The 55,100-nt window shown below is 73.5% G+C and carries 56 protein-coding genes and 1 riboswitch (2 of these 57 running past the window's edge); of the genes, 13 read left to right on the forward strand and 43 right to left on the reverse strand.

Annotated features, from left to right (window positions below):
• Positions 1-160: the 5' portion of an ROK family protein gene (locus ACFZAU_RS26615; RefSeq protein WP_499607628.1), read on the reverse strand. 848 nt of this gene lie to the left of the window's left edge; only the first 160 of its 1,008 coding nucleotides appear in the window; it begins with the start codon at positions 158-160; its stop codon lies off the left edge, out of view.
• A gap of 86 nt (positions 161-246) precedes the next feature.
• On the opposite strand from ACFZAU_RS26615, the gene ACFZAU_RS26620 reads away from it, so the two are divergent.
• Entirely contained in the window at positions 247-1,233 is a 987-nt protein-coding gene (locus ACFZAU_RS26620) for a LacI family DNA-binding transcriptional regulator (protein WP_499607642.1), read from the forward strand.
• A 51-nt stretch (positions 1,234-1,284) separates the two neighbouring features.
• Here ACFZAU_RS26620 and ACFZAU_RS26625 read toward each other — a convergent pair whose 3' ends face one another.
• A complete protein-coding gene (locus ACFZAU_RS26625; RefSeq protein ID WP_500554260.1) occupies positions 1,285-1,764 on the reverse strand; it encodes a hypothetical protein in 480 nt (159 codons plus the stop codon).
• Positions 1,765-1,851: 87 nt separating this feature from the next.
• Here ACFZAU_RS26625 and ACFZAU_RS26630 point away from each other — a divergent pair, with 87 nt between their 5' ends.
• Positions 1,852-2,853, forward strand: coding sequence for an acetylxylan esterase (locus tag ACFZAU_RS26630; protein ID WP_500554261.1), 1,002 nt, complete (start codon positions 1,852-1,854; stop codon positions 2,851-2,853).
• A 51-nt stretch (positions 2,854-2,904) separates the two neighbouring features.
• Here ACFZAU_RS26630 and ACFZAU_RS26635 read toward each other — a convergent pair whose 3' ends face one another.
• Positions 2,905-3,315 (reverse strand): Fur family transcriptional regulator, encoded by a 411-nt coding sequence (locus tag ACFZAU_RS26635; protein ID WP_499607630.1) that lies wholly within the window; start codon positions 3,313-3,315, stop codon positions 2,905-2,907.
• 381 nt (positions 3,316-3,696) lie between these two features.
• Here ACFZAU_RS26635 and katG point away from each other — a divergent pair, with 381 nt between their 5' ends.
• On the forward strand, positions 3,697-5,928 hold the full coding sequence (katG, locus tag ACFZAU_RS26640) for a catalase/peroxidase HPI (protein ID WP_500554262.1): 2,232 nt from the start codon (positions 3,697-3,699) through the stop codon (positions 5,926-5,928).
• Between the two features lie 69 nt (positions 5,929-5,997).
• Here katG and ACFZAU_RS26645 read toward each other — a convergent pair whose 3' ends face one another.
• From ACFZAU_RS26645 to ACFZAU_RS26665, 5 genes are all read right to left on the reverse strand, one after another.
• Positions 5,998-7,278: a DUF6986 family protein gene (locus ACFZAU_RS26645; RefSeq protein ID WP_500554263.1), complete on the reverse strand. Its 1,281-nt coding sequence runs from the start codon at positions 7,276-7,278 to the stop codon at positions 5,998-6,000.
• Between the two features lie 151 nt (positions 7,279-7,429).
• Positions 7,430-8,392, reverse strand: a complete 963-nt coding sequence (locus ACFZAU_RS26650; protein WP_500554264.1) for an electron transfer flavoprotein subunit alpha/FixB family protein — start codon at positions 8,390-8,392, stop codon at positions 7,430-7,432.
• A 40-nt stretch (positions 8,393-8,432) separates the two neighbouring features.
• A complete protein-coding gene (locus ACFZAU_RS26655; RefSeq protein ID WP_500554265.1) occupies positions 8,433-9,218 on the reverse strand; it encodes an electron transfer flavoprotein subunit beta/FixA family protein in 786 nt (261 codons plus the stop codon).
• Between the two features lie 202 nt (positions 9,219-9,420).
• A complete protein-coding gene (locus tag ACFZAU_RS26660) occupies positions 9,421-10,011 on the reverse strand; it encodes a flavin reductase family protein (RefSeq protein WP_500554266.1) in 591 nt (196 codons plus the stop codon).
• A gap of 214 nt (positions 10,012-10,225) precedes the next feature.
• Positions 10,226-10,639 carry a thioredoxin family protein gene (locus ACFZAU_RS26665; protein WP_499603298.1) on the reverse strand — a complete coding sequence of 138 codons (414 nt, stop codon included), beginning with the start codon at positions 10,637-10,639 and terminating at the stop codon, positions 10,226-10,228.
• 86 nt (positions 10,640-10,725) lie between these two features.
• Here ACFZAU_RS26665 and ACFZAU_RS26670 point away from each other — a divergent pair, with 86 nt between their 5' ends.
• Together ACFZAU_RS26670 and ACFZAU_RS26675 are read left to right on the forward strand one after the other, a co-directional pair.
• Positions 10,726-11,142: a DUF4395 domain-containing protein gene (locus ACFZAU_RS26670; RefSeq protein ID WP_500466012.1), complete on the forward strand. Its 417-nt coding sequence runs from the start codon at positions 10,726-10,728 to the stop codon at positions 11,140-11,142.
• 140 nt (positions 11,143-11,282) lie between these two features.
• Positions 11,283-12,023, forward strand: a complete 741-nt coding sequence (locus ACFZAU_RS26675; RefSeq protein ID WP_499603300.1) for a lysophospholipid acyltransferase family protein — start codon at positions 11,283-11,285, stop codon at positions 12,021-12,023.
• 79 nt (positions 12,024-12,102) lie between these two features.
• On the opposite strand, the gene ACFZAU_RS26680 is transcribed toward ACFZAU_RS26675, so the two are convergent.
• Positions 12,103-12,729: a transglutaminase-like domain-containing protein gene (locus ACFZAU_RS26680; RefSeq protein WP_500554267.1), complete on the reverse strand. Its 627-nt coding sequence runs from the start codon at positions 12,727-12,729 to the stop codon at positions 12,103-12,105.
• Positions 12,730-12,806: 77 nt separating this feature from the next.
• On the opposite strand from ACFZAU_RS26680, the gene ACFZAU_RS26685 reads away from it, so the two are divergent.
• Positions 12,807-13,832, forward strand: coding sequence for a DUF3048 domain-containing protein (locus ACFZAU_RS26685; RefSeq protein WP_500554268.1), 1,026 nt, complete (start codon positions 12,807-12,809; stop codon positions 13,830-13,832).
• A 3-nt stretch (positions 13,833-13,835) separates the two neighbouring features.
• Here ACFZAU_RS26685 and ACFZAU_RS26690 read toward each other — a convergent pair whose 3' ends face one another.
• Both ACFZAU_RS26690 and ACFZAU_RS26695 read right to left on the reverse strand, forming a co-directional pair.
• Positions 13,836-14,228 (reverse strand): STAS domain-containing protein, encoded by a 393-nt coding sequence (locus tag ACFZAU_RS26690; protein WP_499603303.1) that lies wholly within the window; start codon positions 14,226-14,228, stop codon positions 13,836-13,838.
• A gap of 131 nt (positions 14,229-14,359) precedes the next feature.
• Complete coding sequence (locus ACFZAU_RS26695; RefSeq protein ID WP_500554269.1) at positions 14,360-15,484, reverse strand: M24 family metallopeptidase; 1,125 nt, start codon at positions 15,482-15,484, stop codon at positions 14,360-14,362.
• 71 nt (positions 15,485-15,555) lie between these two features.
• Here ACFZAU_RS26695 and ACFZAU_RS26700 point away from each other — a divergent pair, with 71 nt between their 5' ends.
• Together ACFZAU_RS26700 and ACFZAU_RS26705 are read left to right on the forward strand one after the other, a co-directional pair.
• On the forward strand, positions 15,556-16,176 hold the full coding sequence (locus tag ACFZAU_RS26700; protein WP_500554270.1) for a uridine kinase family protein: 621 nt from the start codon (positions 15,556-15,558) through the stop codon (positions 16,174-16,176).
• A 394-nt stretch (positions 16,177-16,570) separates the two neighbouring features.
• Entirely contained in the window at positions 16,571-18,475 is a 1,905-nt protein-coding gene (locus ACFZAU_RS26705) for an AAA family ATPase (protein WP_500554271.1), read from the forward strand.
• Positions 18,476-18,532: 57 nt separating this feature from the next.
• Here ACFZAU_RS26705 and ACFZAU_RS26710 read toward each other — a convergent pair whose 3' ends face one another.
• The 11 genes from ACFZAU_RS26710 to ACFZAU_RS26760 all read right to left on the reverse strand — a co-directional run bounded on the left by ACFZAU_RS26710 (position 18,533) and on the right by ACFZAU_RS26760 (position 28,846).
• Positions 18,533-19,645: a hemolysin family protein gene (locus ACFZAU_RS26710; RefSeq protein WP_500554272.1), complete on the reverse strand. Its 1,113-nt coding sequence runs from the start codon at positions 19,643-19,645 to the stop codon at positions 18,533-18,535.
• Entirely contained in the window at positions 19,642-20,982 is a 1,341-nt protein-coding gene (locus tag ACFZAU_RS26715; protein WP_500554273.1) for a hemolysin family protein, read from the reverse strand. The genes ACFZAU_RS26710 and ACFZAU_RS26715 overlap by 4 nt, the downstream gene beginning before the upstream one ends.
• Positions 20,983-21,118: 136 nt before the next feature.
• Positions 21,119-21,610, reverse strand: coding sequence for a PH domain-containing protein (locus ACFZAU_RS26720; protein WP_500554333.1), 492 nt, complete (start codon positions 21,608-21,610; stop codon positions 21,119-21,121).
• Positions 21,607-22,467: an ATP phosphoribosyltransferase gene (gene hisG / locus ACFZAU_RS26725; RefSeq protein ID WP_089227815.1), complete on the reverse strand. Its 861-nt coding sequence runs from the start codon at positions 22,465-22,467 to the stop codon at positions 21,607-21,609. Before hisG ends, ACFZAU_RS26720 begins: the two co-directional genes overlap by 4 nt.
• An 83-nt stretch (positions 22,468-22,550) precedes the next feature.
• Positions 22,551-22,823, reverse strand: coding sequence for a phosphoribosyl-ATP diphosphatase (locus tag ACFZAU_RS26730; RefSeq protein ID WP_089227814.1), 273 nt, complete (start codon positions 22,821-22,823; stop codon positions 22,551-22,553).
• 34 nt (positions 22,824-22,857) lie between these two features.
• The gene (ribH, locus tag ACFZAU_RS26735; RefSeq protein WP_499603310.1) at positions 22,858-23,343 is read right to left on the reverse strand and encodes a 6,7-dimethyl-8-ribityllumazine synthase; all 486 of its coding nucleotides are present in this window, start codon (positions 23,341-23,343) and stop codon (positions 22,858-22,860) included.
• Positions 23,344-23,420: 77 nt separating this feature from the next.
• Positions 23,421-24,710: a bifunctional 3,4-dihydroxy-2-butanone-4-phosphate synthase/GTP cyclohydrolase II gene (locus ACFZAU_RS26740; protein ID WP_499603311.1), complete on the reverse strand. Its 1,290-nt coding sequence runs from the start codon at positions 24,708-24,710 to the stop codon at positions 23,421-23,423.
• Complete coding sequence (locus ACFZAU_RS26745; protein ID WP_500466021.1) at positions 24,707-25,360, reverse strand: nicotinamide mononucleotide transporter family protein; 654 nt, start codon at positions 25,358-25,360, stop codon at positions 24,707-24,709. Before ACFZAU_RS26745 ends, ACFZAU_RS26740 begins: the two co-directional genes overlap by 4 nt.
• On the reverse strand, positions 25,357-25,977 hold the full coding sequence (locus tag ACFZAU_RS26750) for a riboflavin synthase (protein WP_499603313.1): 621 nt from the start codon (positions 25,975-25,977) through the stop codon (positions 25,357-25,359). The genes ACFZAU_RS26745 and ACFZAU_RS26750 overlap by 4 nt, the downstream gene beginning before the upstream one ends.
• Before the next feature lies 1 nt (position 25,978).
• Positions 25,979-27,070 carry a bifunctional diaminohydroxyphosphoribosylaminopyrimidine deaminase/5-amino-6-(5-phosphoribosylamino)uracil reductase RibD gene (ribD, locus tag ACFZAU_RS26755; RefSeq protein WP_500554274.1) on the reverse strand — a complete coding sequence of 364 codons (1,092 nt, stop codon included), beginning with the start codon at positions 27,068-27,070 and terminating at the stop codon, positions 25,979-25,981.
• A gap of 170 nt (positions 27,071-27,240) precedes the next feature.
• Positions 27,241-27,371: riboswitch (FMN riboswitch) on the reverse strand.
• Between the two features lie 269 nt (positions 27,372-27,640).
• A complete protein-coding gene (locus tag ACFZAU_RS26760) occupies positions 27,641-28,846 on the reverse strand; it encodes an ROK family transcriptional regulator (RefSeq protein ID WP_500554275.1) in 1,206 nt (401 codons plus the stop codon).
• Between the two features lie 164 nt (positions 28,847-29,010).
• On the opposite strand from ACFZAU_RS26760, the gene ACFZAU_RS26765 reads away from it, so the two are divergent.
• From ACFZAU_RS26765 to ACFZAU_RS26775, 3 genes are all read left to right on the forward strand, one after another.
• Complete coding sequence (locus ACFZAU_RS26765; protein WP_500554276.1) at positions 29,011-30,237, forward strand: MFS transporter; 1,227 nt, start codon at positions 29,011-29,013, stop codon at positions 30,235-30,237.
• Positions 30,238-30,247: 10 nt separating this feature from the next.
• The gene (locus ACFZAU_RS26770; protein WP_500466025.1) at positions 30,248-30,793 is read left to right on the forward strand and encodes a GNAT family N-acetyltransferase; all 546 of its coding nucleotides are present in this window, start codon (positions 30,248-30,250) and stop codon (positions 30,791-30,793) included.
• Positions 30,794-32,031: 1,238 nt separating this feature from the next.
• Positions 32,032-32,721, forward strand: a complete 690-nt coding sequence (locus tag ACFZAU_RS26775; RefSeq protein WP_500554277.1) for a DUF5995 family protein — start codon at positions 32,032-32,034, stop codon at positions 32,719-32,721.
• A gap of 10 nt (positions 32,722-32,731) precedes the next feature.
• Here ACFZAU_RS26775 and ACFZAU_RS26780 read toward each other — a convergent pair whose 3' ends face one another.
• The 10 genes from ACFZAU_RS26780 to ACFZAU_RS26825 form a co-directional block, all read right to left on the reverse strand.
• Positions 32,732-34,438, reverse strand: a complete 1,707-nt coding sequence (locus ACFZAU_RS26780; protein WP_500554278.1) for a flavin monoamine oxidase family protein — start codon at positions 34,436-34,438, stop codon at positions 32,732-32,734.
• 56 nt (positions 34,439-34,494) lie between these two features.
• Positions 34,495-35,295, reverse strand: a complete 801-nt coding sequence (locus ACFZAU_RS26785; RefSeq protein WP_500554279.1) for a carbon-nitrogen hydrolase family protein — start codon at positions 35,293-35,295, stop codon at positions 34,495-34,497.
• Positions 35,296-35,479: 184 nt separating this feature from the next.
• Positions 35,480-35,944 carry an Lrp/AsnC family transcriptional regulator gene (locus tag ACFZAU_RS26790; protein ID WP_499603321.1) on the reverse strand — a complete coding sequence of 155 codons (465 nt, stop codon included), beginning with the start codon at positions 35,942-35,944 and terminating at the stop codon, positions 35,480-35,482.
• 190 nt (positions 35,945-36,134) lie between these two features.
• Entirely contained in the window at positions 36,135-37,583 is a 1,449-nt protein-coding gene (locus tag ACFZAU_RS26795; RefSeq protein ID WP_500554280.1) for a GuaB1 family IMP dehydrogenase-related protein, read from the reverse strand.
• Positions 37,584-37,629: 46 nt separating this feature from the next.
• Entirely contained in the window at positions 37,630-37,947 is a 318-nt protein-coding gene (locus ACFZAU_RS26800) for a barstar family protein (protein WP_500554281.1), read from the reverse strand.
• On the reverse strand, positions 37,944-38,330 hold the full coding sequence (locus ACFZAU_RS26805) for a guanyl-specific ribonuclease (protein ID WP_500554282.1): 387 nt from the start codon (positions 38,328-38,330) through the stop codon (positions 37,944-37,946). Before ACFZAU_RS26805 ends, ACFZAU_RS26800 begins: the two co-directional genes overlap by 4 nt.
• 55 nt (positions 38,331-38,385) lie before the next feature.
• Positions 38,386-39,429, reverse strand: coding sequence for a sugar-binding transcriptional regulator (locus ACFZAU_RS26810; protein WP_500554283.1), 1,044 nt, complete (start codon positions 39,427-39,429; stop codon positions 38,386-38,388).
• A gap of 99 nt (positions 39,430-39,528) precedes the next feature.
• Positions 39,529-40,194: a ribulose-phosphate 3-epimerase gene (rpe, locus tag ACFZAU_RS26815; protein ID WP_499603326.1), complete on the reverse strand. Its 666-nt coding sequence runs from the start codon at positions 40,192-40,194 to the stop codon at positions 39,529-39,531.
• A 196-nt stretch (positions 40,195-40,390) separates the two neighbouring features.
• The gene (locus ACFZAU_RS26820) at positions 40,391-40,465 is read right to left on the reverse strand and encodes a 50S ribosomal protein bL37 (RefSeq protein WP_373297613.1); all 75 of its coding nucleotides are present in this window, start codon (positions 40,463-40,465) and stop codon (positions 40,391-40,393) included.
• A 100-nt stretch (positions 40,466-40,565) separates the two neighbouring features.
• Positions 40,566-41,822, reverse strand: coding sequence for an FAD-binding protein (locus ACFZAU_RS26825; RefSeq protein WP_500554284.1), 1,257 nt, complete (start codon positions 41,820-41,822; stop codon positions 40,566-40,568).
• 404 nt (positions 41,823-42,226) lie between these two features.
• Here ACFZAU_RS26825 and ACFZAU_RS26830 point away from each other — a divergent pair, with 404 nt between their 5' ends.
• On the forward strand, positions 42,227-43,378 hold the full coding sequence (locus tag ACFZAU_RS26830; RefSeq protein ID WP_500466034.1) for a glycoside hydrolase family 19 protein: 1,152 nt from the start codon (positions 42,227-42,229) through the stop codon (positions 43,376-43,378).
• Positions 43,379-43,442: 64 nt separating this feature from the next.
• On the opposite strand, the gene ACFZAU_RS26835 is transcribed toward ACFZAU_RS26830, so the two are convergent.
• From ACFZAU_RS26835 to def, 3 genes are all read right to left on the reverse strand, one after another.
• The gene (locus tag ACFZAU_RS26835; protein ID WP_500554285.1) at positions 43,443-44,939 is read right to left on the reverse strand and encodes an RsmB/NOP family class I SAM-dependent RNA methyltransferase; all 1,497 of its coding nucleotides are present in this window, start codon (positions 44,937-44,939) and stop codon (positions 43,443-43,445) included.
• Positions 44,940-45,015: 76 nt separating this feature from the next.
• Positions 45,016-45,948: a methionyl-tRNA formyltransferase gene (gene fmt, locus ACFZAU_RS26840; RefSeq protein ID WP_500554286.1), complete on the reverse strand. Its 933-nt coding sequence runs from the start codon at positions 45,946-45,948 to the stop codon at positions 45,016-45,018.
• A 32-nt stretch (positions 45,949-45,980) separates the two neighbouring features.
• Positions 45,981-46,526, reverse strand: a complete 546-nt coding sequence (gene def, locus ACFZAU_RS26845) for a peptide deformylase (RefSeq protein ID WP_500554287.1) — start codon at positions 46,524-46,526, stop codon at positions 45,981-45,983.
• 187 nt (positions 46,527-46,713) lie between these two features.
• Between def and ACFZAU_RS26850 the strand changes: the two genes are divergently transcribed.
• Entirely contained in the window at positions 46,714-47,220 is a 507-nt protein-coding gene (locus ACFZAU_RS26850) for a hypothetical protein (protein WP_500554288.1), read from the forward strand.
• A 141-nt stretch (positions 47,221-47,361) separates the two neighbouring features.
• Here the strand turns inward: ACFZAU_RS26850 and ACFZAU_RS26855 are convergent, their stop codons facing one another.
• The 8 genes from ACFZAU_RS26855 to pyrF all read right to left on the reverse strand — a co-directional run.
• On the reverse strand, positions 47,362-47,829 hold the full coding sequence (locus ACFZAU_RS26855) for a GNAT family N-acetyltransferase (RefSeq protein WP_500554289.1): 468 nt from the start codon (positions 47,827-47,829) through the stop codon (positions 47,362-47,364).
• A gap of 85 nt (positions 47,830-47,914) precedes the next feature.
• Positions 47,915-50,062 (reverse strand): primosomal protein N', encoded by a 2,148-nt coding sequence (locus ACFZAU_RS26860; protein WP_500554290.1) that lies wholly within the window; start codon positions 50,060-50,062, stop codon positions 47,915-47,917.
• A gap of 227 nt (positions 50,063-50,289) precedes the next feature.
• Positions 50,290-51,498: a methionine adenosyltransferase gene (metK, locus tag ACFZAU_RS26865; RefSeq protein ID WP_499603336.1), complete on the reverse strand. Its 1,209-nt coding sequence runs from the start codon at positions 51,496-51,498 to the stop codon at positions 50,290-50,292.
• Positions 51,499-51,702: 204 nt separating this feature from the next.
• Positions 51,703-52,911: a bifunctional phosphopantothenoylcysteine decarboxylase/phosphopantothenate--cysteine ligase CoaBC gene (gene coaBC / locus ACFZAU_RS26870; RefSeq protein WP_499603337.1), complete on the reverse strand. Its 1,209-nt coding sequence runs from the start codon at positions 52,909-52,911 to the stop codon at positions 51,703-51,705.
• Between the two features lie 103 nt (positions 52,912-53,014).
• Positions 53,015-53,287, reverse strand: coding sequence for a DNA-directed RNA polymerase subunit omega (gene rpoZ, locus ACFZAU_RS26875; RefSeq protein WP_018564174.1), 273 nt, complete (start codon positions 53,285-53,287; stop codon positions 53,015-53,017).
• 29 nt (positions 53,288-53,316) lie between these two features.
• Complete coding sequence (gene gmk / locus ACFZAU_RS26880; protein WP_499603338.1) at positions 53,317-53,874, reverse strand: guanylate kinase; 558 nt, start codon at positions 53,872-53,874, stop codon at positions 53,317-53,319.
• Between the two features lie 38 nt (positions 53,875-53,912).
• Entirely contained in the window at positions 53,913-54,236 is a 324-nt protein-coding gene (locus ACFZAU_RS26885) for an integration host factor (protein WP_089227789.1), read from the reverse strand.
• A gap of 224 nt (positions 54,237-54,460) precedes the next feature.
• Positions 54,461-55,100, reverse strand: partial view of an orotidine-5'-phosphate decarboxylase gene (gene pyrF, locus ACFZAU_RS26890; protein ID WP_500554291.1) — the 3' portion only. 194 nt of this gene lie beyond the right edge of the window; 640 of the gene's 834 nt are visible here — the last part of the coding sequence; the start codon falls outside the window, past its right edge; the stop codon is at positions 54,461-54,463.

Raw genomic sequence — 55,100 nt, forward strand, 5'->3', positions numbered from 1 at the left:
CGGGTGTCGGGCGCTGCACCCGTACGAGCAGCTCGCCGCGGGCGTCCACCAGGGCGCCCGCGATCTTGGTGCCGCCGATGTCCACGGCGGCGATCAGCGGACCCGCGCCGGCGGCACCCGACGGCGGGACGATGGACTCGGCAGAGCTCTCGAACGGCATGGGCGTAGTGTCGCCCTTTGTTGACAACGTTGTCCAGCCCATAGGATCACGGCGTGACCGATATTCCGCGCACCGCCCGCCCCACCATGAAGGATGTCGCGGCCCGGGCCGGCGTCGGCCTGAAGACGGTTTCGCGTGTCGTCAACGAGGAACCGGGCGTCACCGAGGACACGATCTCACGCGTCCAGGCGGCCATCGACGCCCTCGGCTTCCGCCGCAACGACAGTGCGCGGCTGCTCCGCAAGGGCCGTACGGCCAGCATCGGGCTGGTCCTGGAGGACCTCGCCGACCCCTTCTACTCCCCGCTCAGCCGTGCCGTCGAGGACCTGGCAAGGGCGCACTCGACGCTGCTGTTCACCGGCTCTAGCGCCGAGGACGCCGACCGCGAGCAGGAACTGGTGCTCGCCTTCTGCGCCCGCCGGGTGGACGGGCTGGTCATCGTGCCCGCCAGCGAGGACCACCGCTACCTCGAGCCGGAGATCGCGGCCGGCGTCGCGACCGTCTTCGTCGACCGCCCCGCGGGCGGCATCGACGCGGACGTGGTGCTCAGCGACAACGCCGGGGGCACCCGCGAGGGCGTGGCCCACCTCATCGCCCACGGGCACCGCCGCATCGGGTTCATCGGCGACCTCCCCCGCATCCACACCGCCGCCGAGCGCCTGCGGGGCTACCGGGAGGCGATGGAGGCCGCCGGGCTGCCCGTGCACGAGGGCTGGGTCTCCTGCGGGCCCACGGCCCCGGGCCGGGTCCGCGCCGCCGTGGAGTCCATGCTCAGCGGCCCGGAACCGGTCACCGCCCTGTTCGCCGGCAACAACCGGATCACCGTGACCGCGGTGCGGGTCCTCGCCGACCTGCCCAGCGTGGTCGCCCTCGTCGGCTTCGACGACTTCGAGCTCGCGGACCTGCTGCGGCCCGCGATCACCGTCGTCGCCCAGGATCCGGGGCTGCTCGGCCGTACCGCGGCCGGACTGCTCTTCCAGCGGCTCGACGGCGTCGCGGGCGCCCCCAAGCGGGTCGAGCTCGCCTGCCGGCTCGTCCCGCGCGGCTCGGGCGAGCTCCCGCCGGTGCCGTAGCGGCGCCGCACCGGTTCCGCCGCCGCGCGCGGCGGAGCCGGGCCGTGCCCGTCAGCAGGCGTGCGCCATGACGGTGAAGGTCAGCGCGTTGAACGACCCCGGCACCGGGTCGTACGAGACCGTCACCGTCCAGCCGCCCTTCCCGAGGGCCACGTACGCGCCGCCCTTCCCGCGGCGCACTACCGTCCAGCCGCGCTCGCCCAGGGCGGTGGCCACGGCGGCGTACTCCCGCGCTCCGTCCTCCTCGGCGGCCGGCCAGGCGAGCATGCACTCCTCGCTGGGCAGGTCGGACTCCTCGTCGGCGGTCGCGACCAGGCCCATCACCGCGTTCTCCGCCCGGCGCACGCCTGCCTCGTCCGCCGCCGCGTCGAGCTCCGCCTCCACCGCGGCACGGCTCAGTGGAACCGAGCCGACCGGCACGGCACTTGCCGGTCCCGCCACCAGCCCGGCGAGCACGGCGACGGCAGCCGCCCTGAGCATCGCGCGCGTCATCGGCGAGCGGGGCGCCGGTTCCCGGCCGATCTCCTCCACGACGACACCATCCCATGCGGGACCGACAACCCGAAGCCATCGGGCGACCGTTGACATCCCGTCCCCTGAAACGATTCGATACCCGGCATGCCGCTCACCGACCTGCCGCTGGACGAACTGCGCCGCTACGCCCCCGAGATCGCCGAGCCCGGGGACTTCGACGCCTTCTGGGCCAGGACGCTGACCTCCGCCCGCGAGGCGGGGACCGGCCCGGCGGAGTACCGCAGGGTCGACTCGCCGCTGGCCACGGTCGAGGTGTTCGACGTGCGCTTCCCCGGCTGGGCGGGCCAGCCGGTCGCGGCCTGGCTGCTGCTGCCGCGCGGCGCGCAGGGGCCGCTGCCCGGGGTCGTCACGTACATCGGCTACGGCGGCGGGCGCGGGCTGCACCACGGGAACCTGTTGTGGAGCGCGGCGGGTTACGCCCACCTGGTCGTCGACTCGCGCGGCCAGGGCCACGACACCCCGGACCCCGACCCGGCCCCGGGTCCGCAGTACGTCGGCGGGTTCATGACCCGCGGCGCGGACGACCCCGAGCACTACTACTACCGCCGCCTGATGACGGACTGCGTGCGCGCCGTGGACGCGCTGCGCGCGCACCCGGCCGTCGACGCGGGCCGGGTCGTCGTCTCCGGCGGCAGCCAGGGCGGCGGGCTCGCGCTCGCGGTGGCCGGGCTGGCCCGCGAGGCCGTCGCGGCGGCCCTGGTCGACGTGCCGTTCCTCTGCCACTTCCGCAGGGGCGCCGAGACCGCCGCCGAGGGCCCGTACCCGGAGCTCGCCGAGTACCTCGGCGTCCACCGGCGCATCGAGCCCGAACGGCTCTTCGGCACCCTCGACTACTTCGACGGCGTCCACTTCGCCCCGCGCGCCACCGCGCCCGCGCTGTTCAGCGTGGGCCTGATGGACCCCGTCTGCCCGCCGTCGACGGTGTTCGCGGCGTACAACCGCTACGCGGGACCGAAGGACATCACGGTGTGGCGGTTCGGCGACCACGGCGGCGGCCGCGACTCCCAGTACGACGAGCAGATGCTGTGGCTGCGCGGTCTCGGACTGGCCCCGGCGGCGGAACGGAAGGACGGCGAGGACCGCTGACGCCGCTGACACCGGTGACACCGTCGGCGGCCACTCCCCCGGGTGACGCCCTCAGGCGCAGGACGGGCACAGCCCGCGGTAGGTGACCTCGGCCTCGGAGACCGTGAAGCCGAACCGCTCCGCGGCGGGGAGGTCGGCCAGCGGGTCCCCGGTCGGGTGGACGTCGCGTACGGTGCCGCACCGCGAGCACACGAGGTGCTGGTGCGGCCGGTGCGCGTTGGGGTCGTAGCGCTTGGCGCGGCCGTCGGTGGAGACCTCCATGACCTCCCCGAGGGAGACCAGCTCCCCCAGGGTGTTGTAGACGGTGGCCCGGGAGATCTCGGGCAGCAGCCGTGCGGCGCGGGCGTGCACCTCGTCGGCCGTCAGGTGCACGTGGTCGCCGTCGAGGACCTCCGCGACGACACGCCGCTGGGACGTCATGCGCCAGCCGCGCCCGCGCAGTCGCTCCAGCAGGTCGCTCATGTCTGCTCACCCGTTCAGCTCGGTGGACGTCCGGAATTCACCCCGTGGACGCGTCCGGGTTCTGATTGCCTATGGAATTGACGCTCTTCTTGACTTGGACTGCGTCCATCGTAGGATCGGTTCCGGCGCCAGCCAAGGGACAGGAAGACTCCAGTACGGCAGAAGAGAGAGACGTGACGGGACCACCGCCGAGCAGCAGCGCGGTGACGCCTGGAGGTCGCGGGCGCCCGCGTGCCACTGCCGCGGCCGGTCCGGCACCCCTCTCCCCCTGTCGTGCCGCCGGTGAGGCCCCCGTGCGCTCACCGCGGCGGCCCCCGCCCGAACGCGTCCGACGGCCCGCAGCCCTGAGCACCGTGATCCGCCAGGTCCGGAAGGATTCCCATGTCTGAGAACCATGAAGCAATCGTCACAGACCCCAAGACGGAGGGTGTGAACGGTTGCCCCGTCGCGCACGGGCGCGCTCCGCACCCGACCCAGGGCGGCGGGAACCGGCAGTGGTGGCCGGAGCGGCTGAACCTGAAGATCCTCGCCAAGAACCCGGCGGTCGCGAACCCGCTCGGTGCGGACTTCGACTACGCCGAGGCGTTCAAGGCCCTCGACCTCGCGGCCGTGAAGCAGGACGTCCTCGAGGTCCTGACGACCTCCCAGGACTGGTGGCCGGCCGACTTCGGCCACTACGGCCCGTTCATGATCCGCATGGCGTGGCACAGCGCCGGCACCTACCGCATCAGCGACGGCCGCGGCGGCGCGGGCGCCGGTCAGCAGCGCTTCGCCCCGCTCAACAGCTGGCCGGACAACGGCAACCTCGACAAGGCCCGCCGCCTGCTGTGGCCGGTGAAGAAGAAGTACGGCCAGAGCATCTCCTGGGCCGACCTGATGATCCTCACCGGCAACGTCGCGCTGGAGTCGATGGGCTTCGAGACGTTCGGCTTCGCCGGCGGCCGCGAGGACGTCTGGGAGCCGGAGGAGGACGTCTACTGGGGCCCCGAGTCCACCTGGCTCGGCGACCAGCGCTACACCGGCGACCGCCAGCTGGAGAGCCCGCTCGGCGCCGTCCAGATGGGCCTGATCTACGTCAACCCGGAGGGCCCCAACGGCAACCCGGACCCGATCGCCGCCGCGCGCGACATCCGGGAGACCTTCCGCCGGATGGCGATGAACGACGAGGAGACCGTCGCCCTCATCGCCGGCGGCCACACCTTCGGCAAGACCCACGGCGCCGGCCCGGCGGACAACGTCGGCGCCGACCCCGAGGCCGCCTCAATGGAGGAGCAGGGCCTCGGCTGGCGGAGCACCTACGGCACCGGCAAGGGCGCCGACGCGATCACCAGTGGTCTCGAGGTCACCTGGACCAGCACCCCGACCCGCTGGGGCATGGGCTTCTTCGAGAACCTCTTCCGCTACGAGTGGGAGCTGACGACCAGCCCCGCCGGCGCCAACCAGTGGGTGGCGAAGGACGGTGCCGGCGCGGGCACCATCCCGGACGCGCACGACGCCTCCAAGAGCCACGCCCCGACGATGCTGACCACGGACCTCTCGCTCCGGTTCGACCCGGTCTACGAGCAGATCTCGCGGCGCTTCCTGGAGAACCCGGACGAGTTCGCGGACGCCTTCGCCCGCGCCTGGTTCAAGCTGACCCACCGCGACATGGGCCCGGTCGTGCGCTACCTCGGTTCCGAGGTCCCGTCCGAGACCCTGCTGTGGCAGGACCCGCTGCCCGCACGGACGCACGAGGTGGTCGACGCCGCCGACGTCGCCGCCCTCAAGGAGCAGGTCCTCGCCTCGGGCCTGACCGTCCCGCAGCTGGTGTCCGCCGCCTGGGCGTCGGCCTCGTCCTTCCGCGGCAGCGACAAGCGTGGCGGCGCCAACGGCGCCCGTGTGCGCCTCGAGCCGCAGCGCGGCTGGGAGGCCAACGACCCCGACCAGCTCGCCGTGGTGCTGCGCACCCTGGAGGGCGTCCAGGAGTCCTTCAACGCGGCGCAGTCCGGTGACAAGCGGATCTCGCTGGCCGACCTCATCGTGCTGGCCGGCTCCGCCGCCGTGGAGAAGGCCGCCGCGGACGCCGGTCACCCGGTGGAGGTGCCGTTCACGCCGGGCCGTGTGGACGCCGCGCAGGACCAGACCGACGTGGAGTCCTTCGCCGCGCTCGAGCCGGCCGCCGACGGCTTCCGCAACTACCTGGGCAAGGGCCACCGCCTGCCGGCCGAGTACCTGCTGCTCGACCGCGCGAACCTGCTCACCCTCAGCGCCCCCGAGATGACGGTCCTCGTCGGCGGTCTGCGCGTCCTGGGCGCGAACCACGGGCAGTCCGCGCACGGCGCCTTCACCGCGACCCCCGGCTCGCTGACGAACGACTTCTTCGTCAACCTGCTCGACCTGGGCACGTCCTGGAAGGCGACCTCCGAGGACCAGTCCACCTTCGAGGGCCGTGACAACGTCACGGGCGAGGTCAAGTGGACCGGCACCCGTGCCGACCTCGTCTTCGGCTCCAACTCCGAGCTGCGCGCTCTCGCGGAGGTCTACGCGAGCGACGACGCCAAGGCGAAGTTCGTGACAGACTTCGTCGCGGCGTGGGCGAAGGTCATGGACCTCGACCGGTTCGACCTCGTCTGATCGTCCGCTCCGGCGGGACGTCCGGGCCGGCCCCCGCGGGGGCCGGCCCGGACCTGTTCGTGGGGGGCCTCAGGCACCGGGGGCCCGGCCGGCGAGGACGTCGAGGTCGGCGCGGCTGAGCCCGGTGGCGGCGGCGACCTCCGCGAAGTCCACCGCGCCGCAGTCGAGTCCGCGCAGCAGGTACCCGCTCAGCGCCCGGGCGGTGGCGGGTTCGTCCATGACGTCGCCGCCCGCCTTGGCGACGTACGCCGTGAGCCGGGCCGCCGCCGCGTCCAGACCCTCGCGGTAGAAGGCGTAGACCGCCGCGTACCGCGTGGGCAGATGGGCGGGGTGCATGTCCCAGCCTTGGTGGTACGCACGGGCCAGGGAGCGACGGACCAGGCCGTAGTGGAGCCGCCAGGCCTCGCGGACGCGGGGGCCCGGGCCGACGGGCAGCACATTGGTGGAGCCGTCGGAGAGCCGCACGCCCGTGCCGGCGGCCGCGACCTGCATGACGGCCTTGGCGTGGTCCGCGACCGGGTGGTCCATGGACTGGTACGCCGGACTGACCCCGCAGGCGGCGCTGTAGTCGAAGGTGCCGTAGTGCAGGCCGGTGGCCCGGCCCTCGGCGGCGTCGATCAGCCGGGCCACCGTGGCCGTCCCGTCGGGCCCGAGGATGGACTGGGTGGTCTCGATCTGGATCTCGAACCCGAGGCGTCCTTCCGCCAGTCCGTGCGCGCGCTCGAACTCCCCGGCGAGCCGGACGAACGCCGTCACCTGCTGGGGGAAGGTGACCTTGGGCAGGGTGAGCACCAGGCCCCCGGGCAGTCCGCCGGCGTCCATCAGACCGGTGAGGAAGACGTCCAGGGTGCGGATGCCCCGGTCGCGGACGGCGGCCTCCATGCACTTCGTGCGGATGCCGACGTACGGGGGTGCGGTCCCGTCCGCGACGGAATCCGCCACGATCCGGGCGGCGCGCGCGGCCGCCGCGTCCTCCTCGGCGTCGGGCCGGGAACCGTAGCCGTCCTCGAAGTCGATCCGCAGGTCCTCGACCGGCTCGCGCAGCAGCTTGGCCCGTACGCGGTCGTGGACGGGCACGGCGAGCCCGGGCGGCAGGCCCAGCACGCCGGCGAACCGCTCCGCGTCGGGCGCGTGCTCGTCCAGGGCGGCGAGGGCGCGCTCACCCCAGACACGCACGGTGTCGGCCGCGAAGGCGTCGCCGGGGACGTAGACGGTGTGCACGGGCTGCCGGGTGCCCGGGTCCCCGGGGTAGCGGCGGGCGAGTTCGGCGTCGACGGCGGCGAGCGAGGCGCCGATGTCCTGGTGCACCGCGTCGCCGAGCGAGGTGCGGACCGTCTCGTTCTGCGTCATCGGGCACCCTCCCGGTCTTCAACAAATCGTTGAAGCGAAGCTAACGCCCTCCCCTCGCACCGTCAACGACCCCCGGGGGAACGCCCGGAGCCCCGCGGTGCCGTGGTGGCGTCGCGGGGCTCCGGTGGGTGCTGCCGTCCGGTACCCGGGGTCAGCCCTTGCGGGCGGTGACCTCCTCGGTCAGCTGCGGCACGACCTGGAACAGGTCACCCACCACGCCGTAGTCGACCAGCTCGAAGATCGGCGCCTCCGGATCCTTGTTGACCGCCACGATCGTCTTCGACGTCTGCATCCCCGCACGGTGCTGGATCGCACCCGAGATACCCGCCGCCACATACAACTGCGGCGACACCGCCTTACCCGTCTGACCCACCTGATTGGTGTGCGGATACCAGCCCGCGTCCACCGCGGCGCGGGAGGCGCCCACGGCCGCGCCCAACGAGTCCGCCAGCGCCTCGATCACCGCGAAGTTCTCCGCACCACCCACACCACGACCACCGGACACCACGATCGCCGCCTCGGTCAGCTCCGGACGCCCCGTCGCCTCCCGCGCCGTCCGCGCCACCACCCTCGTCCCCGACGCCAGCGCACCGAACTCCACCGTGAGCGCCTCCACCGCACCCGCGGCCGCCACCGGCTCCACCGGCGCCGCATTCGGCTTCACCGTGATCACCGGCGTGCCCGTCGTCACCCGCGACCTCGTGGTGAACGACGCCGCGAACACCGCCTGCGTCGCCACCGGACCCTGATCACCGGCCACCACATCCACCGCGTCCGTGATCAGACCCGACCCCAGCCGCAACGCCAGCCGCGCCGCGACCTCCTTGCCCTCACCCGACGACGACACCAACACCGCCACCGGACCCACCACCTTCGCGGCGGCCTCCAGCGCATCCACCTTCGGCACCACCAGATACTGCCCGAACTCCGCCGCCTCACTGACCAGCACCCGCGTCGCACCATGCCCGGCCAGCACCTCGGCGGTCGACCCCGCACCGGCACCCAACGCCACCGCCACCGGCTCACCCAGCCGCCGCGCGATCGTCAGCAGTTCGAGGGTCGGCTTGCGGACCGCACCATCCACATGATCGACAAAAACCAGGACTTCACCCATGGGACTACCTACTCCTGTGACTTCGAGGGAAAGTGGCTGCTCAGATGAACTTCTGGCTCACGAGGAACTCCGCGAGCTGCTTGCCGCCCTCGCCCTCGTCCTTCACGATCACACCCGCGGTCCGCGGCGGACGCGCCACCGCCTCATCGACCTTCGTCCACGCACCCGCCAGACCGACCTGCTCCGCATCGACCCCGAGGTCGGACAGGTCCAGGGACTCCACCGGCTTCTTCTTCGCCGCCATGATCCCCTTGAACGACGGATACCGCGCCTCACCCGACTGATCCGTCACCGACACCACCGCCGGCAACGACGCCTCAAGCTGCTCCGACGCGGAGTCACCATCACGGCGCCCGCTCACCACACCACCGGCGACCTTCACCTCCGACAACAACGTCACCTGCGGCACACCCAACCGCTCCGCCAGCAACGCCGGCACCACACCCGCCGTGCCATCCGTCGACGCCATCCCCGTCACCACCAGATCGAACCCCGCATGCTCGACCGCCTTCGCCAGCACCAGCGACGTCGCCATCACATCACTGCCGTGCAACCCCTCGTCCTCGACATGCACCGCCCGGTCCGCACCCATCGACAACGCCTTGCGCAACGCGTCCTTCGCATCCGCCGGACCCACCGTCACCACCGTCACCTCAGCGTCATCCGACGCCTCAGCGATCTGCAACGCCTGCTCCACCGCATACTCGTCCAACTCGGACAGCAGCCCGTCCACCGCATCCCGATCCGTCGTCAGATCCCCCGCGAAATGACGATCCCCCGTGGCATCGGGCACGTACTTCACCGCGACAACGATCCTCAAGCTCACGCTGCTCTCCTACTGCTGCATGGGTACGTCAACTGCCCTTCGGAGGCAGCATAGGCGCCTTCGACGGCGGCTCCCTGCCGGGACGCACGGGCGCTCCGCCAGAAATATTACTCGCCAGTACAGCCCTCGGTGCGCCCGCGGGCAAGGGCCGCGGGCTGTGACCTTGCCGACGCCGGACCCGCCGAAGGGCCCGGTACGGGGCTCAGTGGCGCAGCGCGTTGTAGCGGCCGTGGTGGTAGAGCAGCGGGCGGGCCGCCTCGCCCTCGGGGGCGCCCGCCACGGCCTGGGCGACGACGATGCGGTGGTCACCGGCGGGTATGCGGGCGAGGATCCGGGCGACCAGCCAGGCCTGGACGTCCTCCAGGAGCGGTACTCCGTACGGGCCGGGTCCCCACGCGGTGGGCGGCGCGAAGCGGTCGGCGCCGCTGCGGGCGAAGGTGGCGGCCACCTCCTCCTGGTGCTCGCCGAGGATGTGGACGCCCACATGGGTGGCGTCCGCGACGGTGCGCCAGGCCGAGCTCGTGCTGCTGATCCCGAAGGACAGCAGGGGCGGCTCGGCGGAGACCGAGGTGAGGGACGTGGCCGTGAAGCCGGCGGGACGGGTGCCCGCCGCGGTGACGACCGCGACCCCGGCGGCGTGCCGGCGGAAGACGGCACGGAAGGCCGCCGGGTCGAAGGTGTCGGTCACGGCGGGAGGCGGGGGCAGCGGGACCGCCGCGGGGGCGGGGATCGAGGTCGGCACGGCGCCGAGGGAGCCGGCGGCCGGCGTGCCGAGGCCGGGGGAGACGGTCATGGAGTTGTCCTTCGTCGCGCTGTCGAACCGGAGGGGTGAGGGATCCCGGGCACTCAACGGTCGTGACAGCGGGCGCTCGCGTGCCGACCGAGGTCGACGTCGAAGCGGGAGCAGAGAAGGAGGTCGTGCGACATGTCGTCAGACTGACGATCGGACCGGCGGCGCGTCAAGGGCGCACCGGCAGGTGGGACCGGGCTCATACGCGGCGCGCGGTTCACACGGCGGCGCCGAGCGCCGCGATGACGTCGGCCTTGCGCGGCGCGCCCGACGCGCGCCGCACCACGGTGCCGCGGGCGTCGAGCACGAGCACGGTCGGCGTCCTGACGACGCCCAGCCGGCGGACGAGGTCGAGGTGGGCCTCGGCGTCGATCTCCACGTGCCGTACGCCGTCGACCATGCCGGCCACCTCGTCGAGGGTGCGCCGGGTGGCCCGGCAGGGCGCGCAGAAGGCGGTGGAGAACTGCAGGAGCGTGGCCCGCTCCCCGAGTTCCGCGCCGATCTCACCCGCCGTCAGCTGCTGCGCCGCGTCCTTGTCCCGCACCCGTACCCTTCCGTCCCTGCGTTTGTGGAGGATGCCGAAGATCCCCGTCGCCACGAGCACGGCGACGCACACCACCAGTCCCGTCACGTCCGTCCTCCCGTCGCTGCAGCGTTCACAGGACCGCCATGATTCCCGGGGGTCCGGACGGGGTCCGGTCCGGAATCATGGCCCCCATGAGTCCTCATGCCATTGATGCCCGCGGACCGCGCTTCGGCGCAAGCCTGACCGCCGTGGTCCTGGCCGCCGTCCTCGTCACCGGCAGCGCCTGGCTGCTGGCCGTCCAGGCGCTGGTGTTCGCGGTCGGCGCCGCCGCGGGTGTGCAGAACTCACCGTACGGCCTGCTGTACCGGGTGGCGGTGCGGCCCCGGCTGGGGCCGCCGGCGGAGACGGAGGACCCGGCGCCGCCGCGGTTCGCGCAGGCGGTGGGACTGGCGTTCGCCGTCGTCGGGCTCGCCGGCTTCGCCGCGGGGTTCGCCTGGCTGGGCCTGGCGGCGACGGCCTGCGCGCTCGCGGCGGCCTTCCTCAACGCGGCGTTCGGCTACTGCCTCGGGTGCGAGGTGTACCTGCTGCTGCGTCGTACGACCGGGTGACGTGACGAGAATCTCGCCGCACGACGGGCACGCGGGATGACACGGCACCCGTTTACCGGGCACGATCAGCCGGCGGCCGGAAACCTACGGCCGCGTAACTTCCGCCGGGGGCCACCCCCTACGAAGAAGGGGCCCCAGCCATGGCCGAACTCGTCTACCCACCCGTCATCGGCTTCGCCCGGACCATGTTCAAGGTGCAGGGACTGCGCTTCGACATCTCCGGCACCGAGAACGTGCCGAGCAAGGGCGGCGCGTTGCTCGTGAGCAACCACATCGGCTACCTGGACTTCGTGTTCGCCGGGCTGGCGGCGCTCCCGGCCAAGCGGCTGGTGCGTTTCATGGCGAAGGAGTCGGTCTTCCGGCACAAGGTGTCCGGTCCGCTGATGCGGGCCATGAAGCACATCCCGGTGGACCGCTCCGAGGGCATGCACGCGTACAAGCACGCCCTGACGGCGCTGCGCGCGGGGGAGATCATCGGGGTGTTCCCCGAGGCGACGATCTCGCAGTCCTTCACGCTCAAGTCCTTCAAGTCCGGCGCCGCGCGCCTGGCGATGGAGGCGGGCGTGCCGCTGCTGCCGGTCGCCCTGTGGGGCACGCAGCGGCTGTGGACCAAGGGCCAGCCGCGGCAGCTGGGCCGCAACGGATTCCCCATCTCCATCCGGGTGGGCGAGCAGATGACGCCGCACGAGAACGAGAAGCCGGGCGCGCTCACCCGGCGCGTGCGGCTGCGGATCCAGGAGCTGCTGGAGGACGCGCAGCGGGTGTACACCGGGCGCCCTTCGGGTCCGCACGACCACTGGTGGCTGCCCGCACACCTGGGCGGCAGCGCCCCCACGGCCGAGGACGTCGCCGCCCGGGAGCGTGCCGCGACGGCGGAGTGACCGGGGGCGGGGGCCTCACCGGCCCGTTCGCGACGGCCGCCGCACCGGCCCGAACCTCCGCGGGAGGGCGGCGGGTTCCTCACCGCTCGCCTCGCTCCTGCGGGCCGGGCAGCTCGGTGGGCAGCAGCCGCCACAGGTGCGGCCGGTCGACGGCCCGCCGCAGGGCGGTGAGGACGACGGACGGCGGGGTGGCGTAGAGCCCGGGGTAGTCGCGTTCGCCGAGTGCGGGGCGGGGCACCCAGGCCAGCCGTTCCTCCGCGAGGGAGAACCGCGCGTCGACACCGGGCTTGTTGCCGCGCGGGTCCTGCCGGGCCCAGCGGTCGTGACCGGGCGGCTTGAGGGCGACGAGCCCGTGGACGAGGGGATCTCCGCCGTCGTCGTCGGTGAGTCTCTGATAGCACAGGCCCGCGGGGATGCCCTCGGCCCGCAGCAGCGCGGTCAGGGCGTGGGCCTTGGCGTGGCAGATGCCGGTGCGCAATTCCAGGACGTCGGAGGCGCGCCAGGTGACGCGCGGGTCCCCGGAGTCGGCGGAGTGGGGGATGGCGTCGCGGACGAAGTCGTAGGCCGCTTCGGCATAGCCGTACGGATCGGGGGCCTCCGCCCGAAGCCGCGCGGCGGTCGCCCGGACCAGCGGGTGGCCGTGGTCGATCACTTCGTCCGCGGCGAGGAAGGCCGTCTCGTCCGTCGTCTGGGGTACCGGCTCCATGTGGCGGATACTAGGAATACGCACAGCGGTTCGGCAATCGACTTTTCCGTGGGCAGCATACGTATGCAGCAACGGGGGTGGCCGTCGTGGCCCGAGCACCCGGACGTCCCGCGAGAGCGGCGGTCCTGGTCGTGCTGGCCGTGTTCGCCGTGGTCCTGGTCGGCCGGGGCTGTGGCGGCCCCGAGCGGACGCCCGGTGGGCCCTCCTCGGCCCCGACGGGTTCGGCACCCGGCGCCGGTGCGGTCGCCCGCTCGCCCTTCACCGGTCTGACCGGGCGCACCGGCGGGCCCGTCCTCGCGGTGAAGATCGACAACGTGGGGCCCGCCCGGCCGCACACCGGGCTGGAGCGGGCCGACCTGGTCTACGTGGAGCAGGTGGAGTCCGGCCTCACCCGGCTGCTCGCCGTCTTCTCCTCGCAACTGCCCGACCGCGTGGGCCCGGTGCGCAGTGCCCGCGAGTCCGACCTGGAACTGCTCCGCCAGTTCGGCCGCCCGGCCCTCGCCTTCTCCGGCGCGCAGTCCCGGCTGCTGCCGGTGGTCGCGGCGGCGCCGGTGCACGACGTCTCCCCGGCCCACGCCCCCGGCGCCTACGTGCGCGACGTCTCGCGCCCCGCCCCGCACAACCTGTACGCCACCCCGCAGCGGCTGCTCGCGGAGGCCCCGGACGCCTCGGCCGCCCGCGACATAGGCTTCCGCTTCGGCGCCGCACCGCCCGGTGGCGCCCCCGAGCGCGACCGGACCGTGCGCTTCCCGAACGGCTCGGTGGGCCTGCACTGGTCGGCCGGGGACGGCCGCTGGCTGGTCTCGTTCGACGGCGACCCGGCCACCACGACCGACGGCGGCAGGCTCGGGGCGCCGACGGTCGTGGTCCAGTACGTCACCGTCCGCTCCTCGAGCCTGCACGACCGCTGGGGGAACACCTCCCCGTACAGCGAGACCGTGGGCGACGGGCGCGCGGTGGTGCTGCGCGACGGCACGGCGTACGACGCCCGGTGGTCACGGCCCGACGAGGCCGGGGGCACGCGCTTCACGACGCCCGACGGGCAGCCGGTGAACTTCGCCCGCGGCCCGGTCTGGGTCGTGCTGGCGCCGCTGCCGGGCTGAGTCTCACGCTATGGCGCCGTCCGCCGCGGGGGGATCGGGGGCACCCGGCCCGACCAGCGCGGAGGCCAGGTCGTCGTGGACGGTGAAGACCCGGATGGTCCGGGTGAGCCGCAACAGCCGCAGCACGCACGGGCTGCCGCCGACGATGCCGAAGCGGCCGCCGCGGTCGAGGGCCCGCTTGCGCGCCCGGATCAGCACCGACAGGCCGCTGCAGTCGATGAAGCTCACGCCGCGCAGGTCCACCACGACGTCGGGCCGCGGCCCGGCGGTGACCGCGTCCAGCCGCGCGACCGCGTGCACGCCGGCGCACAGGTCGAGCTCCCCCGTCAGTTCCACCACGGTCGTGCCGCCGACCGTCCACTGCCGTACCCCGAAGTCATGCTCGTCGTCGAACATGCCCGGCCCCCCGACTGCCGCTTCCTGCTGGGCCCCTGACGCGCCGTGTGCGCCGCGCGCGGCCGACGCGCCGCGCACACCGTCGCGTGTACGGAATACCCCCCTGCCGTACCGGGAGTCAACACATCGGACTAAACAGACAGGACGACCAGGTCCCGGGAGGTCTGGTTGAGCCGTTCCCCGCCCCCGGGCGTGCACACGGCGATGTCCTCGATGCGGGCGCCGAAGCGGTCCGGGAGGTAGATGCCGGGTTCGACGGAGAAGGCCATGCCCGGCTCCAGCGGGCGGGAGCTGCCCGCGACGATGTACGGCTCCTCGTGCGTCTCCAGCCCGATGCCGTGCCCGGTGCGGTGGATGAAGTGCTCGCCGTAGCCCGCAGCGGCGATGATGTCCCGTCCGACCGCGTCGAGTTCCTCGGCGGTGACGCCGGGGCGGACGGCCTCGGTCTGGGCGTGCTGGGCGCGCCGCAGCACCTCGTACATCTCCCGGAACTCCGCGGGCGGTTCACCGACCGCGTAGGTGCGGGTGGAGTCGGAGCAGTAGCCCTCCCGCGTGGTGCCGCCGATGTCGACGACGACCGGGTCGCCGGCCCGGATCACCCGGTCGGAGACCTCGTGGTGGGGGCTGGCGCCGTTCGGGCCCGAGGCGACGATGACGAAGTCGACGGTGGCGTGCCCCGCCTCGAGGACGGCGTCGGCGACGTCCCGGGCGACCTCGCGCTCGGTGCGTCCGGCCCTGAGCCACTCCCCCATCCTCCGGTGCACCCGGTCGATGGCGCCCGCGGCCCGGCGCAGCGCCTCGGTCTCCGCGGGCGACTTGCGCATCCGCAGTTCGCGCAGCACGTCGCCGGCCAGGCTCTGCTCGGCGTCGGGGAGGGCCGCGCGGAAGGCGAGCACCTTCTCGGCCCACATGTGGTTGTCCACGGCCACCCGCGCGGTTGCCTGCGGCAGCCGGCCGGCGACCAGGGCGTACGGGTCCTCGGTCTCGCCCCAGCCGACGACGTCGACGCCGAGCGCGCCCAGCGGTGACGCCTCGGCGCCGGGCCGCTCCAGGTGGGGCACGACGAGAAAGGGGGCGCCGAGCACCGGCAGCGCCAGGCACACCAGGCGCTCGGTGAGGTGGGCGTGGTAGCCGGTGAGGTAGCGCAGGTCGGGGCCCGGCGAGACGAGCAGCGCGTCGAGTCCCGCGTCGGCGGCGGCCTTGCGGGCGAGTTCGAGTCGCTCCGGGGGGTACAGGGATGCTGCGGAGTCGGTCACGACTCTTACCGTAGACGCCCCTGGCACCCGCCGCAGTCGCTTGCCTCGGCGCAGGTCGTAGGCTGGCCCCGATGGACCACCACACCGCCCCCGGGGCGCTCCGCGCGCTCGCCGCCCGGCTGCGCGCCCTCCCGCCGTCCTGCGGGCGCGTCCGGCTCGTGGCCGTGGACGGCCACGCCGGATCCGGCAAGACGACCTTCGCCGCCGCGCTGTCCGCCGCGCTGGACGGCGCTCCCGTCGTCCACCTCGACGACCTGGCCACCCACGAGGAATTGTTCGGGTGGACCGGGCGGCTGCGCGAGCAGGTGCTGGAGCCGCTGCGCCGCGGTGAGACGGCCCGGCCCGCCGGGTACGACTGGGTGGCACGGCGGTTCGCGACGACGCTGGAGGTGCCACCGGCCCCCGTGGTCGTGCTGGAGGGGGTGGGGGTGGGCCGCCGTGAGCTGCGCCCCTGGCTGGCCGCCCTGCTCTGGCTGGAGATGTCGCGGGAGACGGCACGCGAGCGCGGCGAGCGCCGGGACGGCCCCGGGCTGGCCGGCTTCTGGGCCGGCTGGATGCGCGCGCAGGACGCGCACTTCGCCGCCGACCCGTCCAGACCCTTCGCGGACCTGCTGGTCCACCAGCGCCCGGACGGCTACGAACTGAGGGAACAACCCGCCCGGAGCCCCCTCACCAGCACGCTCCGTCACTGACCGTGACCGCTCGCAGCCGGTGCGCTGCGGCCGTCCGGCGACCGCCCGAGCGGTGCCGGAAGGTGGCTTGACCCGGGGGTCGTACAGGACTTACGTTCTGAATGCGCGGTCACCGTCGACCGCGCCCCAGACGCGAAGCCCCCGGTTGTTCCCCCGTGACCGGGGGCTTCGTTCTGCCCGCGACGGGTGATCCGGCCCCGTACGGCAGCGAGTTGCTCACCCAACGTCACCGTCCGCGTCGCTCTACGGTCCACCAGGCCTGCGCGGGTACCATGCCAACGGGTACGCCGCTCTGGGAAGGTGGCGCTTGCCTGGCACCAACTCCCGCTTCACGTAACCTGGTTGAAGCGGCGTACGGCGGGCGGCACCGGGGGGAACGGCTGGTGGGGACCTGATGGACTTCGGCACAGAGCATTCTGGCGCCCCCGCCGATCTCGCCTGGCTGCGGGCCGTCGAGGCCTACACCGTGGGCGCGTACCCCCAGGCCGAGGAGGAGTTCCGCGTCGCGGTCCGCCTCGACCCCGGCATGGCGGACGCCTGGCTCGGGCTGCACGCGCTGCGGGCCGACACCTCCACCGCGCTGCTGCAGATGCACCGGCACCGCGACCGCTTCGGCGAGCAGCGCAGCGCGCACCGCCGGTCGATGAACTCCTGGTACTGGCTGGGCTGGTGGGTCCAGCCGGTGCTGGAGACCCGCCGCGACCTGCTGCTCGCGCACGCCTCGCACTGGCTCGACGGCCGCCACATCGCGGAGCTGGACCGGGCCCTGGCGGAGTGCCCGCCGATCGACACCGATCCGCACGTCCGCTTCCTGCACGCCTGCCGGGCCTACCTGGTCAAGGACTGGGACCAGTTGGTCCGCCACACCGAACCCCTCCTCGGCGACCAGGTGCTGGGCATCGAGGCCGGGCTGTTCGGCGGCATGGCCCGGGTCCGGCTGGAGCTGTACGGGCAGGCCGAGCCGCTGCTGTCGACGGCCCTGATGCGCTGCCGCAGCGAACAGCCGCAGCGCAAGGAGCTCCGCTACTGGCTGGCCCGCGCGTACGAGGGCACCGGCCGCACCGCCGCGGCGCTCCCCCTGTACCAGGCCGTGCACCGCGTCGACCCGGCGTTCATGGACACCGCCGCCCGGCTCGCCGCGATCGACGAGTCCGACGGCCTGACCGACGGGACGGCCGACCTGGCCCCGGTCACCCTGCAGGGGTACGGCCAGACCGGGCCCGAGGCGCTGCCGCCCGACCCCGATCCGCTGGACGCCCGGACCGGGGCGGCCGCCATGCCGGGCGGCCTCGGGGCGGGCTCGATCCTGGACGACCCGCTGGGCGCGGTCGGCCCGATCGACGACGACATCCGGGAGAAGGCGATCCTGCCGGTCTCCCCCGTCCCGCCGCAGGTCCCGGTCGCGGCCCCGGACCCGGTGCTGCTCTCCCAGGCGCTGGCCGAACTCGACCGCATGGTGGGCCTGGAACCCGTCAAGCGCCAGGTGCGCGCGCTGTCGGCCCAGTTGCGGATGGCGCGGCTGCGGTCGGGACAGGGCCTGCCCGTGCAGCCGCCCAAGCGGCACTTCGTCTTCTCGGGGCCGTCGGGCACCGGCAAGACGACGGTGGCGCGCATCCTCGGCCGGGTCTTCTACGCCCTCGGCCTGCTGGGCGGCGACCATCTGGTCGAGGCCCAACGCGCGGACCTCGTGGGCGAGTTCCTGGGGCAGACGGCCGTCAAGGCCAACGAGCTGATCGACTCCGCGCTCGGCGGGGTGCTCTTCGTCGACGAGGCCTACGCGCTGTCCAACTCCGGCTACAGCAAGGGCGACGCCTACGGCGACGAGGCGCTGCAGGTCCTACTCAAGCGCGCCGAGGACAACCGGGACCGCCTTGTCGTCATCCTCGCCGGCTACCCCGAGGGCATGGACCGCCTGCTGGCGGCCAACCCCGGCCTCGGCTCGCGCTTCACCACCCGGGTCGACTTCCCCAGCTACCGGCCGCACGAGCTGACCAGCATCGGCGAGGTCCTCGCCGCCGACAACGGGGACCGCTGGGACGACGAGGCCCTGGAGGAGCTGCTCGCCATCAGCGGCCACGTCGTCGAGCAGGGCTGGATCGACGAGCTGGGCAACGGGCGCTTCCTGCGCACCCTGTACGAGAAGAGCTGCGCCTACCGGGACCTGCGGCTGTCCGGCTACGCGGGACATCCCTCCCGGGACGACCTGTCCACGCTGCGGCTGCCCGACCTCATGCAGGCCTACGGCGAGGTGCTCTCGGGCCGCGGCCCCGGGCTGCCGCCGCCCGAGCCCCTGGAGTGACGACGCGGGAGGGGCCCGGGCACCCGTGGCCCGGACCCCTCCCGCGTCGGTTCCGTGTCAGCTCGCCATCACACGCGAGGGCCGGGCGGCCTCGTCGGTCTCCTCGGCCGCCGGGCCGGCCCCGGTCGGCACGGACTCCGAGACCTCGCGGTGCGCCGGGTCGCGGACCTCGCCGACCAGCATCTCCAGCACGTCCTCCAGGGCGACCAGCCCCAGCACGCGACCGCCGGAGTCGACGACCGCCGCCAGGTGGGACGCGGCACGCCGCATCTGGGTGAGCGCGTCGTCCAGGGGCAGCTCGGCGCGCAGGGTGGCCATCGGCCGCCACAGCCGCGCCGGGACGGGCCGGCCGGTGTCCTCCAGGTCGAGGACGTCCTTGACGTGGAGGTAGCCGAGGTAGGCGCCCTCCGGTCCGGCCACCGGGAAGCGCGAGTAGCCGGTGCGCACGGTCAGCTCCTCGACCTCGGCGGGGGTGACGGACGCGTCGACCGTCACCAGTTCCTCCGGGGACAGCAGGACGTCCGTGACCGGGCGGGTGCCGAGCTCGAGGGCGTCCTCCAGACGCTCCTGGGCGTCGTCGTCGAGGAGTCCGGCCTGCCGGGCGTCCTCGACGAGCACGGTCAGCTCCTCGCTGGTGAAGACCGCGTCGATCTCGTCCTTGGGTTCGACCCGGAACAGCCGCAGCACGAGCTTGGCGCACCAGCCGAGCACCGCGATGACCGGCCGGAACAGACGTGCGAAGCCGACCAGTCCGGGGCTGAGCCACAGCGCGGTCTTCTCGGGCGCGGCCATCGCCAGGTTCTTGGGGACCATCTCGCCGATGACGAGGTGCAGGAAGACCACGACGGCCAGCGCGAGGACGTAGCCGAGCGGGTGGATCAGCCCCTCGGGCAGGTGGATCGCCTCGAAGAGCGGCTCCAGCAGGTGGGCGACGGTCGGCTCGGCGACCGCTCCCAGCGTCAGGGAGCAGACCGTGATGCCGAACTGCGCCGCCGCCATCATCTGCGGCAGGTTCTCCAGCCCGTGCAGGACCGTACGGGCCCGCCGCTGCGTGCCGGCGAGCGGCTCGATCTGGCTGCGCCGTACGGAGACCAGGGCGAACTCGGCGCCGACGAAGAAGCCGTTGCCGAGCACCAGCAGAGCGGCGAAGAACAGCTGCAGGAAGCTCATCGCTCGCCCTCCTGCCCGTCCTCGGGCTCCTCGAACCCGACGCGGACCAGGCGAACCCTTTCCGCGCGGTGGTGCGCGACCTCGCGCACCCGCAGCTCCCAGCCGGGCAGCACCGCGGTGTCCCCCGGCTCGGGGATGCGTTCGAGGAGGTCGGCGACGAGGCCGGCCACCGTCTCGTACGGCCCCTCGGGAGCCTCGAGCCCTATGCGCTCCAGCAGGTCGATCCGGCAGCCGCCGTCGGCGTCCCAGACGGGGTTGCCGTTCTCCGCGGGGGCGGTCGCCAGCTCGGGCAGGTCGGCGCTGTCGTGCTCGTCGCGCACCTCTCCGACGAGCTCCTCGACGATGTCCTCCAGGGTGACGACGCCGGCGGTGCCGCCGTACTCGTCGACGACCACGGCGATCGGCTGCTCGCGGCGCAGCTGCTCCAGCAGCGGCTGCACCGGCAGCGTCTCGGGGACGAGCAGCGGGGCGACCGTCACCCGGCCGACCGGTGTGCGGTCGCGCAGGTGGGCCGGGACGGCGAGGGCGTCCTTCAGGCTGGCCATGCCGACGATGTCGTCCAGCCGCTCCCGGTAGACCGGGAAGCGGGACAGCCCGGTGGCCCGGGTCAGATTGAGGACGTCCGCGGCGGTGGCGGTGTCCTGCAGGGCGCTGACGCGCACCCGCGGGGTCATCACGTTCTCCGCGGTGAGGTCGCCGAGGGAGATGGTGCGGACGAAGAGGTCCGCGGTGTCCTGCTCGAGGGCCCCGGCGCGGGCGGAGTGGCGGGCCAGCGAGACCAGCTCGGTGGGGGTGCGCGCGGAGGCCAGCTCCTCGGCGGGCTCCACACCCAGCGCCCGCACCAGGCGGTTCGCGGCGGCGTTGAGGGCCTCGATCACCGGGCGGAACAGGGCGGAGAAGGCCCGCTGCGGCCCGGCCACAAAACGGGCCACCTCCAGCGGACGGGACACCGCCCAGTTCTTCGGGACGAGCTCGCCGATGACCATCTGGACGGCCGAGGCGAGGATCATGCCGATCACCACGGCCGCGGCCGGCGCGGCGCCCCCGGGTACGCCCACCGAGGTGAGCGGTCCGGAGAACAGGTCGGCGAGGGCGGGCTCGGCCAGCATGCCGACCACCAGTGAGGTGATCGTGATGCCGAGCTGGGTGCCCGACAGCTGGAAGGACAGCTTGCGCAGCGCCTCCACGACACTGCGGGCCCTGCGGTCACCCTCGGCGGCGGCACGTTCCGCGGCGGGCCGCTCGACGGTCACCAGGCCGAATTCGGCGGCGACGAAGAAGCCGTTCGCGAGGATCAGGAGGAAGGCTGCCGCGAGCAGCAGCAACGAGGCGCTCATGCCGCCGCTCCCGTATGTCGAGGGGGAGAGGCGGCGCAGGTACTACCGGACGATCCGTCCATCGGGGATTGGGTGTCACTCCTCGGGTCGTTGCGAAGGTTCCAGAGTAATGAAGAAGCGGGCCGTGGCGGCAGGTCTAGTGCGCCATCGGCTTGCCGGTACCGTACGCCTCGGCGAGGGCCCGCAGGGCGCGCGCGTCGCGCAACGCGCGGGCGCGTCCGATCCCGGGCTGGATCCCCATGGCGGCCAGGCTGGTGCCGTCCGCGAGGTCGAGGTACACCCACGGGTCGCCGGTACGCAGGTTCACCCGCAGGATTTGCGCCCATTCCAGCCGGCGGCGGGTCGTCAGGTTGACGACGGTCACACCGTCGCGGTCGGCGGCCACCTTGGGGCGGCTGAGCAGCGCGAGCACCCCGGCGACCAGCAGACCGGTGAGCACGAGATAGATCCGGTCCGAGGTGTGCCAGGGCCGTGCGCCGTCCGAGGGAAGCAGGACGGCGATCGCGACGAAGGCCGCGAGCAGCCCGGCACCCAGGCCCAGCAGCACCGCGCGGGTGCGGGCGGGCCGGAAGGTGACGGGCAGCCCGGGGAGTTCCGCGGGCACGGTGGACGGGGTGGGCGAGGTCACAGACGGCACGCGTGGATCCCGGTGGTGAGGATGGCCCGTGCGCCGAGCTCGTACAGCTCGTCCATGATCCGCTGGGCCTCGCGGCTGGGGACCATGGCGCGGACGGCGACCCAGCCCTCGTGGTGCAGCGGGGAGACGGTCGGCGACTCGAGGCCGGGGGTGAGCGCGATGGCCCGCTCGACGTGCTCGACACGGATGTCGTAGTCCATCATCACGTAGCGGCGGGCCACCAGGACGCCCTGGAGGCGGCGCAGGAACTGCTGCACCTTCGGCTCGGCCGCCGCGTCCTCGCCGCCGGCGCCGGCCCGGCGGATGACCACGGCCTCGGAGTCGAGGATCGGCTCCCCGATGACCTCCAGCCCGGCGTTGCGCAGCGAGGTGCCCGTCTCGACGACGTCGGCGATGACGTCCGCCACACCGAGGTGGATCGAGGTCTCGACGGCGCCGTCGAGGCGGACCACGGAGGCCTCCACCGCGTTGTCGGCGAGGTGCCTCCTGACGATCTCCGGGTACGAGGTGGCGACCGTCTTGCCGCCGAACTCCTTCACGTCCGTCACGCCGCCGGGGGTGGTGGCGTAGCGGAAGGTGGAGCGGGCGAAGCCGAGCTGCAGGATCTCCTCGGCGTTGGCACCGGAGTCCAGCAGCAGGTCGCGGCCGGTGATGCCGATGTCGAGGCGGCCCGAGCCGACGTAGATGGCGATGTCGCGCGGGCGCAGGTAGAAGAACTCGACCTCGTTCTCGCCGTCGACGAGGACGAGTTCCTTGGAGTCCTTGCGCTGGCGGTAGCCGGCCTCATGCAGCATCGCCGACGCAGGTCCGGACAGTGAACCCTTGTTGGGGACGGCGATGCGCAGCATGGAGACGTTCCTTCGTATCTCGGATGTGGGTGGGAGGGGGCGTGGGGCGGCGCGCGGGGTGGGGCCGGTCGGTGATGATCCGCTCAGAGATGAGCGTATACGTCGTCGAGGGCGATGCCCCGGGCGACCATCATCACCTGCAGGTGGTACAGCAGCTGGGAGATCTCCTCCGCGGTGCGGTCGGCGCCCTCGTACTCGGCTGCCATCCACACCTCGGCGGCCTCCTCGACCACCTTCTTGCCGATCGCGTGCACTCCCTTGCCGACCAGTTCGGCGGTGCGGGAGGTGCTGGGGTCGCCGGTGGCGGCCTTGTGCTGGAGCTCGGCGAAGAGCTCCTCGAATGTCTTCTTGGCCATGGTGGTCCCCACCCTACGCGGAAGCGCCCCTACCTCACCGCCACGGCTCGGATACCGAACGCAGGACGGTCGCGGTGGCGATCGCGGCGGTGACGGCCTCGTGCCCCTTGTCCTCGTTCGAGCCGGGCAGTCCGGCGCGGTCCAGGGCCTGTTCCTCGGTGTCGCAGGTGAGGACGCCGAAGCCGATCGGCACGCCGGTGTCGACCGACACCTGGGTCAGGCCCTGGGTCACGCCCTGGCAGACGTACTCGAAGTGCGGTGTGCCGCCGCGGATGACGACGCCGAGGGCGACGACCGCGTCGTAGCCCCGGCTCGCCAGCACCTTGGCGGCGACCGGCAGTTCGAAGCTGCCCGGCACGCGCAGCAGGGTGGGCTCGTCGATGCCCAGGTCGCTCAGCGCGCGCAGGGCGCCGTCGACCAGCCCGCCCATCACCTGCTCGTGCCACTGGGCCGCGATCACGGCCACACGCAGGTCACCGCAGTTCTTCACGGTCAGCTCGGGGGCGCCCTTACCGCTCACGTCGGTCTTCTCCTTGCTCGTTCTCGTACAGGTGGTTCGGTGGTTCGGTCTGTCGTGCGTGGTGCCGCGTCCGGGGCCTACTGGCCGGCGCAGGCACCGGTGGGGGCCGGGTCCAGCCAGGGCAGGTCGTGGCCCATGCGGTCCCGCTTGGTGCGCAGGTACCGCAGGTTGTGCTCGCCGGCCGCGATCGGCATGGCGACGCGTTCGACGACCTTGAGGCCGTGCCGCTCGAGGGCGTCGGTCTTCTCGGGGTTGTTGGTCATCAGGCGCAGGGAGCGCACGCCGAGGTCGTCGAGCATCTGGGCGGCGGCGCCGTAGTCGCGGGCGTCCGCGGGCAGTCCGAGTTCCAGGTTGGCGTCGAGGGTGTCCCGGCCGCGCTCCTGCAGTTCGTACGCCCGCAGCTTGGACATCAGGCCGATGCCCCGGCCCTCGTGGCCGCGGAGGTAGACCACGACGCCCCGGCCCTCGGACGCCACCTTCTCGAGTGAGGCCTGGAGCTGGGGGCCGCAGTCGCAGCGCAGCGAGTGGAAGACGTCGCCGGTGAGGCACTCGGAGTGGACGCGGACGAGGACGTCCTCGCCGTCGCCGATCTCGCCCGCGGCGAGCGCGATGTGCTCGACGCCGTCGACGGTGCTGCGGTAGCCGTAGGCGCGGAAGTCGCCGAAGGCGGTGGGCAGCCGGGTCTCGGCCTCCCGGCGCACGGTCGGCTCGGAGGTGCGGCGGTGGGCGACCAGATCCTCGATCGAGATGATGGCGAGGCCGTGCTTGCGGGCGAAGTGGACCAGTTCGGGAAGGCGGGCCATCGTGCCGTCCTCGTTGGCGATCTCCACGATGGCCGCGGCCGGGCGGAGTCCGGCGAGCCTGGCCAGGTCCACGCCCGCCTCGGTGTGGCCGTTGCGGGTCAGGACGCCACCGGACTTGGCGCGCAGCGGGAAGACGTGGCCGGGCCGGACGAAGTCGCCGGCGGTGGAGCCGCCGGAGGCCAGCAGCCGGATGGTGGTCGCCCGGTCGGCGGCGGAGATGCCGGTGGTGACGCCGTGGGCGCCGCTCGCGTCGACGGAGACGGTGAACGCGGTCTGCATCGACTCGGTGTTGGAGTCCACCATCTGCGGCAGGTCGAGCCGGTCCAGGTCGTGCTCCTCCATGGGCACGCAGATCAGACCGCGGCACTCGGTCATCATGAAGGCGACGATCTCCGGGGTGGCCTTCTCCGCCGCGATGATGAGGTCGCCCTCGTTCTCGCGGTTCTCGTCGTCCACCACGACGACGGGCCGGCCGGCCGCGATGTCGGCGATCGCACGCTCGACGGGGTCGAGGACGATCGGGGCGTCCTCCGCCACGTAGAGGGTGTGCAGTGCGGTGGTCATGCGGCCACTCCTTCCAGGACGGGCCCGCCGTGCCGCGGGACCCGGGTCTGCTGCCACCAGGCGTACAAGCCGGCGATCACGAGAACGAAGTAGATGACGTACACGAGCGCGGAGAACTTCAGGTCGCTGCTCCAGGCGAGGGGAACGCCGACCGCGTCGACGGCGAGCCAGGCGAACCAGAACTCGACCCAGCCCCTGGCCATGGCCACCATCGCGGCGACGGTGCCGACGAAGATGTAGGCGTCCGGCCACGGGTTCCAGGACAGCGACGGGTAGAGGGTGAAGAGGCCGACGACCGCGAACAGTCCGGCCGCCGTACCGGCGACCAGCAGGCCCCGCTCGCGCCAGGTGGCGAAGCGGACCCGGACCTCGCCGCCGTCCCGGACGCCACGGCGCCACTGGAACCAGCCCCACACGGCGACGGCGATCACCAGCAGCTGCTTGCCGACGCCGCCGGTGAGCTGCGCCGACCAGTACGCGGCGACGAGCACCGCACCGGACAGCAGCTGGACCGGCCAGGCCCACACCGAGCGGCGCCACCCCAGGGCGAGACCGCCGAGGCCGAGGCCGTTGCCGACGACGTCGGTCCACTTGAAGTGCTCACCGAAGGCGGAGAAGGCGACACTGTTCAGGGTGTCGAGGGCGCTCATTCCGCCGGAGCCCCCTTCGGCGCGCCGGCCCGCTCCCCGTACAGCCGCTCGACGTACTTGGCGATCACGTCGACCTCCAGGTTCACCGGGTCGCCGGGCTGCTTGAAGCCGAGCGTGGTGAGGGCGAGGGTGGTCGGGATCAGGCTGACGGAGAAGAAGTCGGGGCCGGCCTCGACGACGGTGAGGCTGATGCCGTCGACCGTGATCGAGCCCTTCTCGACGACGTAGCGGGAGAGCTCCGCCGGGAGCGAGATCCGCACGATCTCCCAGTGCTCGGCGGGGGTCCGCGAGATCACCGCGCCGGTGCCGTCCACGTGGCCCTGGACGAGGTGACCGCCGAGGCGGCCGCCCAGCGCCATGGGGCGCTCCAGGTTGACCCGGCTGCCGGCCTCCAGCGCGCCGAGGCTGGAGCGCTTGAGGGTCTCGGCCATCACGTCGGCGGTGAACTCGCCGTCAGCGGTGTCGACGACGGTGAGGCACACCCCGTTGACCGCGATCGAGTCGCCGTGCTTGGCGCCCTCGGTGACGACCGGACCCCGCAGACGGAAGCGGGAGGCGTCGCCCAGGTCCTCGACGGCGACGACGTCGCCCAGCTCTTCGACGATTCCGGTGAACACGTCAGTTCTCCTCAGTGCGGCTCGGGTAGGCAGTAATACGCAGGTCGGGGCCGATGCGTTCGATCTCGGCGACGTCGAGCCGCAACGCGTGCGCGATGGTGGTGATTCCCGCGTCCCCCAGGGCGGCCGGCCCGGCTCCCAGGAGGGCCGGTGCGAGGTAGCCGACGACCTTGTCGACGGCCCCGGCGGCGACGAAGGCGCCGGCGAGGGTGGGGCCGCCCTCCAGCAGCACGGAGCGGACGCCGCGTCCGTACAGCTCGGCGAGCAGGGCGGGGACGTCGACGCCGCTGCCGGTGCGGGGCAGCCGGGCCACGTCGACGCCCGGCAGGTGCGCGGTGTCGGTGTCCTCGGCGACCGCGATCAGGGTCGGGGCGGTGCCGTCCAGTACCCGGGCGTCGGGGGTGATCTTGGCGTTGGTGTCGACGACCACCCGCAGGGGCTGGGTGAAGGTGCCGGCCACCCCGCGCACGGCCAGGTGGGGGTCGTCGGCGCGCAGGGTGCCCGAGCCGACGACGACGGCGTCGGACTCGGCGCGCAGCCGGTGCACGTCGGCGCGGGAGGCGGCGGAGCTGATCCAGCGGCTGGTGCCGTCGGCGGCGGCGATGCGCCCGTCGAGGGTGCTCGCGTACTTCCACAGCACGAAGGGCCGCTGCTCGCGGGTGGCGGTCAGCCACACCTCGTTGCCGCGGGCGGCCTCGGTCTCCAGCAGCCCGCTCTCCACGTCGATCCCGGCGGCGGCCAGGGTGGCGCCGCCTCCGGTCGCCGTGGGGGTGGGGTCCGCGACCGCGTAGACGACGCGGGAGACGCCGGCCGCGATGAGGGCCTGGGCGCAGGGGCCGGTGCGACCGGTGTGGTTGCAGGGTTCGAGGGTGACGACGGCGGTGCCGCCGCGGGCCGCGTCGCCGGCCGCGCGCAGGGCGTGGACCTCCGCGTGGGGGCCGCCGGCCTGCTGGTGCCAGCCCTCGCCGGCGATCTCGCCGTGGGCGTCGAGGATCACGGCGCCGACGACGGGGTTGGGGCTCGTCGAGCCCAGGCCACGGGCGGCGAGCTCCATGGCCCGGCGCATCGCGTCGGCTTCACCGGGTGTTGCCACCGGGTCCTCCTGCCTCATCGGGCACGGACTCCGGGGCTGTGCGGAACACAGAGCGGACATCGGGCTCGGGGACCACCGCGCGGTACGGGACGGCGCCCGTCCGTGTCACCCGTTGTCCGGGGGACACGCACCCGCGCTGCCGCCGACGGCGGTGTACCGATGCCCGTCCGCCGCGCACTGCCTCCCATCCGGACTTTAACCGTCGGTCCAGGAATTTCACCTGGTCAACCGGCCGCTGGATGCGGACGGGTCGCGGACTGTAACCGCCGGTTCGGAGTTTCACCGACCCCGGAGTGCGCTGAACGTCACTGGTACTGCCCCACCAGTCTGCCACGAACGTTCCTTGCGGACGCAAGGGATTGTTGTGGATTGCCTCACACGAGCCGGATCGGCCGGTGCCGGCCCCGCCGCCCGTCACCGCGGACCGCGGCCAACGCGGCCCGCGGGAAGCCCCGTTGGGACCCGCGCGGGCCGCCCTCGCGCCGGGGCGTCACCCGCACGGCCCGGGCCGCCCGCCGGCGCCCGCGAACGTGCCGCGGCGCAAGGGCGGTTGCCCGGGCGCGCCGTACGTCACCCCTCGGGGGTGAACAGGGCGTCCTGCGCGGCGTCCATCGCCGAGAGCACGGCGCCGCGCAGCACCGCGCTGCCCACGACGGTGCCCGCCCGCACCTCGGTCGGCAGCGGGGACATCCGCGCGAGCCGTTCCTCGACCCGGGCGGCCAGGTCCTCGCCGCCCGCCCGGCCCACCTCGCCGCCCAGCACCACGCAGCCGGGGTCGAGCACGGCGGTGACGGCGGCCACCCCGATGACCACCCGGTCCGCCAGCGCGTCGAGGAGGAGTTCGCCCGGCTTCCCGCCCGCCCGGGCCGCCGTCACCACCGCCTCCGCGGCCGCGGCGTCGTCCTCGCCCGCCACCGCCATCCCGTGCGAGCGCGCCAGCGCGCACACCGCCGCGCTGCCCGCCAGCGAGTGGAAGCCGCCCTCGCACCCGCTGGCCGTCGGCAGTTGGAAGGTCCCCGGCACGGGCAGGAAGCCGATCTCCCCCGTGCCGCCCGAGGCGCCGCGCCGCAGGACACCGCCCAGCACCACCGCGGCGCCCACCCCGTGGCCCAGCCACAGCAGGACGAAGTCCTCCCGGTCGCGCACCGAGCCCAGGCGCCGCTCGGCGACGGCCGCGAGGTTGACCTCGTTCTCCAGGAGCACCGGCAGCGAGAGCCGCCTGCGCAGTTCGGCGACGAGCGCCGAGTGCCAGGCCGGCAGCTGCCCGGTGGCCCGCAGTTCGCCGGTGGCCGGGTCGACCAGGCCGGGCGCGCCGACCGCGATCGTGTGCAGCGCGCCGGCGCCGGCGGTGTGCGCCGTACGTTCCAGCATCGCCACCGAGCGCCGCACGGTGCGCTGCGGGTCGCCGAGGGGGTCGACGGGCAGGACGGCGCTGCCGATGGCGTTCCCCAGCAGGTCGGCCACCTCGATCGCCACGCTGTGGGTGCGCACGTCGAAGGCGGCCAGGTGCGCCCGGTCGGCGACGATCCCGTACACCCGCGCGTTGGGGCCGCGCCGGTCGGCTCCCGTCTCGCCGACCACCGCGATCAGCCCGGACTCCTGCAGCCGCTCCACCAGGTCGGCGACGCTGGGACGGGACAGCCCGGTCAGCGACTTGAGCTGGGCGGCCGTCAACGGGCCCTCGCGCTGCAGCAGTTCCAGCGCCAGCCGGTCGTTGATCGCCCGGGCCGTGCGGGGTGACGCGGTACGCCCGGCGTGGGATCGGATGGCGGTCATGGACGGATCCTTCCAGAAGCCGGCGCGGGAGCAAGGGCGGGCGGGGCCGGACCCGGCCCGGGCCGGACCGGGTGCGCGGTCCTGGCCGGAGGCAGTCTATCTTTCAGGAAGCCTGCCTGATAATTTATGCCGAGAACCGGGGCGGGACCAGACTGGGAGGGAACATGCCGACGAAGCCGACGACCCCGACGGGGAAGACCGACCCACGACTGCGGCGAGCCCATCTCGCCGTCGCCGCGGTGTTCGCCGTGCACGGCGCGGTGACCGGCAGCTTCGCCACCCGGGTGCCCTGGATCCAGGAGCACGCCGGGCTCAGCGCGGGACAACTCGGCTTCGCGCTGGTCTTCGCGGCCCTCGGTGCCTCCGTCGCCATGCCGCTCGCCGCCCGCATCGCCCACCACATGGGCATGCGCAACGCGCTGCGCCTCCTGCTGGGCCTGTGGTGCGCCTCGCTCGCCCTCCCCGCCCTCTCCCCCCGACTCGGCTGGCTGTGCGGGGCGATGTTCGTCTACGGGGCCTCGGCCGGCATGGCCGACGTCGTCATGAACGCCCAGGGCGTCGAGGTCGAGGAACGCCTCGGCCGCTCGGTCATGTCCGGGCTGCACGGCATGTGGAGCGCCGGCACGCTGGTCGGCTCCCTCTTCGGCGTCCTCGCCGCCCACGCCGGACTCGACGCGCGCGTCCACCTCGGCATCGGCGCCGTCCTGCTCGTCGTCCTCGGCCAAATGGCCTGCGGCGGGGTGCTCGACCTGCGGCCCGCCGCCACCGAGGAGGCCCCCGCGCGCTTCGCCCTGCCGCCGCGCGCGGCCCTGGTCATCGGTGCCATCGGCTTCTGCGCCGTCTTCGCCGAGGGCGCCAGCATGGACTGGAGCGCGGTCTACCTCCGCGACGTCGCCGGCGCCTCCCCCGGCGTCGCCGCCGCCTCCTACACCGCCTTCGCCTGCACCATGGCCGCCTCCCGCCTCCTGGGCGACCTCGTCGTCCGGCGCTTCGGGGCGGTCCGCACCGTACGGGCCGGCGGCCTGCTCGCCACGGTGGGCGGCGTCCTCGTCGCCACGGCGGTCAACCGGGTCACCGCCATCGCGGGCTTCGCCCTCATCGGCGTGGGCATCGCCGTCGTCGTCCCGCTGTGCTTCGCGGCGGCCGGGCGCAGCGGGCCCAACCCGAGCCAGGCCATCGCCGGCGTCGCCACGGTCACCTACACCTCCGGCCTGGTGGCACCCGCCGCCATCGGCTCCATCGCGCAGGCCAGCTCCCTGCAGATCTCCTTCGGGCTCGTCACGCTGCTCGCCGCCGGGCTCGCCGTCGGCGCGGGCGTGCTCCGCAGCGCGGGCACGGTCTCCGTGGAGCACGACCGCAAACCCGTGGCGGCCACGACCCCGCAGGCCTAGCGTGCCGCCCATGCACACGCGGATCTTCCTGGAGACCGAGCGGCTGCGGCTGCGGTACTTCACCGACACCGACGCGGACGCCGAACTGCTCGTCGCGCTCGACAGCGACCCCGAAGTCATGCGCTACCTGGGCGATGGGCGCCCCACGCCCTCCGACGTCATCCGGCACGACGTGCTGCCCCGCTTCGCGCGCTCCCAGGTCTGGGCCGCAGAGGAACGCTCCACCGGGGCGTTCGTCGGCTGGTTCGCCCTGACCCCCCGCCCCGGCGGGCCCGCCGACGACCTCGAACTCGGGTACCGCCTGCGGCGCGCCGCCTGGGGCCGCGGCTACGCCACGGAGGGCTCGCGCGCCCTGGTCCGCAAAGCCTTCACAGAGCTCGGCGCGGGGCGCGTGTACGCGGAGACGATGTTCGTCAACGCGCGGTCGCGGAGGGTGATGGAGAAGGCGGGGCTGTCGTTGGTGCGGGTCTTCCACGAGGAGTGGGAGGTGGTGTTGCCGGGGGCGGAGCAGGGGGAGGTGGAGTACGCGGTGGCGCGGGACGCGTGGGTGCGGTAAGGGTGTGGCGGGGGTCGTGATGGTGCGGCGCCGTTGTGGTTGATGTTGGGTTTCTCCCCCACCCTCCCTCCCGATTGCCCGGCGCGATTGGTGCGGGCCTCGCACCTTGTGTTGGGGTCGGCGCCGCGCCGGCGCACTCCCCCAACCTTCGGCCGGGGGGACCCCCAGAACGCTCGCGGTTTACGTCCACATCCTTGGGCACCGCGTCCGCCGCTCGTCGTCTCCGGGCGCACCCCGACACACCCCCTCCCGTCGTATGGGCGCACAACGGCCGGTCGGGGGTGAGGAGGGGGTCCGGGTTGCCCCGAACCGCTCGCTGACCCCCACGGCCCCGCGGTTCTAGCCCGCATCATCCGGCACCGGGTCCGCCGCTCGTCCTTCCCCAGCCTTCGGCCAGGGAGCACCCCGCCACACCCCCTCCTCTCGTGTGCGCGCGCAACGGCCGGTGGGGGTATGGAGGAGTCTGAGGTTGCCCCGAACCCCTCTCTGACCGCCGCGGCCCTGAGGATTGCGCCAACGTCATTCGGCATCGGGTTCGCCGCTTGTCTTCGCCAGCCTTCGGTCAGGGAGACAACCCGTCACCCGCCTCCCCCTAACGCGGGCACGTGACGGCCGGTGGGGGTCAGATGGGCAACCGGGGTACCCCGGAACGTTCTGTGCCCCCACAGTTCGGTTCGCGCCGACGTTCGGCAAGAGGTTCGCCCCCCGTCTCCTCCAACCTGCGGCCAGGGGAGCACCTCACCACACCCCTCCTCTTGTGCGGGCGCAGGGTGTCCCGTTGGGGATGCGTCGGACAGGTGCGGTGCCCCCGGACTGCCTTGTAACCACCCACCGGCCGTTGGTCGCTGTTGATACGGAGGGGGTGGGGGAGGTGGGGGCACCCCCGGCCGAAGGCTGGGGGAGGGTGGGCGTTCTGGACGCTGACGTGTATTTGATGTGCGGCACAGACAGCACCGACAAGTGCTGCCCGCCATGCACATAAATATGCGGTACAGAATGGCCACCCCGGAGGCCCCGCCCCCGGCCCACCCAGTCACAGAGCGCAGGCCCGCACCAACCATGCCGGGCAATCGGGCGGGCGGGTGGGGGAGAAACCCCAACATCAACCACAACGGCGCCGCACATGACAACGGACCCGGGCACACAACGACGGGCGGGCACAATCTGACTCACCCGATCCGGGGACCGCACGGCCGCCGTGCCGTGCCCGCCGCCCGGCCTGCTGGGACGCTGTGCGCATGACGACGGCACGGCGGCCGGCTCCGGTGGGGGTGGGCCAGGTGGTGGCGCGCATGCGCGCGCTCGGCACGGCGCTCCCGCCGCGGGACGGGGTGGCGGTGTTCAACCGCGTCTACCTGTCCGTGACGGAGGAACTGGACGGCTGCCTGACGGGCGGCGGCTTCGGGGATCCCGTCGCCGCCGCCGTGCTGGCCGCCCGCTTCGCCGAGCGCTACCTGCGGGCGGTCGACGGCGCGGCCGACCGCCGTGCCGTGCCGGCCTGCTGGCGGCCGTTGCTGCAGTTGCGGGGCCACCGCGGCATCCGCCCGGTGCAGTTCGCGCTGGCCGGGATCAACGCGCACGTGGGGCACGACCTCGCGCTCGCGGTGGTGGACACCTGCACGGCGCTGGAGTGCGAACCGCCGTCCCTGGAACGGGACTTCGACCGCGTGGGGGATCTGCTGACGTCCGTGGAGGAACGCGTCAGGGAGGAGCTGATGCCCGGCCCCGACCTGCTGGACCTCGCCGACCCGCTGACCCATCTCGCGGGTTCGTGGAGCCTGGAGCGCGCGCGGGACGCGGCGTGGGCCGCGTCCCGTGTGCTGTGGTCCCTGCGCGGAATGCCGGAGGTGCACGAGGAGTTCGCAGAGAAGCTCGACGCGGGCGTCGGGCTGGTCGGGCGCTTCCTGCTGACCCCGCTGGGCCGCTGAGGGGTGGGGGTCAGTCCTCGTCGAGCATGACCGGCGCGATCTCGTCGTAGAGGTCGCCTGGGCCCGGGTTGGTGGGGTCCGTGGCGCCGCCGAACTGGTGCATCACGCCCCACACGGCGTTGAGCGCGGTCTGCACGGCGCCCTCGGCCCAGCCGGCCGTCCAGGAGATGTCGTCGCCGGCGAGGTAGATGCCGCGCTTGTCCTCGGGGAGGGTGTCCTGCATGAAGTGGGTGAACAGGCGCCGCTGGTAGCGGTAGTGGCCGGGCAGGTTCGCCTTGAACGCGCCCATGAAGTAGGGCTCGTTCTCCCAGGACACGGTCACCGGGTTGCCGATGATGTGGCGCCGGATGTCGACCTTGGGGTAGATCTCGCCGAGCGACTTGAGCATGACCTCCATGCGCTCGGAGGCGCTGAGCGGCAGCCACTTGAGGCTGTCGTCGCACCAGGTGTACGACAGGCAGATCACGGCCGGTTCGCCTGGCCCGTTGTCGAGCAGGTAGGTGCCGCGGGTCATCCGGTCGGTGAGCGTCATGCTCATCACGTCCCGGCCGGTCTGCTCGTCCTTGTCGAGCCAGAACGGCCGGTCGACGGGCACGAAGAGCTTGCTGGACTCCATGTAGTGGGTGCGCTCGATCGCCGTCCAGTGGTCGATCGGGAAGAGCGAGTCATCGCAGTCGATCTTGCTGAGCAGCATCCAGCTCTGCGCGGTGAAGATCGCGGCGCGGTAGGTGCGGATGTCGCCGTCGGCGTCGGTGACGGTGATCCGGTTGCCCGCGGTGCGGTGCAGCCGGGTCACGGCCGGACGGGGGGCGCCGCCGTGCAGCGACTTCAGGGAGGTTCCGTGCGGCCAGTGGACGATCTTGCCCGGCTCGCGCTCCCACAGCCGCAGCGGCAGCTGCTGGCTGCCCCCGACGATGCCGCGGTGGTGGTCGTCGGCCTCGGTGTAGACGACGCGCAGGATCTCCAGGATGGAGTTGGGGAAGTCGGTGTCCCAGCCGCCGGTGCCGAAGCCGACCTGGCCGAAGATCTCGCGGTGCCGGAAGGACGCGAACGCCTCGGAGTCGCAGAGGAAGCCGTAGAAGGTCTGGTTGTCGAGCTTCTCGACGAGCTTCGCCCAGATCTCGCGGATGCGCGGGACGTCGCGCTCGCGCATGGCGCGGTTCATGTCGGAGAAGTCCGCGCCCTCCTCCAGGCAGGCGTTCCAGGCGTGCGCGACGTCGCGGTAGACCTGGGGCAGGTCGTCGATGGTCTCGGCGTAGTGGGACTCCCCCTTGAGGTCGACGACGGTCGACGGGGTCTCGGGGGCGAGCGGGTTGGGGAAGGGCCTGGTCTCCAGGCCCGCCAGGTCGATGTAGTGCTGCAGGGCGGTGGAGGACGGCGGGAAGCGCATCGCGCCCATCTCGGCGGTCAGGTTCTCGTCGCAGCCCTCGAAGCCGACGGTGCGCAGCCGGCCGCCGATCCGGTCGGCCTCGTAGACGACGGGCCGCAGGCCCATCTTCATCAGCTCGTACGCGGCGACGATGCCGGACAGGCCGCCGCCGATGACCGCGACCTCGGCGCCGTGCCCGGTCGCCGGTATGGAGCCGAGGCCCGCGGGGCTCGCCAGGAAGTCGTCGTACGCGAACGGGAAGTCCGGGCCGAACATGGTGATCGGCGGGGCCGACCGCACCTCGGGGTGCTGCTCGTCGTGGACCGCGGTGGGCACCGTGGACGTCATGGCGTGGTTCTCCTGGCTGTGGAGCGGTGGGGCGGGGCGGTGTCGGGGGGGCGGGATCAGCCCAGCGAGCGGTACAGCTCGGGGCGGCGGTCCTCGAGGTAGGGGGTCTCCTCGCGGACCGCGCGCAGGAGTTCCGGGTCGGCGTCGGCGACGACCAGTTCCTCGGTGGCTCCGGCCCGGGCGCGTACGGCGCCGTCGGGTCCGGCGAGGCAGCTCTGCCCCGCGAAGTCGAAGTCGCCCTCGGGACCGCAGCGGTTGGCGTAGGCGACGTGCAGCTGGCTCTCGTACGCGCGGGCGGGCACCAGGGTCTGCGGGACGAACTCGTAGGGCCGCATCAGCGCGGTGGGCACGGCGAGCAGCTGGGTGCCGGCGAGGGCGTGGGCCCGCACGGTCTCCGGGAACTCGACGTCGTAGCAGATGAGGAGGCCGATCCGGACGCCGTCGAGGTCGGCCTGGACGACGGCCTCGTCGCCCGGCGTGAACCAGGTGCGCTCGAAGGCGCCGAAGAGGTGGGTCTTGCGGTAGTTGGCGAGGCGCCCGCCGTCCGGGCCGATCAGCTGGGCGGAGTTGAAGACGGCGGAGCCGTCGCGCTCCGGGTAGCCGTAGACGATGCCGAGGCCGTGCGCGGCGGCGATCCGGGCGATCCGGGCGGCGGCGGGCCCGTCGGCCGTCTCGGCGAGCTCCGGTACGGCGTCGCCGAGGGCGTAGCCCGTCAGGTACATCTCGGGCGTGACGAGCAGGCGGGCTCCCGCTGCGGACGCCCGGCGCGCGGCGGCGTCGAGCGCGGCCAGGCTGTCGTCCACCGAGGAGGGGACGCCGCTCGGGCCTTGGTACAGCGCGGTGCGCAGCGGCGCCATGGAGCCTCTTTCGCCTGGTGGAAGCCGGTTTCGGGTCTGCCTCGACGGTACGATCGCGGGCCTGGCGGCGACAAGACGCGTCCGTTGCGCACCGACCGTCGATTCGTTGCGCGCCGGAGCCCGGCGGCGGCGATTCGTTGCACGGCGGCGCCGCGGCGGCCCTCCCCCGCCGGTGTACCGGCGGTCACCCCTCCGGCTGGTCGGGCGCCCCCGAGTAGCGGCGCAGCAGCGGCGACAGCACCAGCACGGACTTGGTGCGCTCGACGAAGGGCTCGCCGGCGATCCGCTCCAGGACGCGTTCGAAGTGGCGCACGTCGGCGGCGTAGATCTGGACGACGGCGTCCGCCTCGCCGGTGACGGTGGAGGCGGAGGCCACCTCGGGGTAGCGCGACAGGCCGCGCCGGATGTCCTCGGGCGAGGTGTTGTGCCGGCAGTAGAGCTCGACGAACGCCTCCGTCTCCCAGCCCAGCGCGGAGGGCTCGACGCGGACGGTGAAGCCCGTGATGGCGCCCTCCGCCAGCAGCCGGTCGACCCGGCGCTTGACGGCGGGGGCGGAGAGCCCGACGAGGCCGCCGATGTCGGCGAAGGAGCGCCGGGCGTCCTCGGCGAGGGCGTGGACGATGCGTTCGTCGAGTTCGTTCAGTCGCACTGGGGGTGGGTCACTTCTCTTCGCGAGCGAGCGGGGGACGGCGCGTGCCGTACGCGCACCAGCCTACGAGGCGGACCGCCGCCCTTCCCGCGAGGCACTCCCCGGTGACCGCGCCGGGGCAAGGCGGCGAACCCCGCGCCGCCGCCCGGGCGCCGTCCGCTTCCGCGGCCGGGGCGCCCGGGCCGGGTGCTTACTGCCAGCTCGCGTGCAGCGGCTTGCCCTCGGCGTAGCCGGCGGCGCTCTGGATGCCGACGACGGCCTTGTCGGCGAACTCGGCGAGGTCGGCGGCGCCGGCGTAGGTGCAGGAGCTGCGGACCCCCGCGATGATCGAGTCGATCAGGTCCTCCACACCCGGGCGGGCCGGGTCGAGGAACATCCGCGAGGTGGAGATGCCCTCCTCGAAGAGCCCCTTGCGGGCGCGGTCGTACGCGGACTCCTCGCTGGTGCGGTTGGCCACGGCGCGGGCGGAGGCCATGCCGAAGCTCTCCTTGTACGGCCGTCCGTCGGCGGTCTGCTGCAGGTCGCCGGGCGACTCGTAGGTGCCCGCGAACCAGGAGCCGATCATGACGTTGGACGCGCCGGCGGCGAGCGCCATGGCGACGTCGCGCGGGTGCCGGACGCCGCCGTCGGCCCAGACGTGCTTGCCGTACCGGGCGGCCTCGGCGGCGCACTCCAGGACGGCGGAGAACTGGGGCCGGCCCACGCCGGTCATCATGCGGGTGGTGCACATGGCACCGGGGCCCACACCGACCTTGACGATGTCGGCGCCGGCCTCGATCAGGTCGCGGACGCCCTCGGCGGAGACGACGTTGCCGGCCACGACGGGCACCCGCGGGTCCAGGGCGCGGACGGCCTTCACGGCCTGGATCATGCTCTCCTGGTGGCCGTGGGCGGTGTCGACCACGAGGGTGTCGACCCCCGCGTCGAGCAGTTGCTTGGCCTTGCCCGCGACGTCGCCGTTGATGCCGACGGCGGCGGCGACGCGCAGCCGCCCGCCGGCGTCGGTGGCCGGGGTGTACAGGGTGGCGCGCAGCGCCGCCTTGCGGGTGAGGATGCCGGCCAGCCTGCCGTCGGCGTCGACGGCGGGGGCGAGCTTGCGGTTGGCGTCCTCCAGGCGGTTGAAGGCCTCGCGCGGGTCGATGTCCGCGGGCAGCAGCAGGAGGTCCCTGGACATCACCACGGAGACCTGGGTGAAGCGGTCCACGCCGGTGAGGTCGTGCTCGGTGACGACGCCGACCGGGCGGCCGTCCTCGACGACGACGGCGGCGCCGTGCGCCCGCTTGGGCAGCAGCGCGAGGGCGTCGGCGACGGTGGCGTGCGGGCCGAGCACGATCGGGGTGTCGAGCACGTGGTGCCGCTGCTTCACCCAGGTGATCACCTCGGTGACCACGTCGATCGGGATGTCCTGCGGGATGACGACCAGTCCCCCGCGCCGGGCGACGGTCTCGGCCATCCGGCGTCCCGCGATGGCGGTCATGTTGGCGACCACGAGCGGGATGGTGGTGCCGGTGCCGTCGGGGGCGGAGAGGTCGACCGCCTGGCGGGAACCCACCGCCGAGCGGCTGGGGACCATGAACACGTCGTCGTACGTCAGGTCGTACGGAGGCTTTGCATCATTGAGGAAACGCACGTACTTCATTTTTGCACGGACGGAGCCGAATCGGACACGGAGGAAACTCCGGCGATCACGAAGGGTCGTCCGTAGGTTCCTCCAAGACGACCTGGAGGGGCGGCACGGCCGGGGCGCGGAAGGCCGCCGCGTCCTCGAGGACCCGGCGCGCCGTCCGCCACTCCCCCGGTTCGGCCGCCGCGAAGTCGTGCCAGCCGCGGACGACCAGCCGCAGCCCGCCCGGCTCGGAACCGGGCAGGTCGGTGAGGCAGTCGTAGAGGGCGTCCCAGTTGCGGCCGAACCAGCCGGGCAGCCGCAGCTGCTCGGCGCAGCGCTCCATGAACGCGCTCTTGGTGGTGACCCCCTGCAGGTCCAGCACCGTCGTCGCCGTCATCTGCGGACCGCCCTGAAGGTCTTGTAGTGGTCGTCGGTGTAGTAGGCCTCCCCGTCGGCGCCGGTGACGATGCGCCGGGCGCCGCGGTCCGGTGCCCCCGGGGTCGGCACGGTGTACTCGCGGTAGTAGTTGCTCGGGCGTTTCGGCAGGATGCCCTCGAAGTTGTGGAAGACGGTGCCGTCCTTCGCGTACGGGAAGGGCCCCCCGGCGTCGATCAGCCGGAGTGTCTCGCGGGCCTCGGGAGGCAGGCTCGCTGCGGACACCGTGGGCACCGCCGCCACGGGTTCGGCGGCGGGCCGGGAGCAGCCGGTGAGAAGCAGTACGAGGCAGCCCAGCAGGGCGACGGCGATCTCGGCGGCACGGCGGACGGGCCCGGTCGGCATGCCGCGATGCTGCCACAGCCCGCGCCGCGCGCCGCGCAGGCCACGCACACGAAGGCTAGACCTCGCGCTGCGCCTCGGGGTCGGCGCGGTCGAGGGCGGGGCGCGCCATGGGCGCGGTGGAGTCCAGCAGGTAGTCGGCGGCGGCGGTGTCCGTCACGATGCTGGTGACCAGGCCCGACCGGAGCACGGCGTCGACCGCGGCGGCCTTGCGCAGGCCGCCGGCGATGGCGAGCACCTCGGGGATGCGGCGCAGCCGGTCCGCCTCGATGGTGATGCAGCGCTCGCCCAGGTCGCGGCCGACGAGCCGGCCCTCGGCGTCGAAGAGGTGCGAGGACATCTCGGCGGCGACGCCGAGGGAGGCGTAGTGCTCGCGCTCGCCCTCGGTCAGGGCGTCGTGGACGGTGGAGATGCCGGCCGCCCAGGAGCCGATCGACACCACGGCCACGGTGACCTTGTCGAAGTAGCTCATGGCCGCCGCGATGCCGCTCTGCGCCCGCAGCGCCGCCGCGGTGGCCGGGTCGGGCAGCACCATCGGGGCGTACATGGGGTGGGCCTCGCCGCCGGAGACGGCCGCGGCGGTGCGGACCGCCTCGACCGAGCCGCGGTCGGCGGTGCCCGCGTCGTACACGCCGGTGAGCTGGACGACCGTGCACGGCGGCAGCCGGTCGAGGGCGTTGGCCATGGTGATGATCGAGCGTCCCCAGGCGAGGCCGAGGACGTCGCCCTCGCTGACCAGTTCACCCAGCAGCTGCGCGGCGACCGCGCCCAGGTTCTCCGGGTCGGGGCCGTCGGTCTCGTCGGCCGGCGACTCGACGACGACGGCGTGCCGCAGTCCGTAGCGGGCCCGCAGGGCGTCCGAGCGCTCGGCGTCGAGTTCCGCGGGGACCCTGATCTCGATGCGCACCAGGTCGCGTTCGAGGGCGGTCTCCAGGACCCGGGCCACCTTGAAGCGGCTCACGCCGAACTCCTCGGCGATCTGGATCTTGGACTTTCCCTCCAAGTAGAAGCGGCGTGCCATCGCCGCCGCCTGGACCATCTCGCCGGGGCCCATGCGCACCCCGGTGCGGCCTGTGGTCACGTTCTCTCCCCAGTTGCCCATCTGATCGGCTCCGCGCTCATCCTCGCACGTACTCCGGAGTACCGGGGCACGGTGCCCACGGAGTGGTCAGTGCGCGGACGGCGCCCGGGCGGCGCGCGGTCAGTGCGCGCAGGCGGCCGCCGCCTGCTTGCGCAGCCCCCGTACCGCCTCGGCCGGGTCCTCGGCGCCGTAGACGGCGGAACCGGCGACGAAGACGTCCGCTCCCGCCTCGGCGCAGCGCTCGATGGTGGAGGCCGAGACGCCGCCGTCGACCTGCAGCCACAGGTCGAGTCCGTGCCGGTCGATCAGCTTCCTGGCCCGGCGGATCTTGGGGAGCATGATGTCGAGGAAGGCCTGGCCGCCGAAGCCCGGTTCCACGGTCATGATCAGCAGCATGTCGAGCTCGGGCAGCAGGTCCTCGTAGGGCTCGACCGGCGTGGCGGGCCTGAGGGCCATCGAGGCCCGGGCGCCCTTCGCGCGGATCTCCCGGGCCAGTCGCACCGGCGCGGCGGCCGCCTCCACGTGGAAGGTGACGGAGCCCGCGCCCGCCTCGACGTAGGCCGGGGCCCAGCGGTCCGGGTCGGCGATCATCAGATGGCAGTCGAGGGGGGTCCGCGTCGCCTTGGCGAGCGACTCCACGACCGGCACGCCGAGCGTCAGGTTGGGGACGAAGTGATTGTCCATCACGTCGACGTGGAGCCAGTCCGCGCCCTCGACGGCCCGCGCCTCCTCGGCAAGGCGCGCGAAGTCGGCGGAGAGGATACTGGGGTTGATCTGGACGGCCATGCGTCCAGTATGGCGGTGCCCGCCCCCTCCCCGCGCACCGGGCGCACGGCTGTGGACAACCACCTCGCGTCCCTTGCGGGTGTCGGACGGCGGGGAACCGGCCGCTCCGCGCGCCGGTACGTGAGCATCGGCCCCGGCCCCGGACAGCGGTGACCGCCCGCGCCGGGCGCGGGCGGTCACGGGGGCACGGCGTTCGTCACGCGTTGGGGCGCTTGCCGTGGTTGGCGCCCTTCTTCTTCCGGGCGCGTCGCTTGTTGCCTCGCTTGGACATGATGCCCAACCCTCTCATAAGGGATGTTTCGGCCGCGGTCAGTCTATGACCGCGCCTGGCGGACGGCACATCATCAGCGATCCGGGGCGCGGACGCCGGGTCAGTCCGGGAAGTGCTCGCGCATGAAGGCGTTGCGGAAGACCCCCGCCGGGTCCTGCCGGGCCACGAGCGCCCGGAAGTCGTCGTAGCGCGGGTAGAGCCCGCGCAGCGCGGCGGGCGCCGGCGTGAAGAGCTTGCCCCAGTGCGGGCGGGCGGAGAAGGGGCGCAGGGCCTCCTCGACGACCTGGACCGACCGCGCCACCGCCGCGGCGTCCGGGGTCCAGGTGAAGTGGAAGGCGACGCTGTCCCGTCCGTACGCGGGGCTGAGCCACAGGGAGTCGGCCGCCACGGTGCGGATCTCGCCGATCAGCACCTCGGACGAGAACCGCTCCCGCACCCGCCACAGGGCGTCGAACGCCGCCACGGCGTCGCCCCGGTCGACGAAGAACTCCGACTGGATCTCCTCGCCGCTGCTCGGCGTGAACTCCAGCCGGAAGTGCGGCAGCCGTGCGTACCAGGGGCCGGCGAGGCCCTGCTGCGGCGTGCAGTGCGTGCCGGGCATGCCCGGGATGGGGTGCCGCGGCCCGTCGGCGGCGGTGGCCCCGAACCACGTCCGCGGTGCGGGCTCCGCGCCGTCGGCGTCGACCCGCTCCTTCAGCCACACCTGGTCGGCGGCCCGGTCCCGCCAGCGGGTGAAGACCGACACGCTGTACCCGGCGGCCATCACGGCGTCGAAGTTCCCCCGGAACTCCTCCCCCGGCATGTCCTCGTAGACGGTCTGGCGCACGGCGAAGGCCGGGACGAGGTCGAGGGTCAGGCGGGTCACGACGCCCAGGGCGCCCAGGGCGACGACGGAGCCGTCGAAGTCGTCCTCGCCGCGCCGGACCTCGGTGAGCTCGCCGTCGGCGGTGACCATGGTCAGCCCCCGGACCGCGCCGGCCAGGCTCCGCCGCCCGGTGCCCGAGCCGTGCGTGCCGGTGGCGCACGCCCCGGCCACCGAGATGTGCGGCAGCGAGCCGAGGTTGTGCAGCGCCAGGCCCGCCTCGTCGATCGCGTGGACGATCTCGCCGAAGCGCAGCCCCGAACCGACCGTGGCGGTACGGGCGGTGCGGTCGACGTCGATCAGCGCGGGCAGCCGCGAGGTCGAGACGTGCTCGCCGTCGGTGTCGGCGACGGTGCTGAAGGAGTGCCGGGTGCCCAGCGCGCGCACCCGCCGGGACCGGGCCACGATCTCCTGCAGCTCGGCGACGGACTCGGGGTGGTGGAGCCTTCGTGCGGTGAAGGCGACGTTGCCGCCCCAGTTGCTCTCCGCGGACATCGCGGTCGTTCCTTCCTGTCCGGCCCCGCCGCCGGCCGCCGCGCGGCGCGCGGCCTGCCGGGACGGCGGTTCGGGGCCTGCCGTTCCGGTTCGATTCTCGCCGCTGCGGCCGGGGGCGGAGGACCGGGGTGGGGCACAGGAGTGGGACGCGGCCCCTGGCACGCCGGGCGCGACCCTTCCTTCAAGTATTGACGTGACCCCGTCACCCTGGCATGGTCTAGACCTAGCTGGGCTCAACGGGACGGTGCAGCAGGAGAGTTCGCGCCGCCCTGGACACGACGCACGCCGCGCCGCGCCCGTGCGTGACCTCCTCGCGACCACCCGCGCCCGCCGTGCGGAGCACCCCCACGAAGCTCCCTCCCCCCACGACCACGGCCCCGGGCCGGGTAAGGAGCGACTCACCCATGTCCACGTCCCTCGCCGGACGGCTGCCCGCAGGGCGTACCGCCCTCGGCCCGTCCGCGGTGTTCGCCGTCCTCGCGGCGCTCCTGGCCACCCTGTTCGTCGCGACGCCGACCGCCCGCGCCGCGGACGGCCAGATCAGCGGCCTGGCGGGCAAGTGCGTCGACGTCGCCGGGGCGAACAACGCCAACGGCACCGCCGTACAGCTCTACGACTGCAACGGAACCGGCGCCCAGCGCTGGTCCAACCCCGGCGACGGCACGCTGCGCGCGCTCGGCAAGTGCCTCGACGTCGTCGACCGCAGCACCGCCGACGGGGCCGCGGTCCAGCTGTGGGACTGCTCCGGCAGCGCCAACCAGCAGTGGGTCGTCACCGCGGCGCGCGACATCGTCAACCCCGCCGCCAACAAGTGCCTGGACGTCCGCGGCAACACCTCCGCCAACGCCACCCGGCTGCAGATCTGGACCTGCACGGGCGCCGCGAACCAGAAGTGGAACGCCCCCGCCAGCGGCGGTGGCGGCGGTACGAACCCGTCCGGATTCGTGGTCAGCGAGTCCCAGTTCAACCAGATGTTCCCGGGCCGCAACGGCTTCTACACCTACAGCGGCCTGGTCGCGGCGCTGAGTTCCTACCCCGGCTTCGCCAACTCCGGCAGCGACACCGTGAAGAAGCAGGAGGCCGCCGCCTTCCTGGCCAACGTCAGCCACGAGACGGGCGGCCTGGTGTACGTGGTCGAGCAGAACACCGCCAACTATCCGCACTACTGCGACTGGGGCCAGCCCTACGGCTGCCCGGCCGGTCAGGCCGCCTACTACGGCCGCGGCCCGATCCAGCTCAGCTGGAACTTCAACTACAAGGCCGCCGGCGACGCCCTCGGCATCGACCTGCTGGGCAACCCCTGGCGCGTGGAGCAGGACGCGGCCGTCGCCTGGCGCACGGGGCTGTGGTACTGGAACACCCAGAGCGGCCCCGGCACCATGACCCCGCACAACGCCATGGTGAACCAGGCCGGCTTCGGGCAGACCATCCGTTCCATCAACGGCTCGCTGGAGTGCGACGGCCGCAACCCGGCGCAGGTGCAGAGCCGCGTGAGCAAGTACCAGCAGTTCACGGCGATCCTCGGGGTCGGCCAGGGCGCCAACCTCTACTGCTGAACCACCGCCGCCGAACCCCGCCGCGCGGGTGCGGTCCGGACGTCCGGACCGCACCCGCGCGCGGTCATTCCCCGGTGCGGCGCAGCAGGGCGAGGTACATCGCGTCGGTGCCGTGCAGGTGGGGCCAGAGCTGGACGTCGGGGCCCTCGCCGAGGTCGGGGACCCCGGGCATGAGGGGGCGGGCGTCGACCCATTCGGCCGCGACCGCGCCCGGACGCCCGAGGACGTCCTCCACGACGGCACGGGTCTCGTCCGGGTGCGGGGAGCAGGTCGCGTAGCCGACGACCCCGCCGACGCGCACCGCGCGCAGGGCGGACTCCAGCAGGCCGCGCTGCAGGGGCGCGAAGCCCGGGACGTCCTCGGCGCGCCTGCGCCAGCGCGCCTCGGGGCGCCGGCGCAGGGCACCGAGACCGGTGCAGGGCACGTCGACCAGGACGCGGTCGAAGGCACCGGGACGCCAGGCGGGACGGGTGCCGTCGGCGACGATCACCTCGAACGGCCCGGGGTTGCCCGCCAGGGCGCGGGCGACGAGCCGGGCCCGGTGCGGCTGCTTCTCGGAGGCGACCAGGGCCGCCCCGCGCTCCGCGGCGAGCGCGGCAAGCAGGGCCGCCTTGCCGCCGGGACCGGCGCAGCCGTCCAGCCAGATCCGGTCGGGGCCGTCGCCGAGCGGTGCCGCGGCCAGGGCGGCGGCGACCAGCTGGCTGCCCTCGTCCTGGACGCCGGCGCGGCCTTCGCGCACCGCCTCGATGGCCGCGGGGTCGCCGCCCTCGGCCAGCCGGACCGCCCAGGGGGACCAGCGGCCGGGGAGGGTGCTGTCCGCGGGAAGCGCGTCGGCGAGTTCCTGCGGGGTCGCGCGGCCGGGACGCGCGACGAGGGTGACCTCGGGGCGCTCGTTGTCGGCGGCGAGCAGTTCCTCCATGCCGGCCCGGCCCCCGCCGAGGGCGTCCCACAGCGCCGAGACGACCCAGCGCGGGTGCGAGTGGACGACGGCGAGGTGGTCCTCGGGGTCCTCGTCGTAGGGCGGCGCCACCTCGTCCAGCCAGGCGTCCAGGTCCCGCGCGGCGATCCGGCGCAGCACCGCGTTGACGAACTTCGCCCGCCCGTCGCCGAGGACCACACGGGCCAGCTCGACGGTGGCGGAGACGGCGGCGTGGGTGGGGATGCGGGTGCCCAGCAGCTGGTGGGCGCCGAGCGAGAGCACGTCCAGCACGGGCGGGTCGACCTCGCGCAGCGGCCGGTCGACACAGGCCGCGATCACGGCGTCGTAGGTGCCCCGGCGGCGCAGGGTGCCGTACACCAGCTCCGTGGCGAGGGCGGCGTCGCGCCGGTCGAACGCACGGCCCTTGCGCGCGGCCTCGGCCTCCGCCTCGCGCAGCAGCGCAGGCAGGACGAGGTTGGCGTACGCGTCCCGCTCGTCGACCGCCCGCAGCGCCTCGAACGCCAGGATGCGCACGGGGTCGCGCTGGGGCTTGCGGTACGGGCGGCCGCCCTGCGGGGGCCCTCCCTGGTTGCGGCCCTGACGGGCGGCGGGACGCGGTCGGCGGCGTGACGGTTCGCTCACGTGGAAGGTGCTCCGGGAGTGTCGGTGGTACGGCGGGGCGCGGTGCGCCCCGCTTCGAGCGTACGTGGGGGCGCGGTCAGCCGCCGAGCCGCTCCCCGGAGGGGACGCGGACGCCGCGCGCCCAGTCGGCGGCGGGCATCGGCTTCTTGCCCTGCGGACGCACCTCGCCGAGCTCCACGGCGTGGCTGCCGGTGCCCACGTACACCGCGCGCTTGGTGACCTCCAGTTCGCCGGGCGCCAGGTCGGTGCGCTCGGGCAGCGGCGTGACGGGACCGAGCTTGAGGCGTTCGCCGCCGAAAACGGTCCAGGCGCCGGGCGCTGGGGTGCAGCCGCGGACCACCCGGTCGACCCGCAGGGCCGGGGCGCTCCAGTCGACGCGGGCGTCGTCGACGGTGATCTTGGGAGCCAGGCTGACGCCCTCGGCGGGCTGCGGCCGGGCGACCAGCGTGCCGTCCTCGATGCCGTCCATGGTGGCGGCGAGCAGCTTCGCGCCGCTGTGCGAGAGCCGGGTGAGCAGGTCGCCGCTGGTGTCGCGGGGCCGGACGTCCTCGGTGACGACGCCGTACACCGGCCCGGAGTCCAGGCCCTCCTCGATGAGGAAGGTCGCGGCCCCGGTGACCTCGTCGCCCGCCATGACGGCGTGCTGCACGGGGGCGGCGCCGCGCCAGGCGGGCAGCAGGGAGAAGTGCAGGTTGACCCAGCCGTGGGCGGGCACGTCGAGGGCGACGCGGGGCAGCAGCGCGCCGTAGGCGACGACCGGGCAGCAGTCGGGGGCGATCTCCCGGAGCCGGGCCAGGAAGTCCTCGTCGCGGGGCTTCGCGGGCCGCAGGACCTCGATGCCGGCCTCCTCCGCGCGTTGGGCCACCGGACTGGCGACGAGCTTGCGGCCGCGTCCGGCGGCGGCGTCGGGCCGGGTGACCACGGCGACGACCTCGTGCCGGCCGGAGGCGATCAGGGCGTCGAGGGCGGGGACGGCGACCTCGGGGGTGCCGGCGAAGACGAGCCTCATGCGTGCGGGATGCCTTTCTGCGGTGCGCGGCCCTACAGTGCGCGGCCGAACGTGCTGTGCGGGGAAACGCGGACCTGGGGCACGGGCCGGCCGGCCCACTCGGCCTCGCGTATCGCCTTCATCGCGGCCTTGCGCTGCTCGCGGTCGAGGCGGTCGATGAAGATGATGCCGTCGAGGTGGTCGGTCTCGTGCTGGATGCAGCGGGCGAGCAGCTGGGTGCCCTCGACGGTCACCGGGTCGCCGTACATGGTGAAGCCCTTGGCGACGACGCCGTACGCGCGCTTGGTGTCGAAGCGCAGCCCGGGCAGGGACAGGCAGCCCTCGGGGCCGTCCTGCTCCTCCTCGCTCAGGCTGAGGTCCGGGTTGACCAGATGGCCCAGCTCGCCGTCGACGTGGTACGTGAACACCCGCAGCGAGACGCCGATCTGAGGTGCCGCCAGGCCGGCGCCCGGGGCGTCCTTCATGGTCTCCTCGAGATCCTTGACGAGGGTGCGCAGTTCCTTGTCGAAGACGGTCACGGGCTGCGCCGCCATGCGCAGCACGGGGTCGCCGAAGAGGCGGATCGGCTGGATGGACACGCTACGGCTCCGTGGTCGGACGGTGACAGGGCAACCGCACCAGTCTATGGGCCGAGGGGGTGGGGGCGCGCACCCCTGCGCACGCCCCCCGAAGGGTTCGATGCGCCCCTTATGCGTGACTCCTCGGGAGTCTGGCGCGTTGGTCAATGGAGTTTGACCCACAAGAGCCGGTTCGAGAGGCCAGTTGATGCCCGAACACGCAACTCACGACGCCCAGGCCAGGGCGAGCCTTCACCTGCTGGTGCGGGACATCGAGCGGGTCCGCCGACAGGTCGACGCGCTGCGCACCCTCACCACCCAGCTGGGCAACGTCTACCGTCCCCGGCGGGGCGGGCCGTCCGCGGGATTCGTGGTCTACGGCCGCGCCCCCGCCCCCACCGTCCGGCTCGCCCAGGAACTGCGCGACAGCGTCGAGACCCTGGTGACCGCGGCCGTCGAGTTCGACCGCTCCCTCGGCTTCAGCTGGGACGCCGTCGGCTCCGCGCTGGGCGTCACCAAGCAGGCCGTCCACCGGCGGTACGGCAACCGGCGTTCGGCCCCGGCCGGAGCCGCTGCGACGGAGGTGCACGGCGAACCCCCCGCCCCGGCGGTCGTGCCCTCGGTGCCGGCGGCCCGGGCCGTGCCCGCGCACACCGCCCCCGCCGCCCGCGACGAGGCCGTCCCCGGCGCGGTCCCCTCCCCGCGCACGGGCTGACCCGGCGGCTCCCCGGGCACGCCCGCCCCGCCGCCCGCCACGCCGACAGGACGGCCGCCGGGGCGGGCGCGCGTACGGGCGGACGGACGCACCGCGGTCAGGGCCGCCGGTGCGCCGCGGGCACCGCGGACCGGGAGCCGGCTACAACTCCAGCGCCCCCACGGTCTGCCCGCCGCTTGACTCCCCCGTCGGGCGGAAGCCCAGCCCCAGGTAGAAGCGTTCCGGGCCGTCCTCCCCGGGGTGCCAGGTGGTGGTGACCCGGCTGCCGCCGCGGCGGCGGACCTCATCCGCCACGGACCCGACGGCGAACCTCCCGTAGCCGCGGCCCTGTTCGCCCGCGGCGATGGCGAGGCGCCACAGACCGGAGCGGAGGTCCGCGCCGCTCCCGTCGGCCGAGAAGTCGATGTCGAAGAAGGCCATCAGGAAGCCGACGTTCCGTTCGCCGTCGACGATCAGCCGCGGCCAGGCCCGCTCCCCGTACGCGTACGCCTCCGCGAGGGACTTCACGACGGGCGCCACCAGGTGTTCCTGGTCGGGGCGGACCTTGAGCGCCATCGCGGCGTCGACGTTGTCCGGGGTGATCTCCGCCAGTCGGAGTCTGCTGGTCATACCCGAAACCCTAGGCCGGGGCGTCAAGCGACTTTCCCCGTTCCCCCTGTTCCCCCGCTCACCCCTTTCGCCGGCTGCCCGGCGGTCAGCCGATGTCGGGCGGGTCGATGCGGACCCGGACCGGGTCGGGCTCCTTGCGGGCTATGCGGGCGGTCTGCGCGGACTTCAGCGCGGCCGCCAGCGCGGCGCCGTTGCCCGGCGGCACACGCAGCAGCACGCGTTCCCAGCGTTCGCCGGGTGGGGTGTCCCCGGAGCGGCGGGGCCGCGCGGGGTCGGTGATCGGCAGCGGCACCGGGCCGAGGACGTCGGTGCCCTCCGGCAACCGGACCGTGGCCAAGAGGTCGGCGACGGCGGCGGGCCGGCCGCTGACCGAGGCCATCCGGGAGACCGGGGGGAAGCCCAGCTCGGCGCGTTCCGCCAGTTCCCGCACGGCGTGGCCGACCGGGTCCCAGCGGACGAGGGCCTGCACGGGACGGAGCGTGGGCTCCGCGATGACGACCACGGTGCCGCCCTCGCCGGCCGGGCGCACCAGCGCCGCCGCGGCGGCCCAGCGGCGCAGGGTCTCCTCCCCCGCCCGCAGGTCCGGACGGTTGAGCAGGGCCCAGCCGTCCAGCAGCAGCGCCGCCGCGTAGCCGCTCTCGGCGACGGGTTCCGCGCCGGGGGTCGAGATCACCAGCGCGGGCGTTCCCGGCACGGAGGCCAGCACGCCGTCGCGGCCGGAGGTCCGCACCGGCACCTTGGGGAAGGCCCGGCCCAGTTCGTCGGCGGTGCGCCGGGCGCCGACGACCTGGGCGCGCAGCCGGAACCCGCCGCACTCCTTGCAGTGCCAGCCCGCCTCTGGCCGCCCGCACCAGCCGCAGTGCGGCGCGCTCTCCCCGTCGCCGAGCTGCAGCGGCCCCGCGCAGTGCGCGCACCGGGCGGGTTCGCGGCAGCGCTCGCAGGCCAGCCGCGGCACGTAGCCCCGCCGGGGCACCTGCACGAGCACCGGGCCGCGCTGCAGTGCGTCCCGCGTCACCTGCCAGGCCACCGACGGCAGTCGTGCCGCGCGCGCGGCGGCGTCCCGCGCCTCGTCGCCCTCGCCGACCGTACGGACCATGGGCGCGGCGGCGCGCACCCGCTCGCGCGGCGCGGTCAGCGGCAAGGCCCACTGGGTGTCGACCAGTTGGGCGCCCTCCACGGTGCAGGTGAGGCCGCCGAGCAGGAAGCCCGCCCGTTCCTCGGTGGCGCGCAGCAGCAGGACGTCCCGGGCGTGCGGCTGCGGCGCGTGCTGCTCGGCGTGGCTGGAGTCCCCGTCGTCCCAGAGCACGGCGAGTCCGAGGTCGGCCACCGGCGCGAACATCGCGGCCCGGGTGCCGACGACGGCGCGTACGCTGCCCCGGCTCACCGCGAGCCAGCGGCGGTACCGCTCCTCCGGCCCGGCGTCGGCGGTCAGCAGCACATGCCGTCCCTCGCCGACCATCGCGGTCAGCGCCTCGTCGACCCGGGCGGCCGCGCGACCGTCCGGCACGACGGCGAGCGCCCCGCGTCCCGAGGCGAGCGCCGCCGCCATGGCGCGGGCGATCTCCTCGGGCCAGTACGGCCCGGGCAGTGCCGTCCACACCGCCCGCGGGGTGTCCCCGCGGGCCAGTGCCTGCAGGAACGCCGGCCCGGTCGGGTAGCGCCGCCACGGCCCCGGCTCGGGCGGGCGGGGCGCCGGCAGCGGATCCCGTACCGGCTCCGCCTCGACCTTGGCCCGGCGCGGAGGCACCGCGAGCTGGACGATGTCGGCGAGGGCCCCCGCGTAGCGGTCGGCGACGGCCCGGCACAGCCGGAGCAGGCCGGGGGTCAGCACCTCCTCGGGCGACAGGACCTGGGCGAGCGGGGCGAGCGGGCCGCGGTAGTCGCTCTCGGTCAGCCGGTCCACGATGAAGCCGTCGTGCAGTTCGCCGCCCTCGCGGCGGCCGCCCTTGCCCACCCGGCCGCCGAACCGCACGCGGACGCGCACGCCGGGCCGCGCTTCGTCGTCCATGGCGGCGGGAACCGCGTAGTCGAAGTACTGGTCGAGGTGGAGCAGGCCCTTGTCGACCAGCACGCGCGCCACCGGCAGCCCTTCGGCCAGCGCCGCCCCCCGCCAGGTGCGCGGCTTCGCGCGGGGCTCCTTGGCCTTGCGCACCGTCTCCCGGATGAGCGCGAGCTGCTCTCCCCCGTGCGGCTCCGCCGCCGGGGACACCTGGCGGTCGTCCTCGCTGCTCACAGCCTCAGTGTTACCAGAAGCCTCGGACACCCGGCCCCGCCCCGGGTGCCGGGCGGGCCCGCGAGCACGCGTCGCTCGCCCCGTGCGACGGCGCCGGCGGAGTCCGCAGACGGGCCGGCACGGTCACGCCCACTCCCGCGGCTCACACCCGTTCCCGGCGCTCCCGCGCACGCCGACGGCCCCGGACCGCGCGGGTCCGGGGCCGTCGTCAGGCCAGGGGTACGGGCCTAGAGGCCGGCCGCCCGGCGCAGCGCCTCGACGCGGTCGGTGCGCTCCCAGGTGAAGTCCGGCAGCTCACGGCCGAAGTGGCCGTACGCCGCGGTCTGGGCGTAGATCGGGCGGAGCAGTTCGAGGTCGCGGATGATCGCGGCCGGGCGGAGGTCGAAGACCTGGCCGATGGCCTGCTCGATCTTCTCGTGGTCCACGGTGTGGGTGCCGAAGGTCTCCACGAACAGGCCGACGGGCTCGGCCTTGCCGATCGCGTAGGCGACCTGGACCTCGCAGCGCGAGGCGAGGCCCGCGGCGACGACGTTCTTGGCGACCCAGCGCATGGCGTAGGCGGCGGAGCGGTCGACCTTGGACGGGTCCTTGCCGGAGAAGGCGCCGCCACCGTGACGGGCCATGCCGCCGTAGGTGTCGATGATGATCTTGCGGCCGGTGAGGCCGGCGTCGCCCATCGGGCCGCCGATCTCGAAGCGCCCGGTGGGGTTGACCAGCAGCCGGTACCCGTCGGTGTCGATCTTGATGCCGTCGTCGAGCAGCGCCTTCAGCTCCGGCTCCACGACGAACTCGCGGATGTCGGGGGCGAGCAGCGACTCCAGGTCGATGTCGCTGGCGTGCTGCGAGGAGACGACGACGGTGTCGAGGCGCACGGCCTTGTCGTCGTTGTACTCGATGGTGACCTGGGTCTTGCCGTCGGGCCGCAGGTAGGGGATGGTCCCGTTCTTGCGGACCTCGGTCAGCCGCCGGGAGAGCCGGTGCGCCAGGGTGATCGGGAGCGGCATCAGCTCGGGGGTCTCGTCGCAGGCGTAGCCGAACATCAGACCCTGGTCGCCCGCGCCCTGCCGGTCGAGCTCGTCGTCGTCGCCCTCGACCCGGCTCTCGTACGCCGTGTCGACACCCTGCGCGATGTCCGGGGACTGCGCACCGATGGAGACCGAGACACCGCAGGACGCGCCGTCGAAGCCCTTCTTCGACGAGTCGTAGCCGATGTCGAGGATCTTGTTCCGCACCAGGGTCGCGATGTCCGCGTACCCCTTGGTGGTGACCTCTCCGGCGACATGCACCAGACCGGTGGTGATCAACGTCTCGACGGCGACGCGCGAGGAGGGGTCCTCCTTGAGCAGGGCGTCGAGGATCGTGTCGCTGATCTGGTCAGCGATCTTGTCGGGGTGACCCTCGGTCACGGACTCCGAGGTGAACAGGCGGCGGGACACATCGCTCCCTGGGGTTGCAGCGGCTGCTGGCTGATCGTTGGCGGCTCGCGCGGGGCTGCGCCCGGCGGGCCATGGGTCAGTTTATCGTCCGACTCATGCGCAGGGACACGGCATCTCGCACCTTGGATATGCCGTGACCTGCGACACTGTGCATCACCTCGGGGCGGAACGCCAGTAGCGCACACGCACCGTCCCGGAGTGTCGTCAGGTCAGACGGGCGACGACCAGGTCCCACACCTGCTCGGCCAGGGCCTCCTTCGGCCCGTACGGCACGGCGGTCTCGCTGCCGTCGGCGCCGAGCACGACGGCCTCGTTCTCCTCCGACCCGAAGGCCTTGTGGTCGCCCACCTCGTTGACGACCAGCAGGTCGCACCCCTTGCGGGCGAGCTTGGCACGGCCGTTGGCCAGGACGTCGTCGGTCTCGGCGGCGAAGCCCACGACGATCTGCGCGGGGTGCGGCCGTTCGGCTGAGAGCTCGGCGAGCACGTCCGGGTTGCGCACCAGCACCAGGGGCGCGGGCTCCTCGCCGTCCTTCTTCTTGATCTTGCCCTCGACGTACCGCGCGGGGCGGAAGTCGGCGACGGCGGCCGCCATCACCACCACGTCGGCGTCGGACGCGGCCTTCAGCACGGCCTCGCGCAGCTGCACCGCCGTGCCGACGCGCACCACGTCCGCCCCGGCCGGGTCGGCGAGTCCGGTGTTGGCGGAGACCAGGGTGACCCTGGCGCCGCGGGCCAGGGCCGTACGGGCGAGGGCGTAGCCCTGCTTGCCGGACGAGCGGTTGCCCAGGTAGCGGACCGGGTCGAGGGGCTCGCGGGTGCCGCCGGCGCTGATGACGACGTGGCGCCCGGCCAGGTCGGTCTCCAGCGCGCGGGGGCCGCGCAGCAGCACCCGGCGGCAGGCCTCGAAGATCTCCGCGGGCTCGGGCAGCCGGCCCTTGCCGGTGTCGACGCCGGTGAGCCGCCCGACCGCGGGTTCCAGCACGATGGCGCCGCGGCGGCGCAGGGTCGCCACGTTCTCCTGGGTGGCCGCGTGCTCCCACATCTCGGTGTGCATGGCGGGCGCGAACACCACGGGGCAGCGCGCGGTGAGCAGGGTGTTGGTCAGCAGGTCGTCGGCGAGCCCGTGGGCCGCCTTGGCCAGCACGTCGGCGGTGGCCGGGGCGACCACGACGAGGTCCGCGCCCTGCCCGATGCGCACGTGCGGCACCTCGTGGACGCTCTCCCACACCTCGGTCGAGACGGGGTTGCCGGACAGCGCCGACCACGTGGCCTCGCCGACGAAGTGCAGCGCCGAGGCCGTGGGCACGACACGTACCTCGTGTCCCGACTCGGTGAACCGGCGCAGCAGCTCGCACGCCTTGTAGGCGGCGATCCCGCCGCTCACGCCCAGGACGACCTGTGGCTTCCCCATCGCCTCTCCCGCGCTGTGTTGGACCGTGGTGGGTACTACCCCATGACACACCACGGGCCCGGCGGTCGTACCGCCGGGCCCGTGGTCTGACGCCTGGGCGCGGTTACTGGACCGGGCCCTCGACGGCCTCGGAGGTCAGCAGACCCGCGTTGATCTCACGCAGCGCGATCGACAGCGGCTTCTCGTGCACGTGGGTGTCCACGAGCGGGCCGACGTACTCGAGCAGGCCCTCGCCGAGCTGCGAGTAGTAGGCGTTGATCTGACGGGCACGCTTGGCCGCGTAGATCACGAGGCTGTACTTCGAGTCGGTGGCCTCGAGCAGCTCGTCGATCGGCGGGTTGATGATGCCCTCGGGCGTGGTGATGGAAGAGGACACGCTCTACCTTCCGATTGGGTGCAAAAAGATCAGACTACGGCCATCAAGGCTAGCAGCTCGCGCGCGACGTCCTCGACGGAGGTGTTCACCAGGGTGGTGTCGAACTCCGGCTCGGCCGCCAGTTCGACCCGCGCGGCCTCCAGCCGGCGCTCGATGACGTCGGGGGCCTCGGTGCCCCGGCCGGTGAGCCGGCGGACCAGCTCGTCCCAGCTCGGCGGTGCGAGGAAGACCAGCTGGGCCTCGGGCATCGAGTCCCGGACCTGGCGGGCGCCCTGCAGGTCGATCTCCAGCAGGACCGGCTCGCCGGCCTCGAGGCGCTCCAGCACCGCCTGGCGCGGGGTGCCGTACCGGTTCCCCGCGAACTCGGCCCACTCCAGCAGTTCGCCGTTGGCGACGAGCTTGTCGAACTCGTCGTTCTCGACGAAGAAGTAGTGCACCCCGTGTTCCTCGCCGGGGCGGGGCTTGCGGGTGGTGGCCGACACGGAGAGCCAGACCTCGGGGTGGACTGTGCGCATATGAGCGACGACCGTGCTCTTGCCGACCCCCGAGGGGCCGGAGAGCACGGTCAGCCGCGGACGTTCACTCATGGAGCGATTATCCCGGTTCCCGGAGGGTGCTGGGAACGTCAGACAGCGGGGCTGCCGAACTCGCGCTCCAGGGATGCGATCTGGTTGGAGCCGAGCCCGCGGACCCGGCGGCTCTCGGAGATGCCGAGCCGCTCCATGATCTGCTTGGCGCGGACCTTGCCCACGCCGGGCAGGGACTCCAGGAGGGCGGAGACCTTCATCTTGCCGATGACGTCGTTCTCCTGGCCCTGCTTGATGACCTCGTGCAGCGAGGCGCCGGAGTGCTTGAGTCGATTCTTGACCTCGGCGCGCTCCCGGCGAGCCGCGGCGGCCTTCTCGAGCGCGGCAGCGCGCTGTTCAGGGGTAAGGGGCGGAAGAGCCACGCCTACGTCACCTCGGAAGTAGAACTGTCGGATACGGACCGGTGTGGAACCTAGTCGCCCCCCACCTGCAGGGGCAACGTGAAACGCGCACCTTGCGCGCTCTCGTCGGAGACTAGCGGCCCCAGCGGCCGCAGTCAGCGCAAACAAGAAGAAAAGTCCTGGTCAGCGTCAACCGACCAGGACTTTTGGGACAAATCTGCGCAGGTTTCCGGACGTCTTGACCGCTACTTGACGACCGAGGCGAGTTCCGCGACCTCCCTTTCGGCCGCCTCGCGGAGCGCCGCGACCGACGGTCCGAGCTTCAGCACACCCCTGCTGACGCTCGGCACGACGTTGCGCACCCCCTCCCCGAACACCCTGGGGAGGTCGGCCGCGGTGGCCCCCTGGGCGCCGATCCCGGGGGCGAGGAGGGGCCCGTTCACGGCGAGGTCCACACCCGCCTCACCGAGGGTGGCGCCGACGACCGCGCCGACCGATCCGAGCGGGACGTCACCCTCGTTCTCGGCCGCGATGTGGTTCAGCATCACCTGGGCGAGGGACGCGCCGCCCGCCGCGGTTGACCGCTGCACCTCGGCGCCCTCCGGATTGGAGGTCAGGGCGAGCACGAACACGCCGCTGCCGCTCGCCCGGGCGGCGTCCAGGGCGGGCCGCAGCGAGCCGAACCCCAGGTACGGGCTGACGGTGACCGCGTCCGAGAACAGCGACGAGGCGGGGTCGAGGTACGCGGTGGCGTACGCGGCCATGGTGGAGCCGATGTCGCCGCGCTTGGCGTCCATCAGCACCAGGGCGCCGGCCGCCCGGGCCTCGGCGACGGCCGTCTCCAGGACGGCGATGCCGCGGGAGCCGAAGCGCTCGAAGAACGCG

This window comes from Streptomyces sp. NPDC008238, from assembly GCF_042956445.1.
GTDB lineage: Bacteria > Actinomycetota > Actinomycetes > Streptomycetales > Streptomycetaceae > Actinacidiphila.

Excerpts from the sequence above, each read along its gene's own strand:
- fmt (WP_500554286.1), bottom strand. The coding sequence starts at position 45,948 with ATGAGGCTCGTCTTCGCCGGCACCCCCGAGGTCGCCGTCCCCGCCCTC.
- hisG (WP_089227815.1), bottom strand. The coding sequence starts at position 22,467 with ATGCTGCGCATCGCCGTCCCCAACAAGGGTTCACTGTCCGGACCTGCG.
- rpe (WP_499603326.1), bottom strand. The coding sequence starts at position 40,194 with ATGGCCGTCCAGATCAACCCCAGTATCCTCTCCGCCGACTTCGCGCGC.
- ACFZAU_RS26770 (WP_500466025.1), top strand. The coding sequence starts at position 30,248 with ATGCACACGCGGATCTTCCTGGAGACCGAGCGGCTGCGGCTGCGGTAC.
- ACFZAU_RS26740 (WP_499603311.1), bottom strand. The coding sequence starts at position 24,710 with ATGACCACCGCACTGCACACCCTCTACGTGGCGGAGGACGCCCCGATC.
- ACFZAU_RS26730 (WP_089227814.1), bottom strand. The coding sequence starts at position 22,823 with ATGGCCAAGAAGACATTCGAGGAGCTCTTCGCCGAGCTCCAGCACAAG.
- ACFZAU_RS26780 (WP_500554278.1), bottom strand. The coding sequence starts at position 34,438 with ATGACGTCCACGGTGCCCACCGCGGTCCACGACGAGCAGCACCCCGAG.
- ACFZAU_RS26805 (WP_500554282.1), bottom strand. The coding sequence starts at position 38,330 with ATGCCGACCGGGCCCGTCCGCCGTGCCGCCGAGATCGCCGTCGCCCTG.
- gmk (WP_499603338.1), bottom strand. The coding sequence starts at position 53,874 with ATGAGTGAACGTCCGCGGCTGACCGTGCTCTCCGGCCCCTCGGGGGTC.
- ACFZAU_RS26775 (WP_500554277.1), top strand. The coding sequence starts at position 32,032 with ATGACGACGGCACGGCGGCCGGCTCCGGTGGGGGTGGGCCAGGTGGTG.
- ACFZAU_RS26715 (WP_500554273.1), bottom strand. The coding sequence starts at position 20,982 with ATGAGCGCCTCGTTGCTGCTGCTCGCGGCAGCCTTCCTCCTGATCCTC.
- ACFZAU_RS26670 (WP_500466012.1), top strand. The coding sequence starts at position 10,726 with ATGAGTCCTCATGCCATTGATGCCCGCGGACCGCGCTTCGGCGCAAGC.
- ACFZAU_RS26795 (WP_500554280.1), bottom strand. The coding sequence starts at position 37,583 with ATGAAGTACGTGCGTTTCCTCAATGATGCAAAGCCTCCGTACGACCTG.
- ACFZAU_RS26745 (WP_500466021.1), bottom strand. The coding sequence starts at position 25,360 with ATGAGCGCCCTCGACACCCTGAACAGTGTCGCCTTCTCCGCCTTCGGT.
- ACFZAU_RS26810 (WP_500554283.1), bottom strand. The coding sequence starts at position 39,429 with ATGGGCAACTGGGGAGAGAACGTGACCACAGGCCGCACCGGGGTGCGC.
- ACFZAU_RS26630 (WP_500554261.1), top strand. The coding sequence starts at position 1,852 with ATGCCGCTCACCGACCTGCCGCTGGACGAACTGCGCCGCTACGCCCCC.
- ACFZAU_RS26825 (WP_500554284.1), bottom strand. The coding sequence starts at position 41,822 with ATGTCCGCGGAGAGCAACTGGGGCGGCAACGTCGCCTTCACCGCACGA.
- ACFZAU_RS26760 (WP_500554275.1), bottom strand. The coding sequence starts at position 28,846 with ATGACCGCCATCCGATCCCACGCCGGGCGTACCGCGTCACCCCGCACG.
- ACFZAU_RS26710 (WP_500554272.1), bottom strand. The coding sequence starts at position 19,645 with ATGAGCTTCCTGCAGCTGTTCTTCGCCGCTCTGCTGGTGCTCGGCAAC.
- ACFZAU_RS26830 (WP_500466034.1), top strand. The coding sequence starts at position 42,227 with ATGTCCACGTCCCTCGCCGGACGGCTGCCCGCAGGGCGTACCGCCCTC.
- ACFZAU_RS26650 (WP_500554264.1), bottom strand. The coding sequence starts at position 8,392 with ATGGGTGAAGTCCTGGTTTTTGTCGATCATGTGGATGGTGCGGTCCGC.
- ACFZAU_RS26800 (WP_500554281.1), bottom strand. The coding sequence starts at position 37,947 with ATGACGGCGACGACGGTGCTGGACCTGCAGGGGGTCACCACCAAGAGC.
- ACFZAU_RS26850 (WP_500554288.1), top strand. The coding sequence starts at position 46,714 with ATGCCCGAACACGCAACTCACGACGCCCAGGCCAGGGCGAGCCTTCAC.
- ACFZAU_RS26785 (WP_500554279.1), bottom strand. The coding sequence starts at position 35,295 with ATGGCGCCGCTGCGCACCGCGCTGTACCAAGGCCCGAGCGGCGTCCCC.
- ACFZAU_RS26690 (WP_499603303.1), bottom strand. The coding sequence starts at position 14,228 with ATGTTCGACGACGAGCATGACTTCGGGGTACGGCAGTGGACGGTCGGC.
- ACFZAU_RS26765 (WP_500554276.1), top strand. The coding sequence starts at position 29,011 with ATGCCGACGAAGCCGACGACCCCGACGGGGAAGACCGACCCACGACTG.
- ACFZAU_RS26700 (WP_500554270.1), top strand. The coding sequence starts at position 15,556 with ATGGACCACCACACCGCCCCCGGGGCGCTCCGCGCGCTCGCCGCCCGG.
- ACFZAU_RS26620 (WP_499607642.1), top strand. The coding sequence starts at position 247 with ATGAAGGATGTCGCGGCCCGGGCCGGCGTCGGCCTGAAGACGGTTTCG.
- ACFZAU_RS26635 (WP_499607630.1), bottom strand. The coding sequence starts at position 3,315 with ATGAGCGACCTGCTGGAGCGACTGCGCGGGCGCGGCTGGCGCATGACG.
- ACFZAU_RS26660 (WP_500554266.1), bottom strand. The coding sequence starts at position 10,011 with ATGACCGTCTCCCCCGGCCTCGGCACGCCGGCCGCCGGCTCCCTCGGC.
- ACFZAU_RS26645 (WP_500554263.1), bottom strand. The coding sequence starts at position 7,278 with ATGACGCAGAACGAGACGGTCCGCACCTCGCTCGGCGACGCGGTGCAC.
- coaBC (WP_499603337.1), bottom strand. The coding sequence starts at position 52,911 with ATGGGGAAGCCACAGGTCGTCCTGGGCGTGAGCGGCGGGATCGCCGCC.
- ACFZAU_RS26705 (WP_500554271.1), top strand. The coding sequence starts at position 16,571 with ATGGACTTCGGCACAGAGCATTCTGGCGCCCCCGCCGATCTCGCCTGG.
- ACFZAU_RS26855 (WP_500554289.1), bottom strand. The coding sequence starts at position 47,829 with ATGACCAGCAGACTCCGACTGGCGGAGATCACCCCGGACAACGTCGAC.
- katG (WP_500554262.1), top strand. The coding sequence starts at position 3,697 with ATGTCTGAGAACCATGAAGCAATCGTCACAGACCCCAAGACGGAGGGT.
- ACFZAU_RS26680 (WP_500554267.1), bottom strand. The coding sequence starts at position 12,729 with ATGGAGCCGGTACCCCAGACGACGGACGAGACGGCCTTCCTCGCCGCG.
- ACFZAU_RS26675 (WP_499603300.1), top strand. The coding sequence starts at position 11,283 with ATGGCCGAACTCGTCTACCCACCCGTCATCGGCTTCGCCCGGACCATG.